Genomic DNA, 56709 nt, shown 5'->3' with positions numbered 1-56709 from the left:
GCCAGGCGGCATTGACCGGGCCGGTGGCGCGGGGTGACGCCGCCGCGGTCGCCGGCCATCTCGCCGCTCTTGATGACGTGAATTATGAACTGGCACAAGCATATTGCGCGAACTCGCTGCGCACCGCCCAGCGCGCGTACGCTCCCAAGGAGGTTGTTGAGGTGTTGACCGAATGGTCGGGGCAAGGACGGCGACGATGATAGGGGCCCCGCAGTTCACCGCCGGTGAGCTCAACGTATACCCATCGCCCGCGGCGGTATCCGAGGTCACCCGCGCGCTGCGCCACACTGGGCGCCGGGTGATGTTGGTGCCGACCATGGGCGCACTGCATGAGGGGCATCTGACGCTGATTCGGTCCGCCAAGCGGGTGCCCGGCGCGGTGGTCGTGGTGTCGATCTTCGTCAATCCCTTGCAGTTTGGTCCCAACGAGGACCTCGACGCCTACCCGCGCACGCTCGACGCCGACCTCGCGCTGTTACGCGCCGAGGGTGTCGAGATAGCCTTCACGCCGAACGTATCAGCCATGTATCCCGACGGACCGCGCACCACTGTGCATCCCGGCCCGATTGGCGCTCAGCTCGAAGGCTCCTCGCGCCCAGGGCATTTCGCCGGCATGCTGACGGTGGTTTTGAAACTGCTGCAGATCGTGCGACCGGACCGCGCGTTCTTCGGTGAGAAGGATTATCAGCAGTTGGCACTTATCCGCCAGATGGTCGATGACCTCAACGTCGACGTCCGCATCGTCGGTGTGCCCATCGTGCGTGAGTCCGACGGTCTGGCCATGTCCTCGCGTAACCGCTACCTGAGCGCCGAGGAGCGCGAGCAGGCCGGTGCGTTGTCGGCTGCGCTCCTCGCCGGTATGTACAGCGCTGCCGGCGGCGCCGAAGCGGCGCTGGACGCGGCCCGTGCGGTCCTCGACGAGGTGCCCGCATTCGAGGTCGACTACCTGGAGGTGCGTGGCCCGCAGTTGGAGCCGGCGCCCGCCTCCGGCCCGGCCCGCCTGCTCGTGGCCGCTCGCCTCGGCGCCACCCGGCTGCTGGACAACATCGCTGTCGACCTGTCGACGGACACCACCGCGCGCGGTGCCCGAAATGGCGAGCGCAACGAACTTACCTGGAGAAATTGATGTTCCGGACGATGCTGAAGTCCAAGATCCACCGCGCCACCGTCACGCATGCCGACCTGCACTACGTCGGATCGGTGACCGTCGACGCCGACCTGATGGATGCCGCCGACCTGCTCGAGGGTGAACAGGTGACCATCGTCGACATCGACAACGGCGCGCGGCTGGAGACCTATGTCATCACCGGACAGCGCGGCACCGGTGTGATTGGAATCAACGGTGCGGCAGCCCATCTGGTTCATCCCGGCGACCTGGTCATCCTGATCGCCTACGGTGTGATGGACGACGCCGAAGCGCGGACCCACCGGCCCCGGGTGGTGTTCGTCGACTCCGACAACCGGCAGATCGACCTCGGCGACGACCCGGCCTTCGTGCCCGATGACGCCACCGGCCTGCTCTCGCCGCGAACGGTGGGATAGTCGTGCTGCTGGCCATTGACGTCCGCAACACCCACACGGTCGTCGGGTTGATCTCTGGGTCCGGGGATCACGCGAAAGTGAACCAGCAGTGGAGGATTCGCACCGAACCGGAAGTCACCGCCGACGAGCTGGCACTCACCATCGAGGGTTTGATCGGGGACGACTCCGAGCGCCTCACCGGCGCCACCGGGCTGTCCACCGTCCCGTCGGTCATGTACGAGGTCCGGCTCATGCTCGACCAGTACTGGCCTAAAGTGCCGCACGTGCTCATCGAACCCGGTGTGCGCACGGGCATCCCGCTGCTCGTCGACAATCCGAAAGAGGTCGGTGCCGACCGGATCGTGAACTGCCTGGCCGCCTACGCCAAGTTCTCCTCGGCCGCCATCGTGGTGGACTTCGGTTCGTCGATCTGCGTCGACGTGGTCTCGGCGAAAGGGGAATTCCTCGGCGGGGCAATCGCTCCCGGAGTTCAGGTGTCCTCGGACGCGGCGGCCGCGCGGTCGGCGGCGTTGCGCCGGGTGGAACTTACCCGGCCGCGGTCGGTGATCGGCAAGAACACCGTGGAATGCATGCAGTCCGGCGCGCTGTTCGGGTTCGCCGGCCTGGTGGACGGTTTGGTGAACCGGATCCGCGAGGACGTCGCCGGCTTCGGCGGCTCCGATGTGGCGGTGGTGGCCACCGGTCACTCCGCGCCGCTGATGCTGCCGGATCTGCACACCGTGCAGCATTACGACAAGCACCTCACCCTCGACGGGCTGCGGATGGTCTATGAGCGCAACCGCGATAACCAGCGCGGCCGCGCCAATCGCTAGAAGAAAGTGCGCTGCTGCGCAGAATCGTGCGCCAGTCGCCGGCCAACGCCTGCGCCACCAGGTCGAAATGTGGACTGCTGCCGGCCACGCCCACCAGCCGCAGCCGCGCGCTGGCCACCGCGGCCGCCTTTAGGAGTGACCTCATGACCTCATTTAAGCTGGTATGTCGTGAGCTCTGCAGATACTCCGGACACCGACCACGCGGGCGTCGACGTCCCCGAACAGTTCCGGATCCGTCAGGGCAAACGCGAGGCTCTGTTAGCCGAGGGAAAAGACCCGTACCCGGTTTCGGTGCCGCGCACCCACTCGTTGGCGCAGATCCGTGCCGCCTACCCCGACCTCGCCGCCGACACGACCACCGGAGATCTCGTCGGCGTCACCGGCCGGGTGGTGTTTGCTCGTAACTCCGGCAAGTTGTGTTTTGCCACGCTTCAGGAAGGCGACGGCACCCAGCTGCAGGCGATGATCAGCCTCGCCGGTGTGGGTGGCGACGCCCTGGAAGCCTGGAAGGCCGAAGTCGACCTCGGTGACATTGTGTTCGTGCACGGCGAAGTGATCAGCTCCCGCCGTGGTGAGCTGTCGGTGTTGGCCGATTCCTGGCTGATGGCCAGCAAGGCGTTACGCCCGTTGCCCGTCGCGCACAAAGAGATGAGCGAGGAGTCCCGGGTCCGGCAGCGCTACGTCGACCTGATCGTGCGCCCGCAGGCCCGCGACGTGGCCCGGCAACGCATTGCCGTCGTGCGGGCCGTCCGTAATGCGCTGGACCGTCGTGGGTTCCTCGAGGTCGAGACGCCGATGCTGCAGACGCTGGCCGGCGGTGCGGCGGCTCGGCCGTTCGTCACCCACTCCAATGCTCTGGACGCGGACTTGTATCTGCGCATCGCCCCGGAGCTGTTCCTGAAGCGTTGCGTGGTCGGCGGATTGGAGAGGGTTTTCGAGCTGAATCGGAACTTCCGAAACGAAGGTGCGGATTCCACACATTCGCCGGAATTCTCGATGCTTGAGACTTATCAGGCGTGGGGCACGTACGACGATTCAGCGATCGTCACCCGCGAACTTATTCAAGAAGTCGCCGAGGAGGCCGTCGGCACCAGGCAAGTGCCATTGCCGGATGGTTCAATCTATGACCTCGACGGTGAATGGCCGTCGATTCAAATGTACCCGTCGTTGTCCGAGGCTCTCGGTGAAGAGATCACACCGGCCACATCACTGGAATATCTGCTCGCTATTGCCGACCGGCTGGAGGTGGAGATCCCGCGGGATCGGGGCTACGGGCACGGCAAGCTCGTCGAAGAACTGTGGGAACACACAGTCGGGGACACATTGTGGGCCCCGGCATTCGTCAAGGATTTCCCGGTCGAGACCACACCGCTGACGCGCCAGCACCGCAGTATTGCTGGCGTCACTGAGAAGTGGGATCTGTACGTGCGCGGATTCGAGTTGGCGACGGGCTACTCGGAGCTCGTCGATCCGATAGTGCAGCGCGAGCGTTTCGAGGCCCAGGCCAGAGCGGCTGCCGCCGGCGACGATGAGGCGATGGCACTCGACGAGGATTTCCTGGCAGCGATGGAGTATGCGATGCCGCCGACCACCGGAACCGGAATGGGAATCGATCGCCTCTTGATGGCACTCACTGGCTTGACAATTCGGGAAACGGTTTTGTTCCCGATTGTTCGCCGACATGGCTGAAGTGCACCGATCCAATCCTTGTTGAGTGATGTCCAACAATGTGGCAGATTGGTGGCACAGTGTTAGTGGACAACACAGCGAGGAAGACGCCCAACTCTAGGTTGTTGTGCGCAGGATTAAGGAATCAGTGAGACAATGGCCAAAAAAGTAACCGTTACTCTCGTGGATGATTTCGACGGTGCGGGCGCCGCGGATGAAACGGTCGAATTCGCGCTCGACGGTGTGAGCTATGAGATCGATCTTTCCTCGAAAAATGCTCAGAAACTCCGTAACGATCTCAGGCAGTGGGTCGAGGCCAGCCGTCGTGTCGGCGGTCGTCGCCGCGGCCGCTCCGGTCCGGCGGGCCATGGACGTGCCTCGATCGACCGGGAGCAGAGCGCCGCGATCCGCGACTGGGCGCGCCGCAACGGTCACAAGGTGTCGACGCGGGGACGTATCCCGGCCGACATCATCGACGCCTTCCACGCCGCGACCTAAATCCGCGTCCGGGTCGTCTCGACCCCATTTCGGCCATTCGCCGCTTCGCTGCAACCACGGGTCAGCCCCGTTCGCTTGCAGCGAAGCGGCTACCGGTGAATACCGGAAACGTTTCTTTGCCCTGCGGCGTTGGTGTGCTTAGTCCGCACCGTTAGGGAGGCGGTATGGGTGGGCAAGGGAGGACGCCTCCCGGGGCCTCCCATTAGAGTGGACGACAGGTGCGTGGTGACTACCGCAGTACCTAATCGTGATGGAGAGCAGGTAACCGACGATGTTCGAGAGATTTACCGACCGTGCCCGCAGGGTCGTCGTCCTGGCCCAAGAAGAAGCCCGGATGCTCAACCACAACTACATCGGCACCGAGCACATCCTGCTGGGCCTTATTCATGAAGGTGAAGGCGTAGCCGCCAAGTCGCTGGAGTCGCTGGGCATCTCACTGGAGGGTGTCCGCAGCCAGGTCGAGGAGATCATCGGCCAGGGCCAGCAGGCGCCGTCCGGGCACATCCCGTTCACCCCGCGCGCCAAGAAGGTGCTGGAGCTCAGCCTGCGCGAGGCGCTGCAGCTCGGCCACAACTACATCGGCACCGAGCACATTCTGCTCGGCCTGATCCGTGAAGGCGAAGGCGTGGCCGCCCAGGTGCTGGTGAAGCTCGGCGCCGAGTTGACACGGGTGCGCCAGCAGGTCATCCAGTTGCTGTCCGGCTATCAGGGCAAAGAGACCGCGGAAGCCGGTACCGGTGGCCGCGGCGGCGAGTCGGGCAACCCGTCCACGTCGCTGGTCCTCGACCAGTTCGGTCGCAACCTGACCGCGGCCGCGATGGAGGGCAAGCTCGACCCGGTCATCGGCCGCGAGAAGGAAATCGAGCGGGTGATGCAGGTGCTGAGCCGGCGCACCAAGAACAACCCTGTGCTGATCGGTGAGCCCGGCGTCGGCAAGACCGCTGTGGTCGAGGGCCTGGCCCAGGCGATCGTGCACGGTGAGGTTCCCGAGACGCTCAAGGACAAGCAGCTCTACACCCTCGACCTCGGGTCGCTGGTGGCCGGCAGCCGTTACCGCGGTGATTTCGAGGAACGCCTCAAGAAGGTGCTCAAAGAGATCAACACCCGCGGCGACATCATCCTGTTCATCGACGAGCTGCACACGCTCGTCGGCGCAGGCGCCGCCGAGGGCGCCATCGACGCGGCTTCGATCCTGAAGCCCAAGTTGGCTCGCGGCGAGCTGCAGACGATCGGTGCCACCACGCTCGACGAGTACCGCAAGTACATCGAGAAGGACGCCGCTCTGGAGCGCAGGTTCCAGCCGGTCCAGGTCGGCGAGCCGACGGTGGCGCACACCATCGAGATCCTCAAGGGTCTGCGTGACCGGTACGAGGCACACCACCGGGTGTCGATCACCGATGGCGCTGTGGTCGCGGCAGCCACCCTGGCCGACCGCTACATCAACGACCGGTTCCTACCGGATAAGGCGATCGACCTGATCGACGAGGCCGGTGCCCGGATGCGAATCCGCCGGATGACCGCTCCGCCAGACCTGCGCGAGTTCGACGAGAAGATCGCCGACGCGCGCCGGGAGAAGGAGTCCGCGATCGACGCGCAGGACTTCGAGAAGGCCGCGAACCTGCGCGACCGGGAGAAGCAACTGGTCGCTCAGCGTGCCGAGCGTGAGAAGCAGTGGCGCTCCGGTGATCTCGACGTCGTGGCTGAGGTCGACGACGAGCAGATCGCCGAGGTCCTCGGCAACTGGACCGGCATCCCGGTGTTCAAGCTGACCGAGGAGGAGACCACTCGGCTGCTGCGCATGGAGGACGAGCTGCACAAGCGGATCATCGGGCAGGAAGATGCCGTCCGTGCCGTCTCGAAGGCCATCCGGCGTACCCGTGCCGGACTGAAGGATCCCAAGCGGCCGTCGGGCTCGTTCATCTTCGCCGGCCCGTCCGGTGTCGGTAAGACCGAGCTGTCCAAGGCGCTGGCGGAGTTCCTGTTCGGCGATGACGACGCACTCATCCAGATCGACATGGGCGAGTTCCACGACCGCTTCACCGCGTCGCGGTTGTTCGGTGCCCCGCCCGGATATGTCGGCTACGAAGAGGGTGGTCAGCTCACCGAAAAGGTGCGGCGCAAGCCGTTCTCGGTCGTGCTGTTCGACGAGATCGAGAAGGCCCACCAGGAGATCTACAACACCCTGTTGCAGGTGCTCGAGGACGGCCGTCTCACCGACGGTCAAGGTCGCACGGTCGATTTCAAGAACACCGTGCTGATCTTCACCTCGAACCTGGGCACCTCCGATATCTCGAAGGCAGTTGGTCTGGGCTTCACCCAGGGTGGCGGCGATAACAACTACGAGCGGATGAAGCAGAAGGTCAACGACGAGCTGAAGAAGCACTTCCGCCCGGAGTTCCTCAACCGCATCGACGACATCATCGTCTTCCACCAGCTCGCCAGGGACGAGATCATCCAGATGGTCGATCTGATGGTGAACCGGGTGTCCAAGCAGCTCAAGGCCAAGGACATGGAGATGGAGCTGACGGACCAGGCGAAGGCGCTGCTGGCCAAGCGCGGCTTCGACCCGGTGCTGGGTGCTCGGCCGCTGCGCCGGACCATCCAGCGCGAGATCGAGGACGCCTTGAGCGAGAAGATTCTCTTCGAGGAGGTCGGCCCCGGTCAGCTGGTCACCGTCGACGTCGAGAACTGGGACGGCGAAAGCGCCGGCGAAGACGCGAAGTTCACCTTTGTCGGTGGCCCCAGGCGGGCCGAGCCCGTAGAGCCGGATCTGGCCAGCGCTGGAACCGCCAGCGAGTAAGCCCGTGACGAAAAAGACCCCCGCCAATGTCGGGGGTCTTTTTCGTGTTGTGGTTACCACCAACGACATCCCGGGCTGGGACCCGACTTGGCTCACATTAGTGTGCACCGGCTGCGCGTACGGCACTGCGGTGCACGCCGTCCCGGTCAGCGATGCCGCCACCTACACCGCACAGCAACTGGGTTACGGCGCCAGCTGATTGGCCTGCGTATAGGATCCCCCGTGTAAGAGACGAGTCGAGGAATCTGGTGAAACTCCAGAACGGTCGCGCCACTGTTGACAGTCAGACCCGAAGCCCGTCGAAAGTTCATTAGTGGGACGCGCAGCTCCCTGAAAGGACTCCAATGTCTACTCCGCAAACACGGTCGGATCGCTCTCGCGCCGTCGACCTTTCGGCCACCAAGGCCGTCGTCTGGCTCTCGTTGACCGCGTTTTTTGCGCTCGTGGTGCTGTACTTCGTCGGCGTCGACCAGGGCGCCACTTCGGTGTTCGGCAACAACATGTACATCCACGAATTCGTACATGACGCCCGCCATCTGCTCGGCTTCCCCTGCCACTGACTCGACTCACTCAAGCACATGGAAAAGTCAATAATCTGGCGCGGCATTCTGGCCGGCGCCCTTGCAGGTGTACTCGGATTCATCTGGTCGAAGATCTTCATCGAACCGATCGTGGGCCGGTCCATCGATTTCGAGGACGGCACCGCCGCCGCACATGAGGCCATGGAGACGGCGTCCGGTCATGGGCACACCCATGCCGAAGGTGGGGAGCTGTTCACCCGCGCAGTGCAGTCCAACATCGGTATGGGACTGGGCGTGCTTCTCTTCAGCGTGGCACTCGGTGCATTGTTTGCCGTGGTGTTCTGCATGGCATACAGCCGAATCACCAACGTGTCCGCCCGCAAGCTGGCGGTGCTGACCGCGGGGGCCATGCTCATCTCGCTGTGGGTGGTGCCCGCGCTCAAGTACCCGCCCAACCCGCCGGCGACCAGCCTCGAAGAAACCATCAAGCAGCGTGCTCTGCTCTACCTGCTGATGGTGGCGCTGTCAGCGTTGTTGATGGTCGCCTCGGTCTATCTCGCGTTCCAGCTCACACCGAAGCTGGGGGCCTGGAATGCGACGCTGGCCGCAGGCGGGGCATACCTCGTCGCCGTCACGATCGTGATGCTCCTCCTGCCGGCGATCAACGAGACGCCCGGCCCGATGGTCAACGATGCCGGGACGATCGTGTTCCCGGGCTTCCCGGCGGTCGATCTGTACGAGTTCCGGTTGTATGCGTTGGGCACCCAGGTGATCGTCTGGACGACGATCGGTCTGTTCGGCGCGGCCATGCTGTCCCGGCTGCTCGATCGCAAAGAGCAGGAGCTCATCACTGCGTGAGCGACGCTTGCGGAGCGAGGTCGTCCGGCTGACCCTGGTGTCGCATGCCATGACCGATGCCATGGCAGCCGGGCGATTTCCCGTCGACGAAGAGCTGAATGCGCTGGGTCGCCGGCAGCTCGACGGGCTCGACGGCGGCGCTGCCGACACGGCGCTGTGCGGGCCTGAGTTGCGGACCCGCGAGACCGCCGAACTGCTCGGTTTATCGGTTCTGGTCGATGAGCGGCTGGCTGATCTGGATTGTGGTCAGTGGCGCGGTTTGAGACTCGACGGGGTGCAGCCCGGCGAGCTCGCGCGCTGGCTCACCGAACCGGACAGCTGCCCGCATGACGGTGAATCGGTCGTCGCGTTGATGAGCCGGGTGCGCGGCTGGCTGGCCGATATCAGCCGCACACCGGGGCGCATCGTGGCGATCACCCATCCCGCGGTGATCCGCGCGGTGATCCTGAATGTGTTGGATGCCCCGCCGAAGTCGTTCTGGCGCATCGATGTTGCGCCTGCCAGCCGCACCGCCCTGCACTGTCGAGGGATGGTGTGGACGCTGCGGTCAGCGGTAGCGGGGCAGTAGCCCGAAGACCTGCTTGATGATCGTCATGGCCCAGCCGCCGGCGTTGGCGCTGTGGAAGCGCGGCCAGTTGAACTGGAAGCTGACCACCCACGCCTGGCCAGTGCGGTCCACCGCGTACCAGCTGAACGTCATGTCGCCGGGCAGGTTGCCCGCCTTGGCTGCGATGTAGGGCCATTCGGCGGTGTCGAGGTCGATGCCCGAGGTTTCCGACATGACGTCCTTGACCTGGACCGCGCGCCCGACGGCGTTGTGCTGCAAGCCGGCGTGCACACGGCAGATGTCCTCGGCGTTGCCATACCACTCGGCGCCGTAGGCCGAGCCGGGCGAATGAGAGCGATACGGGTCAGGGTCGTATGGCCGAGAATCGGCTTGGTGCAACAGGTTTGCCCGATCCTGTGGCATGACGGCGGTCTCCCACTCCTGCCGCACGTCGGGGTTGCCCCAGCCGATCGCGAACAGCTCCCGCATGGTGGGGAACGGGGTCATGCTCGCCGGATCGTGGTGCCCGGCGGCGGCCAGCGCCTCTTCGATGGCATGGGCGCCGAGGCGTCCGATCAGCAGATCGGTGGCCATGTTGTCGCTCGTGGAGATCATCTTGCCCGCTGCCTGGCGAACTGTGATCTGTGAGCCGGGCGGGAGCTTGTCGAAACCCGACGTGCCGAGCTTCTTGCCTTCGGCGGTGATGGTGAGCTTCTCGTCCCAATTCAAAGTGCCTGCTGTGACGGCGGTTTCGACCGCGTACAGCACGTAAGTCTTGAAAATCGAAGCCAGCGGGAGGGATTGCGCGGTGTTGGTGCCGGCCACCTTCTCGCAGCGACCGTCGTTGACCTTGGACACCTGCCAGGCGTAACGGGCGCCGGTGCGACTCAGGGCGCTGTCGACGTCCTGCCATGAGTCGATCTTGGGTGTCTCGGTGGTGACGACGAAACGGCTGACGAAGGTGTCGTCCCCGATCCGAAGGTCGATGTCCTGGCGTGCGCCGTAGGAGGTCAGCAGGTGCAGGGTCGCGACATTGGCACCGATATCGGCCCCGGCCAAGGTAAACGGCCGGTCCCACCACAACGAGTCCATACTGTGCGCGACCGGCTCGACCATGTCGGTGGTGGCCAGGGTCTTGACGTTGTCCGGTCCGATCGGCCAGTCCGAGTTCAGCATGTCCATGACCTGCTTGGCCCGCACCGCGGTGGGGGTGTTGAGGTCGATGCGGACACCCGCGCCGGCGTTGGCCGGTGGCGCGGGTGCTGGTGCGCAGCTCGTTGCCAAGGCGGCGGCTGATGCGATGACGGTGGCGATAGCCACCGCAGCTCGGCGCACCTGGCGTGCGCTACGCCTTCGCGGCGGTCCCGGCAACGTCCAACACAACCTCGAACTCGAGCAGATGCGCGCCCTTGGCCACCGGGTTGGCGCGTTCACCGGCGTGTGCGTGAATGGCCGGTCCGCTTGCCCAGGCCTGGAACGCTTCTTCGGACTCCCACGTGGTCACCACGAAGTAGCGGTCCTCGCCCTTGACCGGTCGCAGCAATTGGAACCCGAGGAATCCTGGCTGGTTGTCGACGGCGTGGGCGCGGTTGGCGAACCGCTTCTCCAGTTCGGGGCCGGCACCCGGTGGAATCTCGATTGCGTTGATCTTCACCACGGACATGGCGCAAGGTTACCGCGCCCGCAGACGGCAGTGGCCGACCACGCAAGATGAAACCGTGAGCACCGAATCGCTGACGCATCGGGGTGGCGCCGGGTGCCCGCTTGTGTTGGTGCACGGACTGATGGGGCGCGGCACCACATGGTCGCGGCAGGTTCCCTGGCTGACCGGATTCGGGGCGGTCTACACCTACGACGCGCCCTGGCACCGTGGCTGTGACGTCGAAGATTCCGCTCCGGTCAGCACCGAACGGTTCGTCGCCGACCTCGGCGACGCCGTCGCCACGCTCGGCGGCCCGGCGGTGCTGATCGGGCACTCGATGGGTGGGCTGCACTCCTGGTGTCTGGCCGCGCAGCGCCCGGATCTGGTGCGCGCGCTGGTGGTCGAGGACATGGCGCCGGATTTCGTCGGCCGCACCACCGGCGCGTGGGAGCCTTGGGTGCATGCGCTGCCCGTCGAATACTCAACTGCCGAACAGGTTTACGACGAATTCGGGCCGGTAGCGGGACGCTACTTCTTGGAGGCGTTCGATCGCACGGCGACCGGCTGGCGCCTGCACGGCAAGCCTGCCCGCTGGCTGGAGATCGCCGCGCAGTGGGGGACTCGGGACTACTGGCGGCAGTGGCAGTCGGTCCGCGCGCCGGTGTTGCTCATCGAGGCCGGCGATTCGGTGGCGCCGGCCGGGCAGATGCGCCGGATGGCCGAGCTGGCCTGGGCATCTGCCCACTACGTGCACGTACCGGGCGCGGGCCACCTCGTGCACGACGACGCCCCGGACCGATACCGCGAGGCCGTCGAGACCTTCCTAGCAGCGCTCCCCGAGCGCCCCTGATGGCAGTAATGCTTCGACAGAAAAGATACCGCCAACAGTGGCGGTAATGACCATATGGAAGAAGATCCTGCCATGCCTTTGGCGAGTGTCTCGGCACTGGTCCTCGATGGTCTGGCCGTCTTCGAGTTCGGGGTGATCTGCGAGGTCTTCGGCATCGACCGATCCGCCGAGGGCGTACCCAACTTCGATTTCAAGGTGTGCGGTCCGCAGCCGGGCAAGCCGCTGCGGACGAGTGTCGGTGCCCAACTGGTACCCGATCACGGGTTGGACGCCCTGGTGGGCGCCGATGTGGTGGCGGTAGCGGCGGTGACGGACCCCGTCGAGGCGTACCCGCCGGAGGCGCTGGCGGCGTTGCGGGCCGCGCACGAAAGCGGGTCGACCATCCTGACCGTGTGTTCGGGCGCGTTTGTGGCGGGGAGGCGGGGCTGCTCGACGGACGCCGCTGCACCACGCACTGGATGCATTCCGCCGAACTCGCCGAGCGCTATCCGACCGCGATCGTCGACCGCAATGTGCTGTTCGTCGACGACGGTGATCTGGTGACCAGCGCCGGTACCGCCGCCGGTATCGACGCGAGCCTGCACCTGGTCCGTCGCGAGCTCGGCAGCACGGTCACCAACAAGATCGCGCGACGGATGGTCGTGCCGCCTCAGCGTGATGGTGGCCAGCGCCAGTACATCGAGCAGCCGATACCCACGCGATGTTCGGAAGGCTTTGCCCCGCAATTGGATTGGATACTATCCAACCTCGACAAGCCGCATACGGTGGCCAGCATGGCCCGGCGGGCCAACATGTCGGCGCGCACGTTCGCCCGGCGCTTCGTCGACGAGGCGGGCACCACACCCATGCAGTGGGTCACCGATCAGCGGGTGCTCTACGCCCGCCGCATGCTCGAGGAAACCGATCTGGACGTCGACCGCATCGCCGAGCGGGCCGGCTTCGGAACTGCCACCCTGCTGCGGCACCACTTCCGCAGGATCGTCGGCGTCACCCCGTCGGACTACCGGCGCCGCTTCGCCCGCTCGGCCTAGTCACCCTCGCCGGCGAGCGCGAACCGGCCGTCAGCGGTCTGCTCCACCAGCCCGTCCACCAGCAATGAATCCAGCGCGCGATCCCGCTGCGCGGTGTCGGTCAGCCACACCACGTCCAGCTGCGCACGTACGACGGGCGCAGAACTGCCGCGCAGCACATCGAGCAGGCGTCCGCGTACCTGCCGGTCGGTGCCCGCGTAACGCTGCGCGCGGCGCGGCGCGGTGGTCGACGGCGGGTACCCGGCCGACCGCCACGCGCAGACACTGACGGGACAGATGCCGCATGTGGGGGACCGGGCCGTGCACACGGTGGCGCCGAGCTCCATCAGTGCGGCCGAAAATACCGGCGCTGTCTCGTCATTGGGCATCAGCGCGGCCACGTCGGCCATATCCCGGGTGGCCGACGGGTTGCCGGCGTCGGCCAACCCGTGCACCGCACGTGCCACCACCCGGCGCACGTTGGTATCCACCACAGGCACGGGCTGCCGATACGCGAAGCAGGCGACGGCACGGGCGGTGTAGGCGCCGACACCGGGCAGGGTGAGCAGTACCTCGACGTCATCGGGCACCTGGTCGCCCAGTTCGGTGGCGATCGCGATAGCGCATTCGTGCAGTCGCTTGGCCCGGCGTGGATAGCCCAGCTTGCCCCAGGCCCGCAGCACGTCGGCGGCGCTGGCGGCGGCCGTCGCCGACGGTGTCGGCCAGCGCGCCACCCAGTCCAGCCAGATCGGCACCACCCGGGCTACCGGGGTCTGCTGCAGCATGAACTCGCTGACCATGATCTGCCACGCCGTCACGTCGGGCTGACGCCACGGCAGCTCGCGGCGGGCGTGGGCGTACCACTCCACGAGTTCAGTGCAAAGGGAACTCATATCGTTTTGGTCCGGCAGACAGTGCAGAATGTGGGCCATGCCAAACACCAGCCCCATAACCGCTTGGAAGGCACTCAGAGAGGGTAACGAGCGATTCGTCGCCGGCCAGCCCGAGCATCCCAGCCAGGGCATCGAGGACCGCGCCCGGTTGGCCGCGGCGCAGCGCCCGACTGCCGTCGTCTTCGGTTGCGCCGACAGCCGGGTCGCCGCCGAGATCATCTTCGACCAGGGCCTCGGTGACATGTTCGTGGTGCGTACCGCGGGCCACGTCATCGACTCGGCCGTGCTCGGCTCCATCGAGTACGCGGTCGGCGTGCTCAACGTGCCGCTGATCGCCGTGCTGGGTCACGACAGCTGTGGCGCGGTGAAGGCGACACTGTCCGCTCTCGATGACGGCGTCGTGCCGGGCGGCTGGATCCGCGATCTGGTCGAGCGGGTCACTCCGTCGATCCTGCTGGGTCGTCGCGATGGGCTGACCCGTGTCGATGAATTCGAGGCTCGCCACGTGATCGAGACCGGAACACAGCTGCTGGCCCGGTCCACCCTCATCGCCGAGCGGGTCACGGCCGGGAGTCTGGCCATCGTCGGACTGACGTATCACCTGGCCGACGGCAAAGTTGCGCTGCGTGATCACCTCGGCGATATCGGCGAATAACCACTTTCCACGCTAGCGAACAAGGCGACACGCCGGGCGGGGTCGGACAACTCGCGGTGACCTGGGCTTAGCGTGAGAACGTGCTGGATCTCGAACCGCGTGGACCTCTACCTACGCAAATCTATTGGCGACGCCGTGGCCTTGCGATCGGCATCGTCGCGGTGGTTGCTGCCATCGTTGTCGGGGTTGCCTTCGTGATTTTCAGCGGTGGCTCCGACTCCACGAGCACCGTCAAGACCACCACCGCGGCCCAACCACAGAATCCGCAGCCGGAGAACAAGACTCCCGTTGTCGCGCCACCGCCCCCGGCGGCCGGGCCAGAAGTGGCCGCGCCGATGGTCACGCCGACGGAGGCCGTCGCGCCCCCGCCGGTTTTGAAGGAAGGCGACGACTGCCCGGATTCCAACCTGGCCGTCAAGGGCATTACCAACCAGCCGCAGTACGTCATCGGTGATCAGCCGAAGTTCACCATGGTGGTGACCAATATCGGACTGGTGGCGTGCAAACGCGATGTCGGTGCGGCCGTGCTTGCCGCCTACGTCTACTCGCTGGACGGTAAGCGGCTGTGGTCCAACCTGGACTGCGCGCCCTCCAACGAGACGCTGGTCAAGACGTTCAACCCCGGCGAGCAGGTGACCACCGAGGTGACCTGGACCGGAATGGGTTCGGCACCGCAGTGCCCGCTCCCGCGCCAGCCGATCGGTCCCGGCACCTACAACCTGATGGTCCAGCTGGGCAATCTGCGGTCGGCGACGGTGCCGTTCATCCTCGCCGATGCGCCGCCGCCGGGTGCCGTGCCGCCTGCCGGTGGGCAGCAGCCGCCGATCGGGGCTCCGGGCGAGGTACTGCCGCCGGCTCCGGCGGGCTAGACCCCTGGACGATGCGCTCACCCTCGGGAAGCTGCTGGCCCAGACGTTTCGGGTGCATCGCGGTGACGACGCCCCGTGGCCGGCTGCCGGTCCAGACGGTCGCGCGAGCGGCCAATTGCTCGCCGGGAAGCGCTGCTCCCGCTGCTGGCGGGGTTGAGCTACTGAGCGGCGGCTAGACCAGGCGATCGGCGATCGTCGACTCGGCCAGCTGCGATAAACCTTCGCGGACGTGCCGCGCCCACATCGCGCCGATACCCTCAACGGACTGCAGGTCGGTGGCGCTGGCCGCGAGCAGGCCCTGCAGCGAGCCGAAGCGCCGGACCAGCAGATCGACGTGGGCGAACTGCAAACGCGGGATACCCGCCATCGCCCGATATCCGCGAGCGCTCAGCGCTGAATCCTGCGCATCGGCGGTCGAGGGATAGCCGAACACCCGCGACAGCGAGGTGAAGTCCAGCAGCTCGGTGTCCGAGAGCGAGTCCAATTCGGCCAGTGTCGAGGCCACCTGAGCCTTGGACGGCGGGTCGGGGTTGGCGTGATAGTCGCGCATGATGAGCTCGCGGGCGGTGTCGTTGCCGCCGAGCAGCTCCTCGAGCTGCAGCCGCAACTGCCGGCCATCGGTGCCGAGTTCGACTGCGTCATAATCGATTTCGAGTCCGATGCGGCGCACCATCTCGAGACGCTGCACCACGGTCATGACATCACGCAGGGTGACGAAGTCTTCGATCTCGGCGGTGGACAGCTGACGGGACACCTCATCGAGGCGGGCCTTGTAGCGTTCCAGCGTCGCGATCGCCTGGTTGGCCCGGGACAGGATGGTGGCCGAGTCGGCCACGACGTGGCGTTCGCCCGACACATAGACGGTGACGATGTTCATCGAGTGGCTGACCGACACCACCGGATAGCCGGTCTGGATCGCGGCACGCTCGGCTGAGCGATGCCTGGTTCCGGATTCGTCGGTGGGGATCGTCGGATCCGGGACCAGTTGCACATTGGCCCGCACGATTCGGCTGCCGTCAGTGGACAGCACGACGGCACCGTCCATCTTGGAGAGTTCGCGCAGCCGGGTCGGGGCGAACCGCACATCCAGCGAGAACCCGCCGTCGCAGATCGCCTCGACCCGCTCGTCGTAACCCAGCACAATGAGCGCGCCGGTGCGACCACGTAGGATGCGCTCCAGGCCGTCGCGCAGGTCGGTGCCTGGGGCCAGCCGCCCGATCGTCTCGCGCGGCGTGGCTCCCGTCGCCTGGGTCGAGCCGTTCGTACGGTTGCCGGTGCTCACGACCACTTATTGTCCACGCCGTCGAGGTCGTTACTCGACCCCTCCCGCCGAAGTTGCGTCACGACCTTGTCGTAGGGCCGTTTCGCGATTGTCAGCATCATGCGCAGCGCGTCCCCGATCGTGGCCGATTCGATGGCTTTGAAGCCTTTCGGCACCGTGCCGCAGGCGACCGGCACCAGGGCCTCGGTGAAGCCGAGGCGGGCCGCTTCGGCCAGCCGGCGGTCCATCCCGGTGACGCGGCGCAAATCGCCGGCCAGACCCACCTCGCCGATCACCACGGTGGTGCTCGGCAGCGGCAGATCGGCGTAGGCCGACGCCATTGCCATCGCGACGGCCAGATCGGAAGAAGGATCCATCAGCCGCATCCCGCCGACGGTGGACAGGTAGATGTCGGTGGCGCTCACCTTGAGGTTCGCCCGGCGTTCGAGCACCGCGGCGATCATCGCCGCGCGGGAACTGTCCACACCGCTGACCGCCCGCCGCTGCGGCGCGTTCTCGGGCCGGTAGGCCAGCAGAGCTTGGATCTCGCCGATCAGTGGCCGCTTACCGTCCAGTGCCACCGTCACCGCGGTGCCCGGCACCGGGTTGGGGCGGTCATCGAGGAACAGCCCGGACGGATCGGACACACCTTGAATACCGTTGTCGTGCAACAGGAAACAACCGACCTCGTCGGAAGCGCCGAAACGGTTCTTGACCCCGCGAACCATCCGCAGGCTCGAATTGCGGTCGCCCTCGAAATGCAGGACCACGTCCACCAGATGCTCCAGCGAGCGCGGCCCGGCGATCGCGCCGTCCTTGGTGACGTGACCGACCAGCACCAGCGCCACCCCGGTGGCCTTGGCGACGCTGGTCAGCGCGGTCGTCACTGCCCGCACCTGGGTCACCCCGCCCACCACACCGTCGGTGTCGCCGGCCGTCATCGTCTGCACGGAGTCGACCACCACAAGACCGGGTTGCACCGCCTCGATGTGACCGAGCACGATCCCGACATCGGATTCGGCGGCCAGGAACACCTCGTCGTGGGTACAGCCGGTACGTTCGGCCCGCATCCGGATCTGGCCGGCCGACTCCTCGCCGGACACGTACAGGGCACGGCGGCCCGTTTCTGCCCAGCGGTGTACCACCTCGAGCAGCAGGGTGGACTTGCCGACACCGGGATCACCGGCCAGCAGGCTCACCGAGCCGGGTACCACTCCACCGCCGAGCACCCGGTCGAGCTCATCGACCCCGGTGGGGAAGTGGCGGGTGCGATCAGGGTTGATGGAGCTGATCGGCACGGCGGGTGAGGACGGCACGATCGTGCGCTGGGTGCCGCCACCGGTGGTGGCCGATCCAGCGACCTCATCGACGGTGCCCCAGGTTCCGCACTCCGAGCAGCGGCCCACCCACTTGGCGGTGACATGGCGGCACTCCGAACAGCGGTATTGCGTACGTGCCTTGGCCACGCCGTGACGCTATCGGGTGGGTACGACAGAACAGCGGACTAATCGGGTGAAACCGCCCGTGTCAGACCTAGTGATGGCCGCCGACGGGGTCGCCGTCCTGTCGGTCCGCGCCGCCTGCCGAGATCGGCACCGAGACGGTGGCCTGTCCGGCCTTGTCGAAGTTGAACGTGAAGTTGTACGTCAGCCCGTTCGTGATCGGCTGGGTGAGGGTGACTTCGGCCTTGGTCGGCTCGACGCTGCCCAGCGGGGTGGCCTCGGCCTGGCCGTCGGCGCTGCCGACGATCAGGGAGGTGCCGGCCGGGATCGAGGTGGCGCCGGTGACCGCGACCGTGCCGACGTCGGAGCTGACGCTGACCAGCTTGTCGTCGACGTCGGGGGAGATGTTTGCCGCCACGAAGATCAGTTCGACGGTGCGGCCCGGCTTGAGCGCGTCACCGGTTTGCACTGCCTGCAGGTGGACGTTGCGTAGGGCGATGTTGGCGATATTGGCAGTGGCGCCGTTGACAGCCGACTGCTGGTCGGCGGTCTGCGAGATCTGCCCCGCACCACAGCCCGTCAGAATCAGACCGCAGGCGGCCAGGCCAGCGGATGCGGCGACGAGGCGATTCGACAAGCGGTTCACAACAGCCTCCTGCTCGGCCTGTGTGGACGGCACAGTCGCGCCGCCGGGTTCGACTATGCACAGTAGTAGGTAGCGTCGCGCGGCGGTAGCTGAGGGTTGATGGTGTGGTGGCCGACGCCGTCGACGGCGGTCAAGGCGAGGTGTGCTGGGAGCCTGGCAGGGGCCGTGCGTTGCATGCTTTCGTCACCCTGTCAACCCCCTCTCTTCACCTGTGGTGCCCCTGACCTGCATCGTTGTTCCACGCGCTGTCGGCCCCCGTGCTAACATCGCAATGTGAAAGGGGCTTGAAACTGATGATTTTCAAGGTCGGAGACACCGTTGTTTATCCACACCACGGTGCTGCGTTAATTGAGGCGATCGAAACCCGGACCATCAAGGGCGAGCAGAGAGAGTATCTCGTCCTGAAGGTTTCGCAGGGAGATCTCACTGTTCGCGTTCCCGCTGATAACGCCGAATATGTCGGTGTTCGTGATGTGGTCGGGCAGGAAGGCTTGGACAAGGTGTTCCAGGTGCTCCGCGCCCCCCACACCGAAGAGCCGACCAACTGGTCGCGCCGCTACAAGGCCAATCTCGAGAAGCTGGCGTCCGGCGACGTCAACAAGGTCGCCGAGGTTGTTCGCGACCTGTGGCGCCGGGATCAGGAGCGCGGGCTGTCGGCAGGCGAGAAGCGCATGCTGGCCAAGGCTCGGCAGATTCTCGTCGGTGAGTTGGCCCTGGCCGAGAACACCGATGATGAGAAGGCCACGATCATTCTCGATGAGGCGCTCGCCGCCGCGTCCTGACTGCCCTGAGGGGTTCGGTGTCGGACACGGTCGCGGTCGTCACGGCCGCCGGTTCCGGTGAACGGCTCGGTGCGGGTATCCCGAAAGCATTCGTGGATCTCGGCGGCCGAACCATGCTCGAACGTGCTGTTGACGGATTGCTCGCATCCGGTGTCGTGGATCGCGTGGTCGTCGCCGCACCCGCTGATCGGGTAGATGAAACAAAACTGCTGCTCGACGGCCGTGCCACAGTTGTCGAGGGTGGTGCTGAACGCCCGGAAACCGTCCGCCGCGCACTCGATGCCATCGGCGATCCGGAATTCGTCCTCGTGCACGATGCTGCCCGGCCGCTGACACCGGTCGAACAGATTCAGCGGGTGGTCGCCGCACTGCGGGATGGCCTGCGCGCGGTCATCCCCGTCCTGCCGGTCACCGACACCGTTAAAGCCGTCGACGCCAACGGCGTCGTGCTCGGTACCCCCGAGCGATCCGGGCTGCGAGCGGTGCAGACCCCGCAAGGCTTCGAGACCGCGCTGCTGCGCCGCGCCTACGAACGATCCGGCGGCGCCACCGTGACAGACGACGCCTCCCTGGTGGAATACCTGGGCACCCCGGTGCACACGGTCCACGGCGACACTTTGGCCTTCAAGATCACCACCCCGCTGGACCTCCAGTTGGCTTTGGCCCTGCTGGGCGCGTGCTGATCCCGCGCGTCGGCCTGGGCACCGATGTCCATCCGATCGAGGCCGGGCGGCCGTGCTGGCTGCTGGGGCTGTTGTTCGACGGCGCCGACGGCTGCTCCGGACACTCCGATGGCGACGTCGCCGTCCACGCGCTGTGCGACGCGCTGCTCTCGGCGGCCGGTCTCGGTGATCTGGGGACTGTGTTCGGCGTCGACCAGCCGCAGTGGCGCGGTGTCACCGGCGCACAGATGCTGGCCCACGTCCGCGAGCTGCTCGCTGCCGCCGGCTACACCGTGGGTAATGCGACCGTTCAGGTGATCGCCAACCGCCCCAAGGTCGGCCCGCGTCGACAGGAGGCCCAGCGTGTGCTCACCGACCTGCTAGGCGCGCCGGTGTCGGTGTCCGCGACCACCACCGATGGCCTCGGGCTGACGGGCCGGGGCGAGGGAATGGCGGCGATTGCCACCGCCCTGGTCATCGCCGGATCGGCCTCGGCGCCAAATAACGCCGAATAGGCCGGTAGGCTGGCGCGTCGTGACCTCAAGCGGCCTGCGACTCCACGACACCTACAGCGGTGCCGTGCGGGAATTCGTACCGCTGCGTCCCGGCCACGCATCCATCTACCTGTGCGGGGCGACCGTTCAGGGTCTGCCGCATATCGGCCACGTCCGCAGTGGTGTGGCCTTCGACGTGCTGCGGCGCTGGCTGACGGCCAAGGGTTTCGACGTCGCCTTCATTCGCAATGTCACTGATATCGACGACAAGATCCTCACCAAGGCCGCCGACGCCGGCCGGCCGTGGTGGGAGTGGGCCGCCACCCACGAGCGGGCGTTCAGCGCGGCCTACGATGCGCTCGGTGTGCTGCCGCCGTCGGCCGAACCACGCGCGACGGGCCACATCACCCAGATCATCGACCTCATCGAACGCCTGATGGATACCGGCCACGCCTATACCGGAGCCGGTGACGTCTACTTCGACGTGATGAGCTTTACTGACTACGGCAAGCTCTCCGGGCACAAGATCGACGACGTGCACCAGGGTGAAGGTGCGGGTACCGGCAAGCGCGACCAGCGGGACTTCACTTTGTGGAAGGGCGCTAAGCCCGGTGAGCCGTCCTGGCCCACGCCCTGGGGGCGCGGGCGCCCGGGCTGGCATTCCGAATGCGTGGCAATGGCGCACGAATACCTCGGCGCTGAGTTTGACATCCACTGCGGTGGAATGGATTTGGTGTTCCCGCACCACGAGAACGAGATCGCCCAGGCACGTGCCGCCGGCGATGGGTTCGCGCAGTACTGGCTGCACAACGGCTGGGTCACCATGGGCGGCGAGAAGATGAGCAAGTCGCTGGGTAACGTTCTTTCGATACCTGCTGTGCTGCAACGAGTTCGGCCTGCAGAGCTGCGCTACTACCTGGGTAGCGCGCACTATCGGTCGATGCTCGAATTCTCCGAGACGGCACTGCAGGACGCGGTCAAGGCCTACACTGGTGTCGAGGAATTCCTGCACCGGGTGTGCACCCGCGTCGGCACTGTGGTGCCGGGCACCTGGACTGAGAAGTTCGCCGCCGCACTCAACGACGATCTGGCCGTCCCGGCCGCACTCGCCGAGGTGCACGTCGCCCGCGCCGACGGCAACCGGGCGCTGGACTCCGGTGACCACGAGACCGCGCTGGCCAAGGCACGCGACATCCGTTCCATGATGGGCATTCTCGGCTGCGACCCGCTCGACGAGCGTTGGGAATCCCGTGACGAGACGTCGGCCGCGCTGGGCGCGGTGGACGTCTTGGCGCGTGCGGAGCTGAACCGCCGCGACGAGGCTCGCCAGACTAGGGACTGGGCCCTGGCCGATGAAATCCGCGACCGGCTCAAGGAAGCCGGTATCGAGGTCACCGACACCGCCGACGGACCGCAGTGGGCGCTACGCGACGAAGGCAGTAAATAAATGGCTGGAAACTCCAAGCGCCGTGGTGCAGTTCGCAAAGAAGGCACCAAGAAGGGCCCGACCGTCGGCTCGGGTGGTCAGCGCAGGAGGGGCGTGGAAGGACGTGGCGCCACCCCGGCGGCGCACTTGAGGACCGGTCATCCGGCGGCCAGGCGTGCCGCCGCCGCTGCCAAGCACACGCGCAAACCGAGCAAGCCCACCGACGAGACCGAAATGGTGCTCGGCCGCAACCCCGTGCTGGAGTGCCTGCGCGCGCATGCCCCCGCGACGGCGTTGTACGTGGTGCTCGGTGCCGAAGCCGACGAGCGGATGACCGAATCGGTCACGCTCGCCGCCGATCGCGGCATCGCGATTCTCGAGGTGCCGCGCACGGATCTGGACCGGTTGAGCGCCAACGGTTTACATCAGGGCATCGCCTTGCAGGTGCCGCCGTACGACTACGCCCACCCCGATGATCTGCTGGCGTCGGCCACCTCCGATATCGAGCCGGCGCTGCTGGTCGCGTTGGATAACATCACCGATCCACGTAACCTGGGCGCGATCATCCGGTCGGTGGCCGCATTCGCCGGTCACGGTGTACTGATCCCGCAGCGGCGCTCGGCGTCGGTGACGGCCGTGGCGTGGCGCACCAGTGCCGGTGCGGCCGCCCGCGTTCGCGTGGCACGGGCGACAAACCTCAATCGCACGCTCAAGGAATGGCGCGACGCCGGTCTGCAGGTCGTCGGGCTCGATGCCCAGGGCGATACGACGATCGACGAATTCGACGCGTCCGGCCCGCTGGTGGTCGTCGTCGGCTCAGAAGGCAAGGGACTATCTCGACTGGTGCGGCAGAATTGCGATGCGGTGCTGTCGATCCCGATGGCCGGACCGACCGAATCGCTGAATGCGTCGGTGGCCGCCGGTGTCGTGCTGGCCGAGGTGGCCCGCCAGCGCCGCCGCTAGACATCGAGCGGGTGAACACTCATCGGCCTGATGCGATGTCGACCGCTGAACTGCCAATCTGGTAGAAGTGCGCCCACTTTCGATCTGCAGGCGCATCGCGGTGGCCGGGGAGAGACCATGCGGGAGTCGCTTCGAACTTTCGCCGAGGCGCTTGACCTCGGCAAGCTGGTGTTCGTAGCAAGTTAGGCCGCCGCCTCGGACGGCAGGAAGACCTGCCGAGGCCACCTTGGGTGGCCGCGACTACACCCCGATCAGCTGTACCCCGGCCCATAACGCCAGCACGGCAATCACCAGGCAGGCGGGGACTGTCAGCGCACCCAGCCAAGTGAACTCGCGCACAGTGGTCGGTTCATCGTGATCGCGTAACACCTTGCGCCACAACAGGTTGGACAGTGACCCGACGTAGGTCAGGTTGGGCCCGATATTCACCCCGATCAACACTGCCAGCACTGCGGCCGGTCCGCTGCCGGCCACCAGCGGCAGCAGTACCAGGACGGCGGGTAGGTTGTTGACGACGTTGGACAGCAGTGCGGCCAGCACCGCGATCCCGAGCAGCGCGGCCAGCCCGCCACCCGTGGGTAGCAGGTCGGCGGCACAGTGGTCGAGGCCGTTGACCATCACCGCTTTCACCACCACCGCGAGCGCTAGCACGAACAGCAGAAACGGCAGGTGCACGGAGCGGGTGATTCCGCCAATCGTGCTGCGCCGCTGGACCAGTGACCACACACCGAGCACAACCGCACCGGCCAATGCTGCCCACGCAGGTGATAGCCCAAGCAATGACGTCACCGCGAATCCGACCAGGGTCAGGCCCAGTACGACGAGTACGAACACAGGCTTCGCCGGCGCCAGCGGCGGGGCTTCGGCCCGCACCACGGCCAGATCACGCCGAAAAACCAACCGCAGCACCACGTGTTCCACCGTGATCGCCGCCACCCACGGCGCGATCATCAAGGCGCTGAACCGGGTGAACGACAGTCCGGCGGTGCTGAACGCCAGCAGATTGGTCAGGTTGGACACCGGCAGTAGCAGCGAGGCCGAGTTGGACAGATGCGCGGTGGCGTACAGGTGTGGCCGAGCCGGAACCCGCATCGTTCGGACGGTCGCCAGCACCACCGGGGTCAACAGGACGACAGTGGCGTCCAGGCTCAGGATCGCCGTCGTCGCCGCGGCCATCAGGAATACCTGGCCGAGTAACCGCCGCGGTGTACCGCGGCTGCCACGGGCCATCCAGGTGCCTGCGGCCTGGAACAGTCCCTGGTCATCGCACAGTTTGGCCAGCACCAGCACCGCGGCCAGAAACCCGACCACCGGGAGCATCCGGGTCACTTCGGCGGTCGCATCCGAGGTGGATACCGCGCCGACGGCGATCACCACGGCGGCCGCCGGGACCGCGACCACCGCCTCCGACCAGCCCGCCGGGCGGACGATCGCAAACACCAGCACGACCCCAAGCGCGACCAGGGCGATGATCAGCAGGACGTGATCAGATCCACGGGTCGGCGCGTTGCCACACCGTCGGCATGTGCAGGCTCACCCCGTCACGTTCGGCGAGCCTCGACAACACGCGCATCGACACGTCGAGATCATCAACCGCGTACGGCAGCGCAATCATCGGTTCGGTGAGTGGCCGGAAGAAGTCGTCCCAGTGGATGAGCACCACCCGGCGAGCGCCGACGGCGGTCACCGTCTGCTCCCAGTATTGCTCGATGTAGTCCTGCGGTTGTACGCCGACCTGGCCGACACCCAGGTAGGCGATGTCGGCGCGGCGGCCGTCGAGGGCGCCGGGCAGGAAGCCGGCACTGCCCTGGATCAGCAGCCGCCGATCGCTCGGGGTGTGGTAGATCAGCGTCGACCAGGCCTCGCCGCAGCGAAATGCGGAGGCTCTCGCCGGCGGTATGACCGGTGCGGTAATCGCCCCGGGGAACCGGTCCGGGGGACAGTGATGGGATTCGATCAGGGTCACGGCGAACGGGCCAAGGGTCAGTTCCTCGCCCGGGGTCGCGACGACGATCTGATCGGTTGAAAGGCCATGTCCGCGAGCGATATTGGCGGCGGACTCGCCGCCGATCAGCCGGGCGCCGGTGCGTTCGGCGACGAGCGCGGAGTCCATCGCATGGTCGAAATGGGTGTGCACGGGTAGGACTGCGGCCAGGCGGTGGATGCCGGCCCGGTTCAGGCAGTGGTCGATGCGCGCGTTGGACGGGGTGAGCCGGCGCAGGCCGACGTCGAGCAGTGTCGGGCGGGAAAAGAAGCCGTCAGTCAGCAACGCTGAGGTGCCGTCGTCGACCAGCAGTGTCGACACCCCCAGCCAGGTGATCGACAGTGCGGCGTCAGGGTCGGCGTCTGACAGGTCGAAACGGTCGCGGTGGTTGGCGATATCGGGCCGGCCGAGTTTGAGTCGCATCAGACGAATGCCACCAACTCGGCACTGTCGCGCAGCAAGCGATCGCGGACCGCGCCGGCGATCGTCACCGCGCCGGGCGAATCTCCGTGTACACAAATCGATTCCGCGTGCACGTCAATGCTGGATCCGTCGACGGCCTGCACCTGGCCGGTGCGTACCATGTGGGCCACCCGCTCGGCGATCTGTTCGGGGTCATCTAGTACCGCACCCTCTTCGCGACGGGATACCAGCGTGCCGTCGGGGCGGTAGGCCCGATCGGCGAATGCTTCGGCGACGGTGCGTAATCCGAGCCGCTGGGCCTCCTCGAAGAACACCGAACCGGCCAGATTCAGCACCGGCAGGCCGGGGTCGACGGCGCGCACCGCCTCGGCGACGGCGCGGGCCTGGTCGCGGTGAGTGACGATCGTGTTGTACAGCGCGCCATGGGGTTTGACGTAGCCGACAGTGGATCCGGCTGCGTGGGCAAGGGCCTGTAACGCACCGATCTGGTAGATCACCTCGGCCGTCAGCTCGGCTGGTGCGACGTCGATGAAGCGGCGGCCGAACCCGGCGAGATCGCGGTAGCTCACCTGGGCGCCGATGCGCACACCGCGCTCGGCGGCGGCTCGTGCGGTGCGCAGCATTCCGGCCGGATCGCCGGCGTGAAAACCGCAGGCCAGGTTGGCGCTGGTGACGATGTCGAGCATGGCGGCGTCATCACCGAGTTCCCACACCCCGAAGCCTTCGCCCAGGTCGGCGTTCACGTCCACGGATGTCACGCGCCTAGCTTAGGCCATTTGACCGATGCGGCCGAGGGACGAGGCGCAGGAGGAGCGAGCGAATGTGCGTAGGCGAGTCGACCGATGCGGCCGAGGGACGAGGCGGAGGAGGAGCGAGCGAATGTGGTCAGGCCGCGGCGGGGTCAACCCGGCGCCGGCTGACGGCCCAACACACCAGATAGATCACGAACGAGATCGTCGTGACGAACACCGACACCGGCACGCCGGGCGCCAGCGACAGCACGATGCCGAGCACCGCGGACAGCTCGGCGAATACCACCGATGCCGCGATCACCGCGGCGGGCGAGCTGAACACCCGGGCTGCCGCCGCAGCCGGCGTGATGAGCAGCGACATCACCAGCAGAGCCCCGACGATCTGCACGCCTTGGGCGGCCACGATGCCGACCAGCGCCGCGAACACGATGCCCAGTGCCCGCACCGGGACACCGCGTGCGGCAGCCACTTCCGGGTCGGCGGTGGCGAACAGCAGCGGTCGATAGCTGATGGCCAGCACACCGGTCACCAACACCGTCACCGCCACGAGCAGCGCCAGCCCGGAGTAGCCAACCCCGACGATCTGACCCGTCAGCAGGGCGAAGCTGGTGCCGGCGCGGCCGGGATACAGGTGGATGAACAGCACGGCCAGTCCCAGCCCGAACGCCAGCACCACACCGATCGCCGAGTCACGCTCACGGGCCCGCTGGCCCAGAATGCCGAACAGGATTGCCGCCAGCGCGCTGCCGACCAGTCCGCCGAGCCCGACGTTGAACCCGGCCAGCAGCGCGAACGCCGCGCCGGTCAGTGACAGCTCGCTGGAACCGTGGACGGCGAACGACATCTGACGCATCACGATGAACGGCCCGATCAGACCGGCCACCAGCGCCAGCAGTGCAGCCGCGAGCAGGGCCTGTTGGACGAACCCCCGCCCCAGTAGGTCCGCGGTGATGTCGAACGAGAACAGGTGAGCGAGCAGGTCGGAGAATCGGTCATTCATGGGTGTGCCCGTGGGTGTGGCCGGAGTGGTCGAGGTGCTCGCCGACCACGACGTAGCGATCGCCGACCTGCACCACCTGGATATCGGCCTGGTAGAGCTCCGAGAGGGTCTGCGAGGTCATCACCTCGGCGACGGTGCCGATCCGGAACCGCCCGTCGACCAGGTAGAGCACCCGGTCGACGTAGGGCACCACCGGATTGATCTCGTGCGTCACGAACATCACCGCCGTGCCGGTCTGGCGGCGGCGGTCGATCAACTGGGCGACCAGCCTGGCGCTGGCAGGGTCGAGGTTGAGCAGCGGCTCGTCGCACAGCAGTAGCGACGGATCGCTGGCCAGTGCCTGGGCGATGCGCACCCGCTGCAATTCGCCGCCGGACATCACCCCGACCGGGACCTTGGCCAGTTTGGTGGCCCGCACCTGATCCAACGCCTGCTCGACGATCTCGCGGCGGCGATGGCGTTCCTTCCGGCTTCGCGGTGCGATACCCCAGTGGTGGCCGTCCATGCCGAGGCGCACGAGGTCGCGACCGAGCAGGCTCAGCCCACGGTCGACCGATCGGTGCTGTGGAACGTAGCCGATCCGCTCGCTGCCCGCTTCGATCGGGTGCCCCTCGATCGTGGCCGTGCCCGCCGTCAGCGGCAGCTGGCCGAGCAGCACCTTGAACAACGATGTCTTGCCGGTGCCGTTGGGACCGAGGATGGCGATGAACTCACCGGGGGCCACCGTCACATCGAGGTGATCCCACAGGACCCGGTCCCCGAAGGCCAGCCGGGCACCCGATAAGCAGACGGTCTCGGCACCCACGAGCAGTGATTATCGGTTCTGCTGGAGCGCGGCGCTCAACCGGTCGGCAGTATCGCGCTGCCAGGCCAGGTAGTCCTTGCCGTCGGGCAGGGTCTCGGTGACGCCGACGACCGGGACTCCGGCGCTCTGAGCGGCCGCCTGGACCTGCTTGGTCACCTCGGTGACCGTCTGCTCGTTGAACACCACCGCGGCGACCTGACGGCCCTTGATGAGGTCCAGCATGGCGGCCACGTCGACGGGGGCGGGGTCGGTGTCTTGTTCGACGGCGCTGGCAAACCCCGACGGTGTCTTATCGGTCAGGCCGGCCGCCACCAGCAGGTAGTGGGCGACGGGTTCGGTGGCGACGACGGCCGCGCCGGGATGGCTGGTGCGGATGGCCGTCTCGGTCTGGGCGATGGCGTCGACGTTGCGGTCGAAGGTCTCGGCGTTGGTCGTGTAATCGGTGGCGTGCGCAGGGTCGTCCTGGGCCAGCTTGTCGGCGATCTTGGCGGCCACCGCCTTGGCGGTGGCCAGGTCGTAGAAGACGTGCTCGTTGGCCGGCTGCGTTTCACCGGGGGGAGCCTGGAGCAGCGAGAAGGCGTCGATTGAGGCCACGCCCTTGTGGCTGGCCAACACGTCATCGACCCAGTGGTCGTAACCGCCGCCGTTGTAGACGACCAGCGACGCGTCGGCGATGGCCGCCGCGTTCGCGGGGCTGGCCTCGAACGAGTGCGGATCGGCTGAGGAGCTGGTGATGATCGAGGTCACCTTGGCGTGGTCACCGGCGACGGCTTGCGCGACGCTGCCCCACACATCGGTGGAGGCCACCACGGTCGGGGTTTGGCTCTGTGCACCACGTGCGGACTTGTCGCCGCCGCCGCAGGCGGTCAGCCCCGCCGTCAGCGCTAGTACCGACACACCCATGACCGCCCGGATCGCAGCAATGCGCACGATCGCTCCTTCCCAACTGAGGTGACCCTAATACAAATGAAAACCGTTTCCAATAACTCTAGGGCATCGGTACCGGTCGAACGCAAGTCCATGCGCTAGCCTCACGGAGCATGTCCCGAAGTCCCGCGCCGCGGCGGCGCGCGACGTTGGCCTCATTGGCCGCCGAGCTGAAGGTTTCGCGGACCACGATCTCCAACGCCTACAACCGCCCCGACCAGTTGTCGGCCGATTTGCGGGAGCGCGTGCTGGCCACCGCCAAGCGGCTGGGGTATGCCGGCCCCGACCCGGTGGCCCGCTCGCTGCGCACGCGTAGGGCCGGTGCCGTCGGGCTGGTGATCACCGAGCCCTTGACGTACGCGTTCAGTGATCCAGCCGCGCTGAATTTCGTTGCCGGACTTGCCGAATCGTGCGAAGAAGTCGGGCAGGGCCTGTTGCTGGTGGCGGTCGGACCGGACCGGAGCCTGCCGGACGGCACGAGCGCAGTTCTGGGTGCGGGCGTCGACGGATTCGTGGTGTACGCCGCGGCCGAGGACGACCCATATTTGCAGACGGTGCTGCAACGCCACGTGCCGGTCGTGGTGGTCGACCAACCCGCGGACGTGCCTGGCGCATCGCGGGTCTGCATCGACGACCGCGCCGCCACAAGGGAACTCGCCGATTACGTCATCGGGCTGGGGCACCAGGAGATCGGTTTGCTGACCATGCGTCTGGGTGCCGAGCGGTGTGCCGGCGGTCAGACCGCCGGGGTGGTGAGCGCAGAACGGTTGCAAAGCTCGAACTTTCACGCCCAGACTCAGCGGATCGCCGGTGTGCGCGATGCGATGGCCAGCGCCGGGCTGAATCCGGAGACCCTCACCATCGTCGAGAGCCACGAACACCGGCCGGCCTCCGGAGCGGTGGCAGCCGAGCTGGCGCTACAGACCAACCCGCGCATCACCGCGTTGATGTGCACGGCCGATGTGCTGGCGATTTCAGCGATGGATTATCTACGCGCGCATGGTATTTACGTGCCGGGCCAGATGACGGTCACCGGATTCGACGGGATTCCCGAGGCCCTGAGCCGGGGTTTGACGACGGTGTCCCAGCCCAGCCTGGAGAAGGGCAAACGGGCCGGCCGGCTGCTGCACAACCCACCGCGGGACGGCCTGCCGGTCATCGATGTGCTGCCCACCGAACTGGTGCGCGGCCGGACGGCGGGGCCGCCGGCTTAACGACGGGCGTGCAGCAGTACCGACAGCGCGGTGGCAACGTCGTCGGGGGAGTCGACGCGATAGCGGGCAAGGGTCTGGCCCGGCCCGACCTTCACGCCGATATCGTCCTCGGCCAGCCGGGCGAATGCCTTCTCGTCGGTGACATCGTCGCCGAAGAACACCACCGCGCTCGCGTCACTCGATTCGCGTAAGCGGTCCAGCGCCTCGCCCTTGTCGGTGTCGATGACCGCAAATTCGCGGACCGCCTTACCTTCGGTCACATGAATATCAAAGTCCTGCACCGCATTCAGCGCATCATCGAGGGCCCGTTGGGCATGCTCGGGGGCGGCGTTGCGGACGTGAAAGGCCACACTGATCGGTTTGATCTCGACCGTCGAGCCCGGGTAGCGCTCGGTGAGTGCGGTCATCGTCTGTTCGAGCCTGGCCAGAAGCGCCTTGGCCGGCTCGTCGATCGCATCCAGGAAGCCGGCATCGAACTCCGAGCCGTGGCTGCCCACCAGGTGCACATCGGCCGGTGCGCCGGATAGCGCCCGCAGGTCGCGCAGCGCCCGCCCCGAGATCAACGCGGCATCGGTGAACGGCAGGGTGGCCAACGCAGCCAAAGCCGCTGCGGCGGCCGGAATGGGCGCGGCGTCGGCTGGATTGGACACGATCGGTGCGATGGTGCCGTCGAAATCGGAGGCCACCAGCAGTCGCGGGACGCGGGCGACGGCGGTCAGCGCACGGTGAAGATCGTCTCCGGAGACGGCCACGGGGTCCTAAGACTCGCCGTCGTCGCCGATCAGCAGGCGCACCGCAAGATCGAGTCGTTTGCTGACATCGGTCGCCGAGGCGCGCCGCGTCAGCCAGGCCAGCAGGTTGGACAGCCACACATCGGAGATGACCCGGGCGATGTGGTACTGGTCCTCGGTCGGCTCGCCGTCGCTCATGGCCCTGGCGAACATGCTGTCGATGATCTTCTCGACGTGATCAACCTCACCGGCCGCCGACGCGTCGGCGAACACGTAGGCCCGCGTCATCGCCTCGGTCAGCAGCGGGTTGCGCTGCATGGCCCGGTTCAGCTTGCTGACCATGAGGCTCAATCGATGGAAGGGCGAGCCGCCGGAAACCACTGACCGGTCGGTCTTGGAGTCGATGCGTTCGAACTCCCGCGCCAGCGCCGAAACCAGCAGGTGGACCTTCGACGGGAAGTAGCGGTAGAGAGTGCCGACGGCCACATCGGCACGATCGGCCACCGCACGCATCTGAACGGCCTCGTAGCCACCCTTGGAGGCGATCGCCATGGTCGCGTCCAGAATGCGCTTGCGGCGCTCACGCTGGGCTTCTGAGCCGAGTTCTGATTCGGCCAGAACTGACACCGGTAGCACGTCGCGTGGCTGTGAACCCGCGCCGCCGGCCGACGATTTCTGCGCTGGCGATGACATGGGTTCGGTCAGCTCCTTCCAAGGGCAGTTTCTGGAGGACGATACGCACCGCTAGACCTGTTCGCGTACCCCTGCCTCCCCTAGGACAGCCGCGTGTCCTGCTGCGATGCCAGTCGACTTGACTGGTTATCGCTGGCACTATTAGAACACGTTCTAGTGGGCCCAGAAGATTTTTCGCCCCGTTCTTCGTCACCATAGGAGCCGACGGTGTCTGCCACCATCACCGATGAACAGTTTGCCGCCCGCGAGCTGGTCCACAGCTGGGCCGCGTCGTGTGGCGCACTTGCCGCCGTGCGCGACGTCGAACAGGGCGCGCCGGATGCCTGGCGCCCGGTGTATCGCGGCCTCGCTGAGCTGGGACTGTTCGGGGTCGCGGTATCCGAGGACGCCGGCGGTGCCGGCGGATCGGTGCAGGACCTGTGCGCCATGGTCGAGGAGGCAGCGCGGGCGCTGATCCCGGGGCCGGTCGCGACGACGGCGGTGGCGACGCTGGTCGTCACTGATGCTGAGCTGCTCCAAGCGCTGGCTGCGGGGGAGGCGACGGCGGGGCTGGCCCTGTCCGCGAGCCTGACGCGCGACGGTGACCGGGTCTCGGGCACCGCCGACTATGTTCTCGGCGCGGATACCTCCGGCGTGCTGCTGCTGCCGGTGGGCGATGAGGTCGTCGTGGTCGACGCCGCCGCCGACGGCGTCACTGTCGAGCTGCTGTCGGCCACCGACTTCTCCCGCCCGCTGGCCACGGTGACACTGAGCTCCGCCCCGGCCGCCACACTCGCGGTGTCGCGGCGCCGCTTCGAAGACCTCACCGCCACCGTGCTGGCCGCCGAAACCGCCGGCGTGGCCCGCTGGACGCTGGACACCGCCGTCGACTACGCGAAGGTGCGCGAGCAGTTCGGCAAGCCGATCGGCAGCTTCCAGGCCATCAAGCACATGTGCGCCGAAATGCTGCTGCGCTCGCAGCAGGCCGCCGTCGCCGCCTCTGATGCGGCCGTCGCCGCCTCTGTCGATATCGCCGGCCCAGCGGCTCCGGAAGGCGACGGCGAACAGCAGCTCGCCGTCGCTGCGGCCATCGCCGCGGCCATCGGCATCGAGTCGGCTCAGGTCAACGCCAAGGACGCCATCCAGGTGCTCGGCGGTATCGGCATCACCTGGGAACACGATGCCCATCTCTTCCTGCGCCGCGCCTACAGCATCGGCCAGATCCTGGGTGGCCGGCCGCTTTGGCTGCGCCGAGTCGCCGCGCTGACGCTGGACGGCGTTCGTCGCGAGCTGCACATCGACCTGGATTCCGTCGCGCACCTGCAGCCCGAAATCGCCGCTGCCGCAGCCGAAGTCGCCGCGCTACCGCCCGATCAGCGGCAGCCCGCGCTGGCCGATACCGGCTTGCTCGCGCCGCACTGGCCCAAGCCCTACGGGCGCGAGGCCTCACCGGCCGAGCAACTGCTCATCGATTCCGAGCTGGCCAGGTTCGACGTTCAGCGCCCCGATCTGGTGATCGGCTGGTGGGCGGTGCCGACGATCCTCGAGGGCGGCACGCCGGAACAGATCGAACGCTTCGTGCCGGCCACGCTGCGCGGCGACATCATCTGGTGCCAGCTGTTTTCCGAGCCCGGCGCCGGATCGGATCTGGCCGCCCTGCGCACCAAAGCCGTTCGCGCCGAGGGCGGTTGGAAGCTCACCGGTCAGAAGGTATGGACGTCGGCGGCGCAGAAGGCGCACTGGGGTGTGTGCCTGGCCCGTACTGACCCCGACGCGCCGAAGCATAAAGGCATCACGTACTTCCTGATCGACATGCGCTCGCCCGGCCTGCTGGTCCGGCCGCTGCGCGAGATCACCGGCGACGAGCTGTTCAACGAAGTGTTCTTCGACGACGTCTTCGTGCCCGACGATATGGTGGTCGGCACCGTCAACGATGGCTGGCGGCTGGCGCGGACCACCCTGGCCAACGAGCGTGTCGCGATGGCGCAGGGCACCGCGTTGGGCAATCCGGTGGAGGAGATGCTCGAAGCGGTCGCGGCGCGCGGTGATCTCGACACTGCGCTGGCCGACCAGGCAGCCAAGCTGATCCTGTCCGCACAGGCGGGTGCACTGCTCGATCAGAGGATCGCGCAGCTGGCTGTCGGGGGACACGACACCAGTGCGGAAGCCAGCGCGCGCAAGCTGATTGGCGTGCGGCACCGGCAGGCGCTGGCCGAGTTCCGTCAAGAGCTGTCCGAATCGGGCGGGCTCACCATTGACGGATACGTGCACGACTTCCTCAACACCCGGTGCCTGACCATCGCGGGCGGCACCGAGCAGATCCTGCTCACGCTGGCCGGCGAGCGGCTGCTGGGCCTGCCGCGGTAGCACTCGCGCGCCGGTCTATTCGTCGTAGGTGACTTCGACCGAATCGGACTTCGGCCGGGCCTGGCACGACAGGATCAGCCCCTCGTCGATATCGCTGGGCTCGAGGACGTCGTTGATGTCCATCTCGACCTCGCCGCTGCGCTTGACCACCGCGCAGGCGCCGCAGTGCCCCTCGCGGCAGGAGAATGGGACGTCGAGTCCCTTGTCGAGCAGGACGTCGAGCAATGTGGCGCTGCGCGGCCAGGACACGGTGTGGGACTGCCCGTCGAGTTCGATGACGGCGGTGGCGGGCGGCTCGTCGCCGTCGTCCTCGATCTTCACCATCGCGAACGGATCGGTGTCCAGCGAGCGAAACACCTCGATATGCACCTGCTTGGCGGGGACGTTCAACGCCCCCAACGCTTCCTCGGCGGCTTTCATGAACGGGCCGGGTCCGCAGATGAACGCCTGCCGGTCGGTGTAGGGGGCCATCAGCTGACTCAGGGCCGGCACGCTCGGCAGGCCCTGCACGGACTCCAGCCAGTGCACGACCGTCAGCCGGTCCGGGTACGTGGCCGTCAGGTCGCGCAGTGTGCTGCCGAAGATCACCGAACGCTCGTCGCGGTTGGCATAAAGCAGCGTGACCTGACCACTGCCCTGCGACAGCGCCGACTTGCAGATGGCCAGCATCGGGGTGATGCCGCTGCCCGCGGCGATGAGCAGGAAGTCGGCGTCCAGGGTTTTGGGCACGAACGTGCCGGATGGCGCCAGGACGTGCATCCTCATGCCTTTGTGGGCGTGGTCGCACAGCCAGTTCGACGCGTAGCCGTCGACGGTGCGTTTGATCGTGACGGTCAGGGCGTCATCGGTGAACGGTGAGCTGCACAGCGAGTAGCAGCGCGCCACCGAGCCGGTCCGGTCGCTAGGGATGCGCAACGTCAGGAACTGACCGGGCGCGTAGCGCAGGCGGTCGGCCGGGATGTCCGCGCCGGTGGGCACGCCGAACACCAGCGACCGCGAGTCGTCGGTCTCCTCGACAACGTCGGTGACTTCCAATTCGAGCACGTGGCTACCCAGTGGCTCGTCGGGTGGAACCTGCGTCACGTCGCTTAGCCTTCCCTCCAGCCCAACTAGAACAGGTTATAGAAACTGGTTTACATACCGCTACCAGCCGCGGGTTCGCGCTGCTCGACACGAATCGTAACGTGTTCTAGTCTTGGTCGGAGTAACGCACTTCCGGGAGGCATGCAGTGACATCTATTCAACAGCGTGACGCGGAGTCGGTCCTCAGCGGCATCGATGAACTGCTGTCAAAGCTGCGCGAGCGCGCTCAGGAGACCGAAGACCTGCGTCGCATCCCCGATGCCACGATCGCCGAACTCGACGAGGTCGGCTTCTTCAAGCTGCTCCAGCCCGAGCAGTGGGGCGGCCTGCAGAGCGACCCGACGGCGTTCTACGAGGCCGTGCGCCGCCTGGCCAGCGCCTGCGGTTCGACCGGCTGGGTCGCCGGCATTCTCGGCGTGCACAACTGGCACCTGGCGCACTTCGATCAGCAGGCCCAGGAAGATGTCTGGAGCGCGGACCCGACCGTGCGGATCTCCTCGTCGTACGCCCCGATGGGCGCGGGCGTGGTCACTGATGGCGGCTACCTGGTCAGCGGTGCCTGGCATTGGTCGTCGGGCTGCGATCACGCCTCCTGGACCTTCGTCGGTGGCCCGGTCATCAAGGACGGCCGGCCAGTGGACTTCGGCAGCTTTCTGGTCCCGATCAGCGACTACCGCATTGAGGACGACTGGCACGTGGTCGGGCTCAAGGGCACCGGCTCCAACACGCTGGTGATGAAGGACGTGTTCGTGCCGCGGCACCGGTTCACCTCCTTCAAGGCGATGGGCGATCTGAGCTCTCCCGGGCTGCGGACGAATACCGCGCCGGTGTACAAGATGCCGTGGGGCACCATGCATCCCACGACCATCTCGACGCCGATCGTGGGCATGGCCTACGGTGCCTATGACGCTCACGTCGAGCACCAGGGCAAGCGGGTGCGCGCCGCCTACGCCGGTGAGAAGGCCAAGGACGATCCGTTTGCCAAGGTCCGCATCGCCGAGGCGTCCAGCGACATCGACGCGGCCTGGGGCCAGCTGTCGGGCAACCTGGCCACCGAATACAAGCTGCTGCTGGCCGGCGAAGACATTCCGCTGGAGCTGCGGGCCAAGGCTCGCCGTGATCAGGTGCGCGCCACCCAGCGCGCGATCGCGGCCATTGACCGGCTCTTCGAGAGCGCAGGAGCCACTGCCCTGGGCACCGATACACCGCTGCAACGCTTCTGGCGTGACGCGCACGCCGGCCGGGTGCACGCCGCCAATGATGCCGAGCGCGCCTACGTGATGTTCGGTAATCAGGCATTCGGGCTCCCAATCGGCGACACGATGGTGTAACGGGTCAACCCGATGACCTCCTTCATCCAGGAAGCGGAGTCTGTCCGGGAGTTGACGCATTCGTCCACCTCCCGCTACGCGCAGGTCCGCGACGATATGCGCCTGCACTTCCACGAGGCGGGCGTCGGCAATCCCCAGACCGTGGTGCTGTTGCACGGTGGCGGTCCCGGTGCGTCCAGCTGGTCGAACTTCTCCCGCAATATTGGTGTGCTCGCCAAGCACTTCCACGTGCTCGCGGTCGACCAGCCGGGTTACGGCCACTCGGACAAGCATCCCGAGCATGAGCAGTACAACCGTTACAGCGCGACGGCTTTGCTGAATTTGTTCGACCATCTCAAGATCGATCGCGCCGACCTGATCGGCAATTCGCTGGGCGGTGGAACCGCGGTGCGGTTTGCGCTGGACAACCCCACACGCGCCGGCCGACTGGTCTTGATGGGTCCGGGCGGGCTGTCGGTCAACCTGTTCGCCCCCGACCCCACCGAGGGCGTGAAGCTGCTGGGCCGGTTCACCGCCGATCCGACGCGCGAGAACATGGAGAAGTTCCTGCGCATCATGGTCTTCGACCAGAAGCTGATCACGCAGGAGCTGATCGAGGAACGTTTCGCGATCGCGAGTACCCCCGAATCGCTGGCAGCGGCCAGGGCGATGGGAAAGTCGTTCGCGGGAGCCGATTTTGAGCTCGGCATGATGTGGCGCGACGTGCACAAGCTGCGACAACGAGTGCTGCTGATCTGGGGCCGGGAGGACCGGGTCAATCCGCTCGACGGCGCACTGGTGGCGCTGAAGCAGATTCCGCGTGTGCAGCTGCACGTTTTCGGGCAATGTGGACATTGGGCTCAGTTGGAGAGGTTCGACGAGTTCAACAAGCTGACCGTTGATTTCCTCGGAGGTGGAGCATGACGCTGAAGGCGCTGGGCTACATGCGAATCGAGGCCACCGATGTGGGGGCCTGGCGCGATTTCGGCACCAAGGTGCTCGGGATGGTGGAGGGCGACGGGGCCATCGCCGATGCGCTCTATCTACGCATGGACGAATTCGCCGCCCGCTTGGTGATCGTGCCGGGCGAACAGGACCGGCTGCTGGTCTCCGGCTGGGAGGTCGCCGATGCGCCCGCGCTGCAGGGCCTGCGCGAGACCCTGGCCAAGGCGGGCGTCGACTTCGTCGAAGGCACCCGTGAGGAGAAGTCCGAGCGGCGGGTCGAGGGTCTGATCCGGTTCTCGGATCCGGCCGGCAACGTTCTTGAGGCGTTCCACGGTGCGCAGTACCTGGGCCGCCGGTTCGTCAGCCCGTACGGCCACAAGTTCGTCACCGCCGAACAGGGCCTCGGGCACGTCGTGCTGACGTGCGACGATGATGCTGCCGCCCAGGCGTTCTATCAGGATGTGCTCGGCTTCCGGTTGCGGGATTCGATGAGCCTGCCCCCGCAGATCGCCGGCCGGCCGGCCGACGCCGATCCGGTTTGGCTGCGGTTCTACGGCTGCAACCCGCGGCACCACGCGCTGGCGTTCATGCCGATGCCCAATCCGACCGGCATCGTGCACCTCATGGTCGAGGTGGAGAACTCCGATGACGTCGGGCTGTGCCTGGATCGTGCCAACCGCCGCAAGGTGAAGATGTCGGCGACGCTTGGCCGGCACACCAACGACAAGATGCTGTCGTTCTATATGAAGACCCCCGGCGGCTTCGACGTCGAATTCGGTTGCGAGGGGCTCGAAGTGGACGATGACGGTTGGATCGCCCGGGAGAGCACCGCGGTCAGCCTCTGGGGCCACGACTTCTCCGTCGGATTCAAGTAGCCGATGTCCGCGGCCGAGATCGACCCTCGCACGTTCCGACACGTGCTGGGCCAGTTCTGCACCGGCATCACGATCATCACGACGATCCACGACGACGCTCCGGTCGGGTTCGCCTGTCAGTCGTTCGCGGCGCTGTCGCTTGAGCCTCCGCTGGTGTTGTTCTGCCCGACCAAGCTGTCGCGATCCTGGGCGGCTATCGAGGCCAGCGGAAAGTTCTGCGTTAACGTCCTGCACGAGAATCAGCAGCATGTGTCAGCCCGTTTCGGCTCGAGGGAACCGGATAAGTTCGCCGGAATCGACTGGAGCCCAAGCAGACTCGGCTCACCGGTGATCGACGGAACGCTGGCCCACATCGACTGCACGGTGCATTCGGTGCATGACGGCGGTGACCACTTCGTGGTGTTCGGCGCGGTGCACTCGCTGTCCGAGGTGCCGAAGAAGAAGCCGCGCCCGCTGCTGTTCTATCGGGGCGAGTACACCGGTATCGAGCCGGACAAGAACACCCCGGCGCAGTGGCGCGACGATCTCGACGCCTTCCTCACCGCCACCACTCCCGACACCTGGTTGTAGGTCTGCTGGTCGACGAACGCGATGATCGCACCGGCCACCTCGCGGTGCACGGTCTCGGAATGCTCTGAGGCGCCTTCTAGCGCGCCAGCCAGGGCCCGAGGCGGCGCAGCGCTTCGTCGATATCGCTGGACGGTCCGGCGAACGACAGCCGGACGAACGACCCGCCGCGGGCGGGGTCGAAGTCGATCCCCGGGGCGATCGCCAATCCGGTGTCGGCCAAGAGCTTCTCGCAGAACGTCAACGAGTCCGAGGTGAAGTCGGAGACGTCGGCGTAGACGTAGAACGCCCCGTCGGTGGGCGCCAGGCGGCTGATGCCGACCTGGCGCAGACCGGCCAGCAGCGTCTCCCGGTTGGCGCCGTAGTGGTGCAGGTGGCCCTCGGCCTCGGCTATCGCATCCGGGGTGAACGCCGCCACGCCCGCGAATTGCGGGAGCACTGGCGGGCAGATGGTGAAGTTTCCGGTCAGGCAGTCCACTGCGCGCCGCAGTTCCTTGGGCACCAACAACCAGCCCAGCCGCCAGCCCGTCATCGCGAAATACTTCGAAAAACTGTTCACCACAACGGCATTGCGTGACGTCTGCCACGCGCACGACGTCTCGGGTGCTCCGAGATAGACCAGCCCGTGATATACCTCGTCGCTGATGAGCCGCGCTCCGGTCGCATCGCACCAGGATGCTATCGCCGCGAGCTCCTGCGGCGGGATCACCGTGCCGGTGGGATTGGCGGGGCTGGCCACGATCACGCCCTGCACCGGTGGATCCAGCTCGGCCAGCATCTGCACGGTGGGCTGGAATCGGGTTTCGGGTCCGCACGGGATCTCCACCACTTCACAGCCCAGTGCGGACAGGATGTTGCGGTAACAGGGGTAGCCCGGGCTGGCGATGGCCACCCGGTCGCCGACGTCGAAACACGCCAGGAACGCCAGCAGGAAGCCACCCGAGGACCCGGTGGTCACCACCACGTCATCGGCGCTGACGTCCAGACCGTAGCGGCTGGCGTAGGACCCGGCGATCGCCTCTCGTAGCTCCGGGATGCCAAGCGCGACGGTGTAGCCGAGCTGCTTAGCCTCCAGTGCGGCCGCCGCAGCCGCTCGCACCGGCTCCGGGGCACCGACGCTGGGCTGGCCGGCCGACAGGTTCACCAGGTCGCCGTGGGTGCGCTGGCGCTCGGCGGCGGCCAGCCAGACGTCCATCACATAGAACGGCGGGATGCCGGCTCGCAGAGCAACGCGGTTGTTCACTCCGGTCAGGTTAGAGCACTTCGGATTCGAGCTGGCGGAGTTGATCGGACACCGAACCCAATAACTGAGCGCTGCCGTGTGCCCGCTTGAAGTACAGCTGGATGTCGTGTTCCCAGGTGATCGCGATGCCGCCGTGCATCTGGATGGCCTCGCCTGCGACCTTGGTGAACGCTTCGGTGGCAGCCAGGCGCGCCAGCGCGGCGTTCACCGGCGTGGGATCCGCGATGGCGTCGGCCACGACGGCGCGCGCTGATTGGACGGCGACGTACAGGTCGGCCATCCGGTGCTTGAGCGCCTGAAAGCTGCCGATCGGCCGGCCGAATTGCACGCGTTCCTTGGTGTATTCGACGGTGAGTTCCAGGCACCGCGCTGCGGCGCCGATCTGCTCGGCCGCGAGCAGGATCGCGGCAGTGTCGGCCAGTCCGGGATCGGTGCCGATCACCGTGGTCGAGCCGGGGGTGAGGCGGGCCAGCCGACGGGTCGGGTCCATGGTCGCCAAAGCCCCGGCAGTGACATCACTCCACCGGACCAGCGAGTCACCGTCGACAGCAACCACCACGTCGGCGACATCGCCATTGACGACGTAACCGGGATCGAAGACCACTGCGCCGATGGCCTCGCCGGCGGCCAGCCCCTCGAGGGTGTCGGTATCGGGCTCCCCCCCATTTTCCAAGGCGGAGAGCAGCGCCAGCTCGGCCAGCGTGGTGCCGAGCAGCGGCGTGGGAACCAGGCCGCGGCCCAGCTCTTCGAGAACCGCTGCGGCATCGGCCAATTCACCGCCGGCGCCGCCGAGTTCCTCGGGGACCACCAGGGCGGCCACACCGACCTGCTCGCAGAGCTTCGTCCACAACGCTTCGTCGTAGCCGCGCTCGGACTCCATCGCTTCGCGTACGGCGGCCGGTGCGGCGTGCTTGTCGATCAGTGCCGCGACGGTGTCACGCAGCATCTGCCGTTCTTCGGTCGATGTCATGCCAGCGCCTCCAACACTCGACGTCGATGACTGGTCGGATCGCCCCACGCCGAATGCAGCGCCTGCACTCGCAGCAGCCACAGCGACAGATCGTGTTCGGAGGTGTACCCGATGGCGCCGTGCGTCTGCAGCGACGACCGCGCGGCCAGCAGTGCCGCATCCGAGGCGGCGGCCTTGGCCGCGCTCACATCCCGCGCGGTATCCGGAGATCCGTCGGCCAGCGACAGTGCCGCGCCGTAGACGAGGGGACGAGCCAGTTCCACGGCGATGTGAACATCGGCCAGCGTGTGCTTGAGCGCCTGGTAGCTGCCGATGATGCGGCCGAATTGGCTGCGCTGCTTGGCGTATTCGACCGCCATGTCGAGCATGGCCTGGCCGGCGCCGACCAGTTGGGCGGCGGTGGCCAGTGCACCGAATTCGTACGCTCGCGCGACATCGGCGTCGCGAGCCTCGCCGGTGGCGGCGACGTCGAACAGCCGTCGGCTGGGGTCGACCGATTCGTGTCCGTCGCCGACGGCGGCGTCGCTGACCCGGCCGTCCTGCGCCAGGAGAGTCAGCCCGGCGAAGTCGGCGTTGACGGCGCGCGGCACCGCCGGCGGCAGTGCGACCGTCGCGATCAATTCCCCGGCGGCCAAAGCGGCGGAGCGCTCGTCGTCAACCAGGAGGATCGGTGCCACCGCAATGGATTCGGCAACCGGGCCGGGCACATTCCAGCGGCCCAGCCGTTCCAGCGCCACCACCAGGTCGACGGGATGTGCCTCGATGCCGTCGTATTTCTCGGGCACCGCCAACGCGGTCACACCCAGGTCGGTCAGCGCCGACCACACCTTGCGGGCAGGGGTGGTGTCACCCTCGGCCCAGGCGCGGACGGCACCCGGTACGTCGGCAGCCCCCAGCGCGGCATCGATACTGGCGGCGAAATCCCGCTGCTGTTCGTCGAGTGCGAATTTCATTTCTTCGCTCCTGCGCTGGCTGAGCTTTCTCGGGGCAGTCCGAGCAACCGCTCGGCGATGATATTGCGCTGAATCTCGTTGGTGCCGGCGTAGATCGGGCCACCGAGCGCGAACAGCAGACCATCGGTCCAGCCGTCGGCGAGTTCGGCGTCGGCACCGCGAAGCTCCAGCGCAGCCTGATGCAGGGCTACGTCGAGCTCGGACCAGAACACCTTGGTCACCGACGACTCAGCACCCAGTTCACCGCCGCCAGCGACCCGGGTCACCGTGCCGAAGGTGTGCAACCGGTAGGCCTGTGCCTTGATCCAGGCGTCGGCCACCCGATCGGCGAACGCCGGGTCGGACCCCCGATCACGCCACTGCGACACCAGCCGCTCGGCGGGCGCGAGGAAGCGAGCGGGGCTGCGCAGGGACATACCGCGCTCGTTGCTCGACGTGCTCATCGCCGCGCGCCAGCCGTCGTGCACGCCGCCGATGACATCGGCATCGGGAACGAACACGTTGTCGAAGAAGATCTCGCCGAACCCGGTGTCCCCGCCGAGCTGGGCGATCGGGCGGACTGTGACGCCGTCGGCCTTGAGGTCGAACATGAAGTAGGTCAAGCCCTTATGGCGTTGGGCCTCGGGGTCGGACCGGAACAGTCCGAATCCCCGCTCGCCGAAGACTGCCCGCGAGCTCCAGATCTTCTGGCCGTTGAGCAGCCAGCCGCCGTCGGTCTGGGTGGCTGTCGAGCGTAGGGAGGCAAGGTCGCTGCCGGACTCCGGCTCCGACCAGGCTTGGGCCCAGATCTCTTCGCCGCTGGCCATTTTCGGCAGCACCCGGTCCAGCTGTTCGTCGGTGCCGTGCGCGAACAGCGTCGGCGCGAGCATCGACGTGCCGTTGGCGCTGGCCCGTCCCGGCGCCCCGGCGCGGAAGTACTCCTCCTCGTAGACCACCCACTGCAGCAGGCTCGCGTCGCGGCCGCCGTATTTCTCGGGCCAGGTGATCACCGAGAGGCCGGCGTCGAACAGGACGCGATCCCAAACCCGGTGTTGCTCGAATCCCTCGGCGGTGTCATAAGACTTCGTCGGGAACGAGTCGGACTTGGCCGACAAGAAGGTGCGCACCTCATTGCGGAACTCTTCGGTGGCGTCGTCGTAGCGCAGATCCATCAAACCATCTCTCGCAGTGTGGGTTTGACCACTTTGCCGCCAGGGTTTCGTGGCAGGGTCGCCACGAAGACCACCGAGCGCGGGGTCTTGAAATTGGCCAGGTGTTTCTTGGCGTAGTCGATGACGGCTTGCTCGTCGAGGTCGCTGCCATCGCGGCGGACGATGAATGCCCGCCCGACTTCGCCGAGGCGATCGTCGGGAACGCCGATCACCGCGGCGTCGGCCACACCGTCGAGGCGGGCCAGCACCTGCTCGATCTCGGCGGGGTAGACATTGAAGCCGCCGCAGATGTACATGTCCTTGAGGCGGTCGGTGATGCGGAGGTTCCCCGCCTCGTCGACGGTGCCGACATCGCCGGTGTGCAGCCATCCGTCGGCGTCGATCGCCGCGGCGGTGGCGACCGGATCGTCGAGGTAGCCGAGCATCACGTTGGGCCCGCGCAGCAGCACCTCGCCGGCGCCGGCCTCGTCGGGGGAGTCGATTCGTAAGTCGAAGTCGGCGATCGGGCGCCCGCAGGTGGTCGCGACGGTGACGGCGTCATCGTCGGCGCGGCACATCGTGCCGAAGCCGTTGGCTTCGGTGAGTCCGTAGGCGGTGAGCACGATGTCGAAATCGAGCTCGGCCTGCATCCGTTCGATCAGCACGACAGGCACTGTCGCCGCACCGGTCACCGCGAAGCGCAGCGAGCTCAAGTCGTAGTTCTTGCGGGCCGGATGGTCCAGCAGCGTCTGGAAGATCGTCGGCGGGCCAGGCACGACGGTGATGCGCTTGTCGGCGATCACCCGCATGGCCTGTTCAGGGTCGAAGGTGAGTTGGGGGATCAAGGTGGCGCCGGTCTGCAGGCAGGCCAGGATGCCGGCCTTGTAGCCGAAGTTGTGGAAGAACGGGTTGATGCAGAGATAGCGGTCGGCGCTGGTGAGCTGACCGCACTCCGCCCACGCGGCCGGCGCGGCGAGTGACTGCCGGTGTGCGCACAGCACACCTTTGCTGCGCCCGGTGGTGCCCGAAGTGAACAGGACGTCGGACGGATCATCGGGGCGCACCGCCGCCGCGCGCGCGTCTACCTCCGACAGGTCTGCTTGCGGACCGGCAAGGAACTCGTCCCAGGTGCCGTCCTGTTCGTCGATGGGGATGCCGACGATGTGCCGCAACTCGGGCAGCTTGGCGCGGTCGAGGTCGCCCACGCGGTCGGCACCGAGGAACTGGCCCATCCCGAACAGCAGCGGCGCCGCGGTGCGAGCGAGGATGTCGGACGCCTCGGCGGCGGTGTAGCGGGTGTTCAATGGCACCATCACGCCGCCGGCGTACTGGATGGCCAGGCAGGCGATCGCCCAGTGCCAGGTGTTCGGCGACCAGATCGCCACTCGATCGCCGGGGAGCACGCCAGCGCCGATCAGTGCCGCCGCGGCGCGGCGAACCTCGTCGCGCAGGCCGGCGAAGGTGAGAGTGCGATCTTCGGTGACGAGGGCGTCGTGGTCGGCGAAGTCGACTGCCATCCGGTCGAGCACCCCAGGTGTGGTGCGCGGTTGGCTCGTCATCGAGACTCCTATGAATGTGATCGCCCGGCGAAGCGTCGCCCGGGCTAACAAAGCAAGTGCTTGGTAGGTTAGCCTACAAGGGTGATCACGGTCGAGGAGTTCCGGGCGGAGGTCCGCGAGTGGCTGGCCGACAATCTCGTCGGTGAATATGCCGCGCTCAAGGGCCTCGGCGGCCCGGGTCGGGAGCATGAAGCCTTCGAAGAGCGTCTCGCGTGGAACCGGCATCTGGCAGCGGCGGGCCTGACCTGCCTGGGCTGGCCGGTCGAGCACGGCGGCCGCGGCCTGTCCGTCGCGCACCGGGTGGCGTTCTACGAGGAGTACGCAAAAGCCAACGCCCCCGACAAGGTCAACCACTTAGGCGAGGAACTGCTCGGGCCCACCCTGATCGCATTCGGCACGCCCGAACAGCAGCAGCGGTTCCTGCCCAAGATCCTCGATGTCACCGAGCTGTGGTCTCAGGGATATTCGGAGCCGGGCGCGGGCAGTGATCTGGCCAACGTGTCCACGGCGGCCGTCCTGGATGAGGAGAGTGGGCAGTGGCTCATCAATGGCCAGAAGGTGTGGACATCACTGGCGCACTGGGCGCAGTGGTGCTTCGTGGTGGCCCGTACCGAGAAGGGCTCCAAGCGCCACGCCGGGTTGTCCTACCTGCTGGTGCCGCTGGATCAGCCGGGCGTGGAGATCCGCCCGATCATCCAGCTGACCGGCGACTCGGAATTCAACGAGGTGTTCTTCACCGATGCGCGCACCGACGCCAACCTGGTGGTTGGCGAGCCGGGCGACGGCTGGCGGGTGGCGATGGGAACGCTGACCTTCGAGCGTGGGGTGTCCACACTGGGTCAGCAGATCCGTTATGCCCGTGAGCTTTCCGGTATCACCGAACTGGCCAAGACCACCGGCGCGATCGAGGATCCGCTGATCCGGGAGCGGCTGGTCCGGTCCTGGGCCGGGCTGCAGACAATGCGGTCCTATGCGATGGCGACGATGGATGTCGAACAACCCGGCCAGGACAACGTGTCGAAGTTGTTGTGGGCCAACTGGCATCGCGATCTCGGCGAGCTCGCGATGGATATCAAGGGTCGCTCCGGCCTGCTGCTGTCCGACGGGGAATTCGACGAGTGGCAGCGGCTGTACCTGTTCTCCCGCTCGGACACGATCTACGGCGGCTCCAACGAGATTCAGCGCAACATCATCGCCGAGCGGGTGCTCGGTCTGCCGAGAGAGGTGAAGGGCTAGTGGCGTCATTGTCGGAGGTCCCCAACGAGATTGAGGGCCACGGCCTGCTCAAGGGCAAGGTCGTGCTGGTCACCGCAGCGGCCGGCACCGGCATCGGCTCCACGACCGCGCGCCGGGCTCTTCTCGAGGGTGCGGACGTCGTGATCTCCGACTACCACGAACGCCGCCTGGGCGAGACCCGAGACGCACTGGCTGGCCTCGGCCTCGGCAAGGTCGACGCGGTGGTCTGTGACGTGACGTCGACAATGGCGGTGGACGCGTTGATCGCGTCGACCGTCGAGAAGGCCGGCCGTCTCGATGTTCTGGTGAACAATGCCGGACTTGGCGGCCAGACCCCGGTGATCGATATGACCGATGACGAGTGGGACCGGGTGTTCAATGTGACGCTGTCGTCGGTGATGCGCGCGACTCGCGCGGCGCTGCGTTATTTCCGTGACGCCGGCCACGGCGGCGTGATCGTCAACAATGCCAGCGTCCTGGGGTGGCGGGCCCAGCATTCGCAGTCGCACTATGCCGCGGCCAAGGCCGGTGTGATGGCGCTGACACGGTGTAGCGCAATCGAAGCCGTCGAGTACGGGGTGCGTATCAACGCGGTCTCCCCGAGCATCGCGCGGCACAAGTTCCTCGAGAAGACCAGCTCGGCCGACCTACTGGACCGGCTGTCGGAAGGCGAAGCATTCGGCCGCGCCGCCGAGCCGTGGGAGGTGGCGGCCACCATCGCCTTCCTGGCCAGCGACTACTCGAGCTACCTGACCGGCGAAGTCATTTCGGTGTCGAGCCAACGCGCATGACCGAGCCGCCGGTCAGTCGTCGCGACGAGCTTCTGGTGCTCGCCGCAACGATGTTCGCCGAACGCGGTTTGCGCGCAACCACTGTGCGCGATATCGCCGACTCGGCGGGCATCCTGTCCGGCAGCCTCTACCACCACTTCAAAAGCAAGGAGCAGATGGTCGAGGAGGTCCTGCGTGACTTCCTGGACTGGCTGTTCGAGCGCTACCAGCGGGTCATCGGCACCGAGCCCAATCCTCTGGAGCGGCTCAAGGGCTTGTTCATGGCGTCGTTCGAGGCCATCGAAGACCGGCACGCGCAGGTGGTGATCTACCAGGACGAGGCCAAGCGGCTGTCGTCGCTGCCGCAGTTCGACTTCGTCGACGTGCGCAACAAGGAACAACGCAAGATGTGGCTCGACCTGCTCAACGAGGGTGTCAAGCAGGGGTACTTCCGCCCGGATATCGACGTCGACGTGGTCTACCGGTTCATCCGGGACACAACGTGGGTGTCCGTGCGTTGGTATCAGCCAGGCGGACCGCTGACAGCCGAGGAAGTCGGCCGCCAATACCTCGCCATCGTCCTGGGCGGCATAGCCGTGCCTAACAATTGATTAAGGAGATCGACATGGCCCCCGCATCACAGGCATACGTCATTGACGCCGTACGCACCGCGATTGGGAAGCGCAACGGTTCGCTTGCCGGTGTCCACCCGGTGGATCTGGGTGCCATCGCATGGCGTGGATTGTTCGAGCGAGTTGATGTCGATCCCAGCGCGGTCGACGATGTGATCGCCGGTTGTGTGGATGCCATCGGCCCGCAGGCCGGCAATATCGCGCGGTTGTCGTGGCTGGCGGCGGGCTTCCCCGAAGAGGTGCCCGGCGTTACCGTCGACCGCCAGTGCGGCTCCAGCCAGCAGGCGATTTCGTTTGGTGCGCAGGCGATCATGTCCGGGACGGCAGACCTGATCGTCGCCGGCGGTATGCAGAACATGAGCCAGATCCCGATCTCGTCGGCGATGACCGCCGGTGAGCAGTACGGGTTTACCTCTCCGACCAACGAGTCGAAGAGCTGGCTGCATCGTTATGGCGATCAGGAGATTTCGCAGTTCCGCGGCGCGGAGATGATCGCCGAGAAGTGGGGCATTTCCCGCGAGGATATGGAGCAGTTCGCACTGACCAGCCACCAGCGTGCTCAGGCCGCTATCCGGGCCGGCCACTTCGAGAACGAGATCCTCGACGTCGAGGGCTTCCGCACCGATGAGGGGCCACGCGAGACCTCGCTGGAGAAGATGGCCGGGCTCAAGACCTTGGTCGACGGCGGCCGTCTGACCGCCGCGATGGCCAGCCAGATCTCCGATGGTTCCAGCGCGGTGCTGTTGGCCAGCGAAGAGGCCGTCAAGACCCACAAGCTGACCCCGCGGGCCCGCATCCACCACATCAGCGCCCGCGGCGCCGATCCGGTGTTCATGCTCACCGGTCCGATCCCGGCGACCAAGTACGCCCTCGCCAAAACCGGCCTGACGATCGACGATATCGACGTCGTCGAGATCAACGAGGCGTTCGCGCCCGTGGTGCAGGCCTGGATCAAGGAGACCAAGGCCGACCCGGCCAAGGTCAACCCCAACGGCGGTGCCATCGCACTCGGCCACCCGCTCGGGGCCACCGGTGCCAAGCTGTTCGCCACCATGCTCAATGAGCTCGAGCGCGTCGGGGGCCGCTACGGCTTGCAGACCATGTGTGAGGGTGGCGGCACCGCCAACGTCACCATCATCGAACGGCTCTCATAACTTTCGCCGATTGTGCGGTTCCTTAGAGGCTCGCCGTCACAGCTTGAGGATGTCAGCGTATTGCCTTGGCACGTCATCGGCGGTTACCAGGGTCGAATCCCGGCATCCGGACTACGGCGACACCAGGAGAGGGAAATGTGAAGGTGGTTATGAGCCTGTGTCCAACCGATCTCTGCGACGAGAGATCGTGCGGCTGAGTTTTCCCGCGCCAGTATGGCGCGAAGGTGCGGCGTCCAGGGGGTCTCTCAAGGCGGTTCCCAGGCGATTTGGCGAAACCTTCGGACGCACTTATCCACAACAACCGCTAACAGTGGGGGATAAAAAGACTTGCAGTCTGCAAAAGACTTAGGGTGTGTTACGCTGCCGCGCGTGGCCTCTAGCGACGCGCACCTGCAACGACAAGAGCGTGAGTCCGTGGGTTTTGCACTCAAACGAATGTCACGGCAAATGGAACGACCCGACGGTCAGGTCGGCGAGTTGCGAGCGGTGGCCCGGGCGGGGGAGTCGCGGATGGCGATCCTCCACGACCAGTTGGGCAGGTCGCAGGCCGAACTGGAGGCAATGTCGGCGCGGTTCACCGAGGTGGCATCGGCCATCCCCGACGACATCGGCTTTCTGGGTGATCGGCTGTCTGCGATTCTCAATGCGGCCAGCGTGGAGGCCGACGAGATTCGCGGTGAGGCCCGTCGAATGGCCGAGTTAATACGGACAGACGCCGAGGAGAACGCCGCTGGAATTCTCGCCGAAGCCCAGCTCGACTATCAACGGGCCACCAAATTGCGCGAAGATGTCGAGACGCAGGGTGAGCAAGCTCTGAGTGAGATTGCCCAACTGCGTGAACAGGCGGCACGCGACGCCGCCGAGACGGTAGCCCAGGCCAGGGCGAAGGCCGAGGAGACTTTGATCGCGGTGCAGCGGCAGGTTGATGCGCAGCTGTCCGCTGCGAGCACCAAATTGGACGAGCTCAATCACGTGCGCGCCAAGGTTGTCGCGCAACTGCAGCATTTCTACGACACATTCACCACGCTCGAGCAACCGTGGGGCGAGGCGGATTCCGCTCGCACCGCATCCTTGGCACCGGCCCCAACCACGCTTGACGTATGGATCCATGATGGGGCGCATTCGTCGGTCGAAATGGACTCGGCTCATCACTCGCTCGGTGACGTAGGATAAACCGCATCCCAAACTAAGGCTTACGAGAGACTCAGATGGCGAGAGCAATTCCCGCGCTGGACGCGCAAATACGTGGGTTCGATCGCGCCCAGGTGACCGACTACATCGCGCGCCTTCACAGTGAGATCGAATCGCTCGAGGATCAAGTCCGCGTCCTCGAACGCAACGCGACTTATGCCGAGACCGATCGTGAACGGCTCAACGCCGAGATCGACCAGCTGCGCAACGACATCCAAAGGCTTTCTGGGCCAATCGATTCAGTTGAGGGCATGTCGGACCGGATCGCCCGGATGATGCGCGTCGCCTCCGACGAGGCTCGCCGAACCAAGGCGATGGCCCGTGACGAGGCGGAGTCGCTCACCCGCGAGTTGCGCGACGAATTGGAGACGGCCCGTCAGGACAGAGCCATCGCGAGCGCTGCGCTGGCTGAACTCCAGTCATCCACCGCCGACCGCCGGGAACAGATTCTGTTGGAGGCCAAAGCACAGGCTGAGGAAGTGCTGCAGGCCGCCTATGACGAACGCGCGCGGCTGGCCGAGGGAATCGAGGAGGCCGAGCGTCGGCGCCGCGAGATGCAGCTCCACCTCGCCGAGGAAGACGAGCGACGCCGCCGCGAGGCGCTCAGCCGCCTCGAAGAGCAGATCAAGTCGCGGTGGGAGCAGGCCGAGGTTCAGATTGCCGCCCTTGAGAAGGAGGGCCGCCTCAAGGTCGCGAACATGGTCGCCTCCGCAGAGCGCGACACACAGTCGATCAAGGAGCGCACCGAAGCTGAGATCAAGGAATTGCTCAAGACGCGGGCAGATGTCCTGGCTGCACTGGGCGAGATTCAGAGCCGTATCGATGGTGCGGTCCGCCGAGATCGCATCGCCGTCGTGAAGGCACCGGCGGTGAACGACGAGGCTTGACGTCCCGCGGGTGGTTGATTTCGCATACCACCAAGACAGCGCGCGCCATCGTTCGCAGAGGAATGGTTTCGGCACTCGTGACTCAAAGACATTGAGGCCGTCATGCTTTCAAACTGTCTCCGCGCCGATTCCGTGAAGGTGTTTTCGCTGCTCAAAGTGCACAGCCACGGCACATGTAGACCTGATGCGGCTCTAACAACTTTCGCCGATTGTGCGGTTTCATACGCGGCCCGCCGTCACCGCCGTATGAAGCCGCACAATCGCGGCAGATGCCTCAGTGCTCGTGCAGGACCACGCCGCGGATGTTGCGGCCGGCGAGCATATCGACGTAGGCGTCGTTGATCTCACCCAGCTTGTACTCGTGGGTGACGGTCTCATCGAGCAGCAGCTTGCCCTCGCGGTAGAGGCTGAGCAGCTTGGGGATGTCGGCGCGCGGATTGGCCTGGCCGTACAGGCTGCCGAGCAGACGCTTCTGGAAAAGCGTGAACATCGTCATCGGCAGCACCGGCGTCACATCGGTCATCGCGGCCAGTGCGGTCAGCACCACAGCCCCACCCTTGCTGACGAGTTCTAACGCGTCGTTGATCATCTCGCCTTTGACGAGCCCGACGGTCAAGAGCGCGGAATCGGCCATCACCCCTTTGGTCAGCTCGCGAACCAGTTCGGTGCCTTCGGCGATCGAGGTCGCGAAGTGGGTGGCGCCGAAGAGAAATGCCTTGTCCCGCTTGCTCTCCACGATGTCGATCACGATGATCTTCTCCGCGCCGGCCAGTCGGGCCCCTTGGATGGCGCCGCTGCCGATACCGCCGCAGCCGATCACCACCACGGTGTCGCCGGGGCGGACATCGGCCGTGTTGACCGCCGACCCCCAGCCGGTGGTGACGCCGCAGCCGAGCAGGCAGGCTCGGGTCAGCGGGATATCGTCGTCGATCTTGACCAGCGAGGCCTCCGGCACCGTGCCGTAGGGGGCAAAGGTGCCCAAACCGATTGCGGCGTAGATATCTTGGCCGCGCGCGTGCCTGCGGAACGTGCCGTCGGGCTGCAGGCCCATCAGGATTTCGGCGCCCATGTCACACAGGTTCGACTTGCCGGTCGCACACCAGCGGCAGCGCCCGCAGGCGGGCAGGAACGCGGCGACGATGTGATCGCCCACCTGCAGCTCGCGCACCCCCGGCCCGACTTCCCGCACGATGCCGGCACCCTCGTGCCCACCGATCAGGGGGATCGGCGCCACCAGGTCACCGTCTCGGATGTGATGATCGGAATGGCACAGGCCGGTGGCCTCGAAGGAGACGAGCACCTCGCCGTCCTTCGGCGGATCGAGCTCGACTTCTTCGACGCTCCAGTCTTGGCCGTACTCCCACAGGATGGCGGCGTTCATTTTCATGATCCACAAGGTATGACGGCGACGCCGTTCACCGACGACGAATCGCGAACCTAGCCCGCCATCGTGAGCGCCAGCCCGCCGAGCGCGACGATCCAGCTGGCGAAGCTGCCCACTAAGAAGTACTCGGTGACATCGTCAATACCGATACCGCCGTTTTCCCAGGCCTTTTGGGCATTGATCTCCGGGAACCGGATGGTGCTTTTGGCTGCCACCACCGCGGTCGCGGTGGCCACCTGCAGCAGAATCACGCTTGCCACCACCATGATCCGGGTCGGATCGGCCGACGTGAGGCCAGTCACCGGAGCCCAGGACATCCAGGCCTTGACCAACCCGGCCACTGGCGAGCCCACCCCCGACAGCACGATGAGCACCGCCAGCGGTGCGGCCTGCCTGCGGCCGACTCGTTCAGCGTGCGCACACGACAGCTGATGGCGATGAGGAACACGGCGACACCGCTCATCGGACGGCTCGCAGGTCTCGGGTGGCGAGCACCAAAAGATCTAGCCCGTCGCGCGCTGTCCGCTGCGACACCGCCGAGGCGCTGATCCCTTCCGTATCCGCCAATTCCTTCTTCGTCTTCTGGTCGAGTAGTCCCCGAAGCAGTCGCAGGGACCGGGCATCCATTGATCCAAGCAGGTGGTCCCGACATAACAGGGCGGCGTTGACGGCGTCGGGATCCGGTCCGGTCTCGCCGTGGCGGCGGTATGCCGTGCGCACGGTCGCCAACGCCGGTTGCTGCTGGGCGGCCGCGGTCCACTCGATCGCTTCGCGCGCCGACCACCACCCGGGACCGTCCTGAATGCCGGCACCGGCGTCGAGCACAGTCACCTCACCCCAGCCGATGCCGAACCGCACATCGATCTCCGGGGCCAGTGCCAACCGCACTGCGAGGGCAGCGGCTATCGCGTCGCCGACCGTCGGATAGCTGCCTTGGAACTCGTCGCTGACGGTGAAGGCCAGGGGAGTGCCGGCCGGCGTCTGGGTGATGCGGCGATGGAGTTGGCCGCGGTCGGAGGCGTGCCGCGAGTCGACGACGTCGCCGATCAAGGTGGCACGGTCGAATGAAGTAGATAGCTTTACTCGACGAAAGCGGCGGCAGCCTGCAGGTGTGTGATGGCGTCGGCGACGATGGTTGGCACCAGCTCGGCGCAGGACGGCAGGCTTTCGATGATCCCGGCGACCTGTCCCGAGGCCAGCACGCCCGCTTCGGTATTGCCTTCGACCAGGCCGGCCTTCAGCAGCATCGGGGTATTGGCGGCCATCAGCACCTGCGACCAGGTGAGGTCCTTGCCGTGGCGCATCGCCAGGCCGTCACGGATCATCCCGGCCCACGTCATCTGCGACATCTTCTTGAACTTGGCCGCGTTGCGCACCGCCGCGGTGAAACCACGGATCGGTGAGCCGCTTTCGAGCTTCTCGACGAGTTCGGTACGCAGCACGCGGTGCGGCATGCCGTCCACCCGGGTGGATACGACGGTGCCGTCAAGCGCGGCCTTGAGGTAGCGCTGCTTGACGTCCTCGGGCACCGTGGAATCAGAGGTCAGCAGGAACCGGGTGCCCATCGCGACGCCCGCGGCGCCGTAGGACAGCGCCGCGGCCAGGCCACGCCCGTCGAAGAAGCCACCCGCGGCGATCACCGGGATGTCGACCGCGTCGAGGACCGAGGGCAGCAGCAATGTGGTCGCCACCGGACCGGTGTGGCCGCCTCCTTCGCCGCCCTGCACGATCACAGCGTCGGCACCCCAGCCCGCCACCTTGCGAGCGTGCTTGGCCGCACCGACCGACGGAATCACCACCGAGCCGGCTTCTTTGAGCTTCGCGATCAGTTCCTGCTTAGGCGCCAGCGCGAAGGACGCGACCTTGACTCCCTCGCGGATCATCAGGTCGACGCGATCACCGGCATCGGCACCGTCGGCACGGATGTTGACCCCGAACGGCTTGTCGGTGGTGGCCTTGACCTTCTTGATCGCGGTCGCCAGCTCGTCGATCGTCATCGTCGCCGAGGCCAGGATGCCCAGGCCGCCGGCATTGGACGTGGCCGACACCAGCCGCGCACCAGCGACCCAGCCCATACCCGTCTGCACGACGGGGTGCTCAATCCCGATCAGCTCCGTCAGCGGGGTCTTCAGATGAGTCATCGGACCTCTTTGTCCCTGAGACCTTTTGGATCGATCACTTCTTGGATCAGCTTCTGCTCTTCTGCGGATGGCAGGCGGCTGATCTCGGCGTCACCGAGGCCGTGCACCTCGAATGAGGTGTTCTCGGCGACATCTTCGGGACTCACGCCGGGGTGCAGTGACACTGCCCGCATCTGATGGTCGGGCCCGTTGAAGTCGAACACGCCCAGGTTGGTCACCACGCGGAAGACGTTGACGAAGCGGTACGCCGGGTTGTCCGAATCAACCTTGTCCCAGCCGATTCCGGAGACGATATCCACAGAATCCCCGAACACCCGCTTGGAGTGGTTGCCGACCCAGTAGCTGGTGGCGTGGTTGATGGTGTTGCCCGGTGCGCCGCGCACGCCGAACATCTGCCGTGTCGGATGCTGCAGCGGGCCGAATGCCGACAGGTTCTGATTGCCGTAGCGGTCGATCTGGTTGGCACCCATCACCACATGGCGCCGGCCCCACGAGAGCGTCTCGAAGACGCGGCCGAACGGCATCCAGCCTTCGATGGCTCCGGTGGCGCCCATCGCCGGGGTGTCGGCGTAGATGCGAGCCTCACCGTCGGTGATCAGGATGTCGGGGGAGAACGTCAGGCGGGCCAACCGGGCGCCGATGGAGACGATATTGGTCATCGGCGAGACCATGATCTCGCCTGCGTCGCGGAACAATTCGGCGCACGCGACGGCGCACACCTCGGCGCGGGTTGCGGATCGATCCCCCGTCGCTTCGCTCGCCTCGGCGATCATGCCTGCTCCTCCTTGAACTTACGCACGGCAGCTTGGTAATCGGCCTCGCTACCGGACAGGTAGGTCGTCACGAACTCGGCCCAGGTCTCATCGGATGCCGCGGCTTCGGCGTAGTGCCGCTGGAATTTCTCGTCGCGCCGGTAGTCGGGCTCGGCCGTGGTGAAGTGGGCGCCGTTGGGTGCCTCCACGACCTTATCGACCATCATCCGGTTGATCAGCAAGGCTTGCACCGGAACGGATTTCACCAGCTCTTCGGTGGACACCACCTTCTCGACCGACAGCAGGCGCTGCTGTGCCGACATCAGGAATAGGTCATCGAAGTACGGGTCGATGCCGGTGTAGGCGGCATTGCCCTGCGCATCACCGAGATTCAGGTGGGCGAACGCGACATCGAGGTTCAGGGCAGGCATCGCGACGAGCTCTTCGTAGTTATCGCCGGTCGGATACGGGGATTTGACGGTCTTGAGCTCGTCACCCCAGAACGCCCGGACGTCGCTGCCCAGGCCCGCGCGGATCGGCAGGAACGGTAGCCGCTGTGCGGCGGCTTGCAGCCCGCAACGCAGCATGCCTTCGTCCATCTCGCGCGACTCGATCGCGCCCGCGGTGCGCGCCTTGGCGAACCAGGGGTCGTAGAACGGCGGCGAATCCAGCGACACGAAGCCGTAGTAGACGCGCTTGACCTTGCCCGCCGAGCAGAGCAGGCCGAGATCGGGGCCGCCGTAGGTGACGACGGTGAGGTCGGTGACGTCGGTGCGCAGCAGTGCGCGGATGAAGGCCATCGGCTTGCGCCGGGAACCCCAGCCGCCGATGCCGATAGTCATCCCGCTTTCGACGACCGATACGGCCTCGTCGAGAGTTGTTCTCTTATCGCTCATTTCGACCCCTTGTCGGTTCCCGCGAACGCGTCGCGGTGCTCGTCGGAGACGCCGGCCAGGTTGAGCTCGAACGTAAAGCCCTGCTCCATGCGGTATCTCGCATTGACAGGCTGGACGTCGATGAGGTTCAGCGCCTCCTTGGCAGCGCGGATCACCCGGGTGTCCTTGGAGGCTATGTCGCGGGCGACCCGCAGCGCGGCCTCGTCGAGATCGGCACGGGGCACCACTTCGTGCACCGACCCGAAGTGGTGCAGCGTCTCGGCACTCACGGTAGCGGCGGTGAAGAACAGCCGCCGCATCATGTGCTGGGGCACCAGGCGGGACAGGTGGGTGGCCGCACCGAGGGCACCGCGCTCCACCTCGGGCAGGCCGAACTTCGCGTCGTCGGACGCGACGATCACGTCGGCGTTGCCGACCAGGCCGATGCCGCCGCCGACGCAGAATCCGTTGACGGCCGCGACCACCGGCACCTCGCACTCGTACACCGCGCGGAAGGCGTGGAAGCACCCACGGTTGGCGTCGATCAGCGCGGTGAAGCCCTCGGTGTTCTGCATCTCCTTGATGTCGACACCGGCGTTGAATCCGCGGCCCTCGGCACGCAGGATCACCACGTGGGTGCTGCGGTCGCGGCCCGCGGCGGTGATCGCATCACCGAGTTCGAACCAACCCCGGGAGGGGATCGCGTTGACGGGCGGATAGTTCACCGTGACGGCGACAATGCCCGGCTCGACGGTGCTGGTGGTAATGGTCATCGGAATACCTGAGCCACTTCCTGACGGGGTGAGTGCCTAAGCAAGCACTTGCTTGGTACGCTAGCACAGTGACCGACGCGGCTGACACTGGTATCAACCTGCAACTGAGTGGCCGAGTCGTCCTCGTGACCGGCGGCGTGCGAGGTGTCGGTGCCGGCATCAGTGCGGTCTTCGCCGCACAGGGTGCCACCGTCGTCACCTGTGCCCGCCGTCCGGTCGAGGGCTCCCCGTACGAGTTCCGGGCCTGCGATATCCGCGACGACGAGGCCGTGAAGGCGCTCATCGACGGGATCGTCGCCGACCACGGTCGCCTCGATGTCGTCATCAACAATGCGGGCGGCTCACCGTACGTCCTCGCCGCCGACGCATCGGCGAAGTTCAGCCTCAAGATCATCGAGCTCAACCTGCTTGGCGCGCTGTCGGTTTCGCAACACGCCAACGCGGTGATGCAGGCACAGGACTCCGGCGGATCGATCATCAACATCACCAGCGTGAGCGGCAGGCGCCCGACCCCGGGCACCGCCGCGTACGGCGCGGCCAAGGCCGGTATGGAGAATATGACC

Annotated in this window: 56 protein-coding genes and 4 pseudogenes (2 of these 60 only partly in view); 33 read left to right on the top strand and 27 right to left on the bottom strand. The window is 66.4% G+C overall.

Translation table 11 applies throughout. The annotated features are described in order from the left end of the window. From G6N13_RS05590 to G6N13_RS05540, 11 genes and pseudogenes are all read left to right on the top strand, one after another. Positions 1–200, top strand: the end of a protein-coding gene (locus tag G6N13_RS05590; protein ID WP_163695152.1) for a Rossmann-like and DUF2520 domain-containing protein. Its footprint begins 736 nt before the window's first position; the window shows 200 of its 936 coding nt (coding positions 737–936); its start codon lies beyond the left edge, outside the window; its stop codon occupies positions 198–200. Then, positions 197–1126, top strand: coding sequence for a pantoate--beta-alanine ligase (gene panC, locus G6N13_RS05585; RefSeq protein WP_163695151.1), 930 nt, complete (start codon positions 197–199; stop codon positions 1124–1126). The genes G6N13_RS05590 and panC overlap by 4 nt, the downstream gene beginning before the upstream one ends. Then, complete coding sequence (gene panD, locus G6N13_RS05580) at positions 1126–1542, top strand: aspartate 1-decarboxylase (RefSeq protein WP_163695150.1); 417 nt, start codon at positions 1126–1128, stop codon at positions 1540–1542. Before panC ends, panD begins: the two co-directional genes overlap by 1 nt. 2 nt (positions 1543–1544) lie before the next feature. Then, the gene (locus G6N13_RS05575) at positions 1545–2354 is read left to right on the top strand and encodes a type III pantothenate kinase (RefSeq protein ID WP_163695149.1); all 810 of its coding nucleotides are present in this window, start codon (positions 1545–1547) and stop codon (positions 2352–2354) included. Positions 2355–2522: 168 nt separating this feature from the next. After that, positions 2523–4043, top strand: a complete 1521-nt coding sequence (lysS, locus tag G6N13_RS05570) for a lysine--tRNA ligase (protein WP_163695148.1) — start codon at positions 2523–2525, stop codon at positions 4041–4043. Between the two features lie 135 nt (positions 4044–4178). Then, on the top strand, positions 4179–4520 hold the full coding sequence (gene lsr2, locus G6N13_RS05565; protein ID WP_163695147.1) for a histone-like nucleoid-structuring protein Lsr2: 342 nt from the start codon (positions 4179–4181) through the stop codon (positions 4518–4520). A 271-nt stretch (positions 4521–4791) separates the two neighbouring features. Continuing rightward, entirely contained in the window at positions 4792–7320 is a 2529-nt protein-coding gene (gene clpC1 / locus G6N13_RS05560) for an ATP-dependent protease ATP-binding subunit ClpC (RefSeq protein ID WP_163695146.1), read from the top strand. A gap of 112 nt (positions 7321–7432) precedes the next feature. Then, positions 7433–7519 (top strand): annotated as a pseudogene (locus G6N13_RS25830) (YbjQ family protein); the annotation flags it as partial. A gap of 145 nt (positions 7520–7664) precedes the next feature. Continuing rightward, positions 7665–7880, top strand: a complete 216-nt coding sequence (locus G6N13_RS05550) for a CbtB domain-containing protein (RefSeq protein WP_163695145.1) — start codon at positions 7665–7667, stop codon at positions 7878–7880. Positions 7881–7898: 18 nt separating this feature from the next. Then, positions 7899–8699 carry a CbtA family protein gene (locus G6N13_RS05545; RefSeq protein ID WP_163695144.1) on the top strand — a complete coding sequence of 267 codons (801 nt, stop codon included), beginning with the start codon at positions 7899–7901 and terminating at the stop codon, positions 8697–8699. 49 nt (positions 8700–8748) lie between these two features. Then, a complete protein-coding gene (locus tag G6N13_RS05540; RefSeq protein ID WP_163701752.1) occupies positions 8749–9267 on the top strand; it encodes a histidine phosphatase family protein in 519 nt (172 codons plus the stop codon). Here the strand turns inward: G6N13_RS05540 and G6N13_RS05535 are convergent. Both G6N13_RS05535 and mhuD read right to left on the bottom strand, forming a co-directional pair. Next, positions 9247–10617, bottom strand: a complete 1371-nt coding sequence (locus G6N13_RS05535) for a serine hydrolase (protein WP_179965086.1) — start codon at positions 10615–10617, stop codon at positions 9247–9249. The genes G6N13_RS05540 and G6N13_RS05535 overlap by 21 nt on opposite strands. After that, on the bottom strand, positions 10592–10909 hold the full coding sequence (gene mhuD, locus G6N13_RS05530; RefSeq protein WP_163695142.1) for a mycobilin-forming heme oxygenase MhuD: 318 nt from the start codon (positions 10907–10909) through the stop codon (positions 10592–10594). The genes G6N13_RS05535 and mhuD overlap by 26 nt, the downstream gene beginning before the upstream one ends. A gap of 121 nt (positions 10910–11030) precedes the next feature. Between mhuD and G6N13_RS05525 the strand changes: the two genes are divergently transcribed. After that, the gene (locus G6N13_RS05525; RefSeq protein WP_407663909.1) at positions 11031–11738 is read left to right on the top strand and encodes an alpha/beta fold hydrolase; all 708 of its coding nucleotides are present in this window, start codon (positions 11031–11033) and stop codon (positions 11736–11738) included. A gap of 72 nt (positions 11739–11810) precedes the next feature. Continuing rightward, positions 11811–12769: pseudogene (locus G6N13_RS05520) on the top strand (helix-turn-helix domain-containing protein). Here the strand turns inward: G6N13_RS05520 and G6N13_RS05515 are convergent. Beyond that, the gene (locus G6N13_RS05515) at positions 12766–13641 is read right to left on the bottom strand and encodes an HhH-GPD family protein (RefSeq protein ID WP_163695140.1); all 876 of its coding nucleotides are present in this window, start codon (positions 13639–13641) and stop codon (positions 12766–12768) included. The pseudogene G6N13_RS05520 and the gene G6N13_RS05515 sit on opposite strands and share 4 nt — an antisense overlap. 37 nt (positions 13642–13678) lie before the next feature. Between G6N13_RS05515 and G6N13_RS05510 the strand changes: the two genes are divergently transcribed. After that, a complete protein-coding gene (locus tag G6N13_RS05510; RefSeq protein WP_163695139.1) occupies positions 13679–14296 on the top strand; it encodes a carbonic anhydrase in 618 nt (205 codons plus the stop codon). Positions 14297–14376: 80 nt separating this feature from the next. Next, positions 14377–15165 carry a hypothetical protein gene (locus tag G6N13_RS05505; protein ID WP_163695138.1) on the top strand — a complete coding sequence of 263 codons (789 nt, stop codon included), beginning with the start codon at positions 14377–14379 and terminating at the stop codon, positions 15163–15165. 172 nt (positions 15166–15337) lie between these two features. Here G6N13_RS05505 and disA read toward each other — a convergent pair whose 3' ends face one another. The 3 genes from disA to G6N13_RS05490 all read right to left on the bottom strand — a co-directional run bounded on the left by disA (position 15338) and on the right by G6N13_RS05490 (position 18514). After that, complete coding sequence (gene disA, locus G6N13_RS05500) at positions 15338–16453, bottom strand: DNA integrity scanning diadenylate cyclase DisA (RefSeq protein WP_163695137.1); 1116 nt, start codon at positions 16451–16453, stop codon at positions 15338–15340. Then, positions 16444–17892, bottom strand: a complete 1449-nt coding sequence (gene radA / locus G6N13_RS05495; RefSeq protein WP_163695136.1) for a DNA repair protein RadA — start codon at positions 17890–17892, stop codon at positions 16444–16446. The genes disA and radA overlap by 10 nt, the downstream gene beginning before the upstream one ends. A gap of 67 nt (positions 17893–17959) precedes the next feature. Continuing rightward, entirely contained in the window at positions 17960–18514 is a 555-nt protein-coding gene (locus tag G6N13_RS05490) for a copper chaperone PCu(A)C domain-containing protein (protein ID WP_163695135.1), read from the bottom strand. 293 nt (positions 18515–18807) lie between these two features. On the opposite strand from G6N13_RS05490, the gene carD reads away from it, so the two are divergent. Genes carD through rlmB form a run of 5 tightly spaced genes read left to right on the top strand, consistent with a single transcriptional unit; the run spans position 18808 to position 22841 of the window. Beyond that, on the top strand, positions 18808–19296 hold the full coding sequence (gene carD / locus G6N13_RS05485; protein ID WP_073856833.1) for an RNA polymerase-binding transcription factor CarD: 489 nt from the start codon (positions 18808–18810) through the stop codon (positions 19294–19296). Between the two features lie 5 nt (positions 19297–19301). Then, complete coding sequence (gene ispD / locus G6N13_RS05480; protein ID WP_407663908.1) at positions 19302–19979, top strand: 2-C-methyl-D-erythritol 4-phosphate cytidylyltransferase; 678 nt, start codon at positions 19302–19304, stop codon at positions 19977–19979. Then, a complete protein-coding gene (gene ispF, locus G6N13_RS05475) occupies positions 19973–20473 on the top strand; it encodes a 2-C-methyl-D-erythritol 2,4-cyclodiphosphate synthase (protein ID WP_163695133.1) in 501 nt (166 codons plus the stop codon). The genes ispD and ispF overlap by 7 nt, the downstream gene beginning before the upstream one ends. 19 nt (positions 20474–20492) lie before the next feature. Beyond that, positions 20493–21899 (top strand): cysteine--tRNA ligase, encoded by a 1407-nt coding sequence (gene cysS / locus G6N13_RS05470; protein WP_179965085.1) that lies wholly within the window; start codon positions 20493–20495, stop codon positions 21897–21899. Further along, entirely contained in the window at positions 21900–22841 is a 942-nt protein-coding gene (rlmB, locus tag G6N13_RS05465) for a 23S rRNA (guanosine(2251)-2'-O)-methyltransferase RlmB (RefSeq protein ID WP_163695132.1), read from the top strand. 240 nt (positions 22842–23081) lie between these two features. Here the strand turns inward: rlmB and G6N13_RS05460 are convergent, their stop codons facing one another. The 6 genes from G6N13_RS05460 to G6N13_RS05435 all read right to left on the bottom strand — a co-directional run bounded on the left by G6N13_RS05460 (position 23082) and on the right by G6N13_RS05435 (position 28729). Further along, on the bottom strand, positions 23082–24317 hold the full coding sequence (locus G6N13_RS05460) for an SLC13 family permease (protein ID WP_163701747.1): 1236 nt from the start codon (positions 24315–24317) through the stop codon (positions 23082–23084). 10 nt (positions 24318–24327) lie between these two features. Next, positions 24328–25248, bottom strand: coding sequence for an MBL fold metallo-hydrolase (locus G6N13_RS05455; protein ID WP_163695131.1), 921 nt, complete (start codon positions 25246–25248; stop codon positions 24328–24330). After that, complete coding sequence (locus G6N13_RS05450) at positions 25248–26006, bottom strand: LamB/YcsF family protein (protein ID WP_163695130.1); 759 nt, start codon at positions 26004–26006, stop codon at positions 25248–25250. Before G6N13_RS05450 ends, G6N13_RS05455 begins: the two co-directional genes overlap by 1 nt. A gap of 127 nt (positions 26007–26133) precedes the next feature. Then, the gene (locus tag G6N13_RS05445) at positions 26134–27000 is read right to left on the bottom strand and encodes a metal ABC transporter permease (RefSeq protein WP_163695129.1); all 867 of its coding nucleotides are present in this window, start codon (positions 26998–27000) and stop codon (positions 26134–26136) included. Continuing rightward, positions 26993–27805, bottom strand: a complete 813-nt coding sequence (locus G6N13_RS05440) for a metal ABC transporter ATP-binding protein (protein WP_163695128.1) — start codon at positions 27803–27805, stop codon at positions 26993–26995. Before G6N13_RS05440 ends, G6N13_RS05445 begins: the two co-directional genes overlap by 8 nt. 9 nt (positions 27806–27814) lie before the next feature. Next, on the bottom strand, positions 27815–28729 hold the full coding sequence (locus tag G6N13_RS05435; RefSeq protein WP_407663907.1) for a metal ABC transporter solute-binding protein, Zn/Mn family: 915 nt from the start codon (positions 28727–28729) through the stop codon (positions 27815–27817). Positions 28730–28845: 116 nt separating this feature from the next. Between G6N13_RS05435 and G6N13_RS05430 the strand changes: the two genes are divergently transcribed. Further along, entirely contained in the window at positions 28846–29946 is a 1101-nt protein-coding gene (locus G6N13_RS05430; protein WP_163695127.1) for an Rv3575c family transcriptional regulator, read from the top strand. Here the strand turns inward: G6N13_RS05430 and otsB are convergent. Beyond that, positions 29946–30698, bottom strand: a pseudogene (gene otsB, locus G6N13_RS05425) (trehalose-phosphatase); the annotation flags it as partial. The gene G6N13_RS05430 and the pseudogene otsB sit on opposite strands and share 1 nt — an antisense overlap. 6 nt (positions 30699–30704) lie before the next feature. Further along, positions 30705–31370: a cholesterol catabolism transcriptional regulator KstR gene (kstR, locus tag G6N13_RS05420; RefSeq protein ID WP_163695125.1), complete on the bottom strand. Its 666-nt coding sequence runs from the start codon at positions 31368–31370 to the stop codon at positions 30705–30707. 207 nt (positions 31371–31577) lie between these two features. On the opposite strand from kstR, the gene G6N13_RS05415 reads away from it, so the two are divergent. Next, complete coding sequence (locus G6N13_RS05415; protein WP_163695124.1) at positions 31578–33716, top strand: acyl-CoA dehydrogenase family protein; 2139 nt, start codon at positions 31578–31580, stop codon at positions 33714–33716. A gap of 15 nt (positions 33717–33731) precedes the next feature. Here the strand turns inward: G6N13_RS05415 and G6N13_RS05410 are convergent, their stop codons facing one another. Continuing rightward, on the bottom strand, positions 33732–34799 hold the full coding sequence (locus G6N13_RS05410; RefSeq protein WP_163695123.1) for a ferredoxin--NADP reductase: 1068 nt from the start codon (positions 34797–34799) through the stop codon (positions 33732–33734). A 146-nt stretch (positions 34800–34945) separates the two neighbouring features. Here G6N13_RS05410 and hsaA point away from each other — a divergent pair, with 146 nt between their 5' ends. Genes hsaA through hsaB form a run of 4 tightly spaced genes read left to right on the top strand, consistent with a single transcriptional unit; the run spans position 34946 to position 38499 of the window. Then, entirely contained in the window at positions 34946–36130 is a 1185-nt protein-coding gene (gene hsaA, locus G6N13_RS05405) for a 3-hydroxy-9,10-secoandrosta-1,3,5(10)-triene-9,17-dione monooxygenase oxygenase subunit (protein ID WP_163695122.1), read from the top strand. Positions 36131–36142: 12 nt separating this feature from the next. Further along, positions 36143–37033, top strand: a complete 891-nt coding sequence (gene hsaD, locus G6N13_RS05400; RefSeq protein WP_163695121.1) for a 4,5:9,10-diseco-3-hydroxy-5,9,17-trioxoandrosta-1(10),2-diene-4-oate hydrolase — start codon at positions 36143–36145, stop codon at positions 37031–37033. Next, positions 37030–37929: an iron-dependent extradiol dioxygenase HsaC gene (gene hsaC, locus G6N13_RS05395; protein WP_163695120.1), complete on the top strand. Its 900-nt coding sequence runs from the start codon at positions 37030–37032 to the stop codon at positions 37927–37929. Before hsaD ends, hsaC begins: the two co-directional genes overlap by 4 nt. 3 nt (positions 37930–37932) lie before the next feature. Then, the gene (hsaB, locus tag G6N13_RS05390; RefSeq protein ID WP_163695119.1) at positions 37933–38499 is read left to right on the top strand and encodes a 3-hydroxy-9,10-secoandrosta-1,3,5(10)-triene-9,17-dione monooxygenase reductase subunit; all 567 of its coding nucleotides are present in this window, start codon (positions 37933–37935) and stop codon (positions 38497–38499) included. Positions 38500–38575: 76 nt separating this feature from the next. On the opposite strand, the gene G6N13_RS05385 is transcribed toward hsaB, so the two are convergent. The 5 genes from G6N13_RS05385 to fadD3 are packed head-to-tail and all read right to left on the bottom strand — an operon-like array spanning position 38576 to position 44351. Continuing rightward, positions 38576–39739: a pyridoxal phosphate-dependent aminotransferase gene (locus G6N13_RS05385; protein WP_163695118.1), complete on the bottom strand. Its 1164-nt coding sequence runs from the start codon at positions 39737–39739 to the stop codon at positions 38576–38578. Between the two features lie 10 nt (positions 39740–39749). Continuing rightward, complete coding sequence (ipdE2, locus tag G6N13_RS05380) at positions 39750–40709, bottom strand: acyl-CoA dehydrogenase IpdE2 (RefSeq protein ID WP_163695117.1); 960 nt, start codon at positions 40707–40709, stop codon at positions 39750–39752. Next, positions 40706–41662, bottom strand: coding sequence for an acyl-CoA dehydrogenase family protein (locus G6N13_RS05375; RefSeq protein WP_163695116.1), 957 nt, complete (start codon positions 41660–41662; stop codon positions 40706–40708). Before G6N13_RS05375 ends, ipdE2 begins: the two co-directional genes overlap by 4 nt. Next, positions 41659–42813, bottom strand: a complete 1155-nt coding sequence (locus tag G6N13_RS05370) for an acyl-CoA dehydrogenase family protein (RefSeq protein ID WP_163695115.1) — start codon at positions 42811–42813, stop codon at positions 41659–41661. Before G6N13_RS05370 ends, G6N13_RS05375 begins: the two co-directional genes overlap by 4 nt. Next, complete coding sequence (fadD3, locus tag G6N13_RS05365) at positions 42813–44351, bottom strand: 3-((3aS,4S,7aS)-7a-methyl-1,5-dioxo-octahydro-1H-inden-4-yl)propanoate--CoA ligase FadD3 (protein WP_163695114.1); 1539 nt, start codon at positions 44349–44351, stop codon at positions 42813–42815. Before fadD3 ends, G6N13_RS05370 begins: the two co-directional genes overlap by 1 nt. An 81-nt stretch (positions 44352–44432) precedes the next feature. Here fadD3 and ipdE1 point away from each other — a divergent pair, with 81 nt between their 5' ends. The 6 genes from ipdE1 (at position 44433) to G6N13_RS05335 (ending at position 50221) form a co-directional block, all read left to right on the top strand. Continuing rightward, positions 44433–45587, top strand: coding sequence for an acyl-CoA dehydrogenase IpdE1 (gene ipdE1 / locus G6N13_RS05360; RefSeq protein ID WP_163695113.1), 1155 nt, complete (start codon positions 44433–44435; stop codon positions 45585–45587). Continuing rightward, positions 45587–46378 carry a (5R,7aS)-5-hydroxy-7a-methyl-1-oxo-2,3,5,6,7,7a-hexahydro-1H-indene-carboxyl-CoA reductase gene (gene ipdF, locus G6N13_RS05355; RefSeq protein WP_163695112.1) on the top strand — a complete coding sequence of 264 codons (792 nt, stop codon included), beginning with the start codon at positions 45587–45589 and terminating at the stop codon, positions 46376–46378. Before ipdE1 ends, ipdF begins: the two co-directional genes overlap by 1 nt. After that, positions 46375–46968 (top strand): TetR family transcriptional regulator KstR2, encoded by a 594-nt coding sequence (gene kstR2 / locus G6N13_RS05350; protein WP_163695111.1) that lies wholly within the window; start codon positions 46375–46377, stop codon positions 46966–46968. The genes ipdF and kstR2 overlap by 4 nt, the downstream gene beginning before the upstream one ends. Positions 46969–46982: 14 nt before the next feature. Continuing rightward, positions 46983–48143: a steroid 3-ketoacyl-CoA thiolase FadA6 gene (fadA6, locus tag G6N13_RS05345; protein ID WP_163695110.1), complete on the top strand. Its 1161-nt coding sequence runs from the start codon at positions 46983–46985 to the stop codon at positions 48141–48143. A 447-nt stretch (positions 48144–48590) separates the two neighbouring features. Then, positions 48591–49316: a V-type ATP synthase subunit E family protein gene (locus G6N13_RS05340; protein ID WP_163695109.1), complete on the top strand. Its 726-nt coding sequence runs from the start codon at positions 48591–48593 to the stop codon at positions 49314–49316. A gap of 92 nt (positions 49317–49408) precedes the next feature. Continuing rightward, positions 49409–50221 carry a coiled-coil domain-containing protein gene (locus G6N13_RS05335; protein ID WP_235677939.1) on the top strand — a complete coding sequence of 271 codons (813 nt, stop codon included), beginning with the start codon at positions 49409–49411 and terminating at the stop codon, positions 50219–50221. 274 nt (positions 50222–50495) lie between these two features. Here the strand turns inward: G6N13_RS05335 and G6N13_RS05330 are convergent, their stop codons facing one another. From G6N13_RS05330 to echA20, 7 genes and pseudogenes are all read right to left on the bottom strand, one after another. Further along, positions 50496–51608 (bottom strand): NDMA-dependent alcohol dehydrogenase, encoded by a 1113-nt coding sequence (locus G6N13_RS05330; RefSeq protein ID WP_163695107.1) that lies wholly within the window; start codon positions 51606–51608, stop codon positions 50496–50498. Positions 51609–51658: 50 nt separating this feature from the next. Continuing rightward, a pseudogene (locus G6N13_RS05325) lies at positions 51659–52027 on the bottom strand (hypothetical protein); the annotation flags it as partial. A gap of 37 nt (positions 52028–52064) precedes the next feature. Next, positions 52065–52655 (bottom strand): SatD family protein, encoded by a 591-nt coding sequence (locus G6N13_RS05320; protein WP_163695106.1) that lies wholly within the window; start codon positions 52653–52655, stop codon positions 52065–52067. 29 nt (positions 52656–52684) lie between these two features. Further along, complete coding sequence (ipdC, locus tag G6N13_RS05315) at positions 52685–53746, bottom strand: (3aS,4S,5R,7aS)-5-hydroxy-7a-methyl-1-oxo-octahydro-1H-indene-4-carboxyl-CoA dehydrogenase (protein WP_163695105.1); 1062 nt, start codon at positions 53744–53746, stop codon at positions 52685–52687. After that, the gene (gene ipdB, locus G6N13_RS05310; RefSeq protein WP_163695104.1) at positions 53743–54519 is read right to left on the bottom strand and encodes a cholesterol ring-cleaving hydrolase subunit IpdB; all 777 of its coding nucleotides are present in this window, start codon (positions 54517–54519) and stop codon (positions 53743–53745) included. The genes ipdC and ipdB overlap by 4 nt, the downstream gene beginning before the upstream one ends. Next, a complete protein-coding gene (gene ipdA, locus G6N13_RS05305; RefSeq protein ID WP_163695103.1) occupies positions 54516–55394 on the bottom strand; it encodes a cholesterol ring-cleaving hydrolase subunit IpdA in 879 nt (292 codons plus the stop codon). Before ipdA ends, ipdB begins: the two co-directional genes overlap by 4 nt. Next, complete coding sequence (echA20, locus tag G6N13_RS05300; protein ID WP_163695102.1) at positions 55391–56146, bottom strand: (7aS)-7a-methyl-1,5-dioxo-2,3,5,6,7,7a-hexahydro-1H-indene-carboxyl-CoA hydrolase; 756 nt, start codon at positions 56144–56146, stop codon at positions 55391–55393. The genes ipdA and echA20 overlap by 4 nt, the downstream gene beginning before the upstream one ends. 68 nt (positions 56147–56214) lie before the next feature. Here echA20 and G6N13_RS05295 point away from each other — a divergent pair, with 68 nt between their 5' ends. Continuing rightward, positions 56215–56709, top strand: partial view of an SDR family oxidoreductase gene (locus G6N13_RS05295; protein WP_163695101.1) — the 5' portion only. The gene runs 285 nt beyond the window's last position; 495 of the gene's 780 nt are visible here — the first part of the coding sequence; the start codon lies at positions 56215–56217; the stop codon falls past the right edge of the window.

The organism is Mycolicibacterium sarraceniae (genome assembly GCF_010731875.1).
Taxonomy (GTDB): domain Bacteria; phylum Actinomycetota; class Actinomycetes; order Mycobacteriales; family Mycobacteriaceae; genus Mycobacterium; species Mycobacterium sarraceniae.
This window is presented reverse-complemented; position numbering and strand designations above follow the sequence as displayed.

Coding starts and splice junctions, on each gene's coding strand:
- kstR (WP_163695125.1), bottom strand. CDS start 31,370: ATGTCATCGCCAGCGCAGAAATCGTCGGCCGGCGGCGCGGGTTCACAG.
- fadA6 (WP_163695110.1), top strand. CDS start 46,983: ATGGCCCCCGCATCACAGGCATACGTCATTGACGCCGTACGCACCGCG.
- ipdA (WP_163695103.1), bottom strand. CDS start 55,394: ATGAGCGATAAGAGAACAACTCTCGACGAGGCCGTATCGGTCGTCGAA.
- clpC1 (WP_163695146.1), top strand. CDS start 4,792: ATGTTCGAGAGATTTACCGACCGTGCCCGCAGGGTCGTCGTCCTGGCC.
- G6N13_RS05330 (WP_163695107.1), bottom strand. CDS start 51,608: ATGAAAATGAACGCCGCCATCCTGTGGGAGTACGGCCAAGACTGGAGC.
- G6N13_RS05370 (WP_163695115.1), bottom strand. CDS start 42,813: ATGGATCTGCGCTACGACGACGCCACCGAAGAGTTCCGCAATGAGGTG.
- echA20 (WP_163695102.1), bottom strand. CDS start 56,146: ATGACCATTACCACCAGCACCGTCGAGCCGGGCATTGTCGCCGTCACG.
- G6N13_RS05515 (WP_163695140.1), bottom strand. CDS start 13,641: ATGAGTTCCCTTTGCACTGAACTCGTGGAGTGGTACGCCCACGCCCGC.
- ipdE2 (WP_163695117.1), bottom strand. CDS start 40,709: ATGACATCGACCGAAGAACGGCAGATGCTGCGTGACACCGTCGCGGCA.
- G6N13_RS05540 (WP_163701752.1), top strand. CDS start 8,749: ATGACCGATGCCATGGCAGCCGGGCGATTTCCCGTCGACGAAGAGCTG.
- panD (WP_163695150.1), top strand. CDS start 1,126: ATGTTCCGGACGATGCTGAAGTCCAAGATCCACCGCGCCACCGTCACG.
- G6N13_RS05340 (WP_163695109.1), top strand. CDS start 48,591: ATGGAACGACCCGACGGTCAGGTCGGCGAGTTGCGAGCGGTGGCCCGG.
- G6N13_RS05455 (WP_163695131.1), bottom strand. CDS start 25,248: ATGCGACTCAAACTCGGCCGGCCCGATATCGCCAACCACCGCGACCGT.
- G6N13_RS05525 (WP_407663909.1), top strand. CDS start 11,031: ATGGGGCGCGGCACCACATGGTCGCGGCAGGTTCCCTGGCTGACCGGA.
- hsaD (WP_163695121.1), top strand. CDS start 36,143: ATGACCTCCTTCATCCAGGAAGCGGAGTCTGTCCGGGAGTTGACGCAT.
- kstR2 (WP_163695111.1), top strand. CDS start 46,375: ATGACCGAGCCGCCGGTCAGTCGTCGCGACGAGCTTCTGGTGCTCGCC.
- G6N13_RS05375 (WP_163695116.1), bottom strand. CDS start 41,662: ATGAAATTCGCACTCGACGAACAGCAGCGGGATTTCGCCGCCAGTATC.
- ipdB (WP_163695104.1), bottom strand. CDS start 54,519: ATGATCGCCGAGGCGAGCGAAGCGACGGGGGATCGATCCGCAACCCGC.
- panC (WP_163695151.1), top strand. CDS start 197: ATGATAGGGGCCCCGCAGTTCACCGCCGGTGAGCTCAACGTATACCCA.
- G6N13_RS05445 (WP_163695129.1), bottom strand. CDS start 27,000: ATGAATGACCGATTCTCCGACCTGCTCGCTCACCTGTTCTCGTTCGAC.
- G6N13_RS05510 (WP_163695139.1), top strand. CDS start 13,679: ATGCCAAACACCAGCCCCATAACCGCTTGGAAGGCACTCAGAGAGGGT.
- rlmB (WP_163695132.1), top strand. CDS start 21,900: ATGGCTGGAAACTCCAAGCGCCGTGGTGCAGTTCGCAAAGAAGGCACC.
- carD (WP_073856833.1), top strand. CDS start 18,808: ATGATTTTCAAGGTCGGAGACACCGTTGTTTATCCACACCACGGTGCT.
- lsr2 (WP_163695147.1), top strand. CDS start 4,179: ATGGCCAAAAAAGTAACCGTTACTCTCGTGGATGATTTCGACGGTGCG.
- fadD3 (WP_163695114.1), bottom strand. CDS start 44,351: ATGACGAGCCAACCGCGCACCACACCTGGGGTGCTCGACCGGATGGCA.
- hsaC (WP_163695120.1), top strand. CDS start 37,030: ATGACGCTGAAGGCGCTGGGCTACATGCGAATCGAGGCCACCGATGTG.
- ipdC (WP_163695105.1), bottom strand. CDS start 53,746: ATGACTCATCTGAAGACCCCGCTGACGGAGCTGATCGGGATTGAGCAC.
- G6N13_RS05545 (WP_163695144.1), top strand. CDS start 7,899: ATGGAAAAGTCAATAATCTGGCGCGGCATTCTGGCCGGCGCCCTTGCA.
- G6N13_RS05550 (WP_163695145.1), top strand. CDS start 7,665: ATGTCTACTCCGCAAACACGGTCGGATCGCTCTCGCGCCGTCGACCTT.
- mhuD (WP_163695142.1), bottom strand. CDS start 10,909: ATGTCCGTGGTGAAGATCAACGCAATCGAGATTCCACCGGGTGCCGGC.
- hsaB (WP_163695119.1), top strand. CDS start 37,933: ATGTCCGCGGCCGAGATCGACCCTCGCACGTTCCGACACGTGCTGGGC.
- G6N13_RS05430 (WP_163695127.1), top strand. CDS start 28,846: ATGTCCCGAAGTCCCGCGCCGCGGCGGCGCGCGACGTTGGCCTCATTG.